The following is a 57,671-nucleotide window of genomic DNA, read 5'->3' on the forward strand; positions in this document are numbered from 1 at the left end:
GCGCGAACGCAGCCTGGCGGCAGCTGCTACAGGGTTCGAGTGCCGGGCTCAGTGGGCACGATCCCCCTGCCCACCCCGCTCCGGTAGCAGCTGCCGAAGGCTGCGTTGAGGTCCGCAGGACCTCCCCCGACACCTCAAAATCCTGCGCTCGCTGCGCGCGCGAACACTGCCTGGCGGCAGCTGCTACAGGGTTCGAGTGCCGGGCTCAGTGGGCAGGATCGAGGATGCCAAGCATGTAGGCACGATCCACCACATGCTTGCGGGTGCCGGCCTGGAACTTGCCGAACAGGTTCTTCAAGTGCCATTTCACGGTTTCTTCGCCGACATTCAGCGCCAGGGCGATCTGCTTGTTCGACAGGTTACGTGAGAGCAATTGCAAGACTTCACGCTCCTTGGGTGTCAGCAATCGGCTGGGCGACACCGTACTGGTCACCAGTGACGCCGGCGCGGGTGGTGGGGTGCCTTGCGCAGCGGTCGGGGGTGCCTCGTGCTGGATTTTGCGCATCCATTTGAGCAATTGCGGGTGGGTGTCTTCGACAATCCGCCGCAAGCCGTTTTCCTCGGCCAGGCTGATCGCTTCACGCAGGCAGGCCAGGCCGTTGCCGCCCGACTCCTGGAGCGCCAATGCCCTGAGTAGTTTGATCTGCACAATTTCACGGCCGCGACGAATGCGCTCGGCTATTTCGTTGGCACGCTCCAACAGCTCCAGCATCCCTTGCCAGTCACGTTGCACATGGGCGATATAGGCCTTGGCCAGCATCACCATCAAGGCCAGTTCCGGCCCGAGCAAGCCCGTTTGTTCGCGCGCGACCTGCGGCACCTGGGCATCGAGCCGGCGCCCCAATGCAAGACAGGTATCGGCCCGGCCTTGCAGCGCGTGCAGGCGAATCTGCTCGGCCAGGGCAGCAATGCAGAAACGCGTAATGCCACGTTCTTCGCCGAGCACAAACAGCGCCTCGAGCAGGTCATAACCACGATGCCCCTGGCCCTGCAGTACCGCCAGGCGAGCGGCGGTGAGAAAGCCCAATACAATCGCATCCGGAGAAGCCAGTCGCTCGACCACGTCCAGGCGGTTGGCCAGTACTGTCGCAGCCTCTTGCGGCTGATCGCGCTCAAGCAACACCGTGGCCAACCCGCTCGCCAGCATCACCGCCACCGGACTTCGTCGGCCGATATCCTGCTCGGCGCGTGCCAGACTGTCGCGCAGTGCCATTTCGGCCGGCACCAGGCGGCCTTCGGACAAGTAGCTGAGGCCCACTACCCATTCGCCCAAACCTCGAATCGCGTCCAGGCCGGAGCTCCAGGTATACAACGGTGCCCGCTGAAAGATGCGCCGGGCTTTTTCCGGCTGGCCCTGGAACAGGGTCAGGCGCGAGATATGGTTGGCGACCACGGCCTGTAACTTGATCTCGCCAGTCGGCAAGGCGTCCAGCCAAGGAGTCAACAGCGTCAACGTTTCGTCCGGCCGGTCGGCAAAATAGGCGGCAGTGGCAAGGATCATGTCCGCCTCGCAGCGTGTGCTGTCATCGTTTACCGGGTCCTGCCGGATACCGGCGACCAGGCGCACCGCTTCCTCATGCCGATCGCTCATGGCCAGGGACCAGGCGGCCGCCAGGCACATGCGCGACCGCGATTCAACCTCCTGCGCCGGCAGTTCCTCGACCCATTCCAGGACCCGGCTGAACTGCCCGCGCAACATGATTTCGTACAGGCATTGCTCGATCATCTGATACGCCTGGCGGGGGCGCCCGGCCAACAGATAATGACGAGCTGCCTGCTCGGAGAATTCATGGGCCTCGAGCCAGCTTGCTGCCCGCTCATGCAGGTCCAGGCGTCGAGTCTCGGGCAGACTGGCAAAGCGCCCCAGCAGGAACTCCCGGGCCAGCGGGTGGATACGCACCCACTCACTGTCCACGCTTTCGACAAAAATCGGCGTCGCCACGCACAGCTCCTGCAAGCGCAAACCGGCCTGCTCGTCACCGCTCAAGGCGATGCACAAGGACGGATGCAACATCTCCAGCAGCGCAATGCTGATCAGAAATTCAATCTGTTCGGCGGGCAGGTGGGCGATCAGGGTGTCGACGAAATAGCGTCGTATATCCCCGGTCCCTGCCGACAGCTCTTCGACCGCCGCGACCACGCTCGGGCTTTTTTCGATGGAAGCGATCGCCAGTTGCAGGCCCAGCGACCAGCCCTCGGTGGCTTCGTGCAAGCGCACGCACAGGTCCGGATCGATACGATGGCCGAAGCGGCTGCTGAGGATCGCCACGGTTTCCTCCACCCGCAGGCGCAAGGCGTCCGCGCCGATGGCAACATAAAAGCCGCGGGCTTGCAGGTCGGTCACCTGCAGGTTCAAGCGCCCACGGGAAGCCATGATGATGCGCAGGTTGGCCGGGGCATTGTGCAGCAGGTAGGCCAGGCAATGGCGCACGGTGGCTTCGGGCAGGCGGTCGGCTTCGTCGAGCATCAGCACGATTTCGCCGCCCAGGTCCGCGACCTCGGCCAGCCAGTCGGTCAGCCCTTCCAGTTCGTCGCGCCCGGGCCCGGGCATGCGCTCCAGGAAACCGGCAAACGTTGCCCGGCCACTGCCCACGGCCATGGCCGCGGCGAGCCCCCGGGCGAATCGAACGCCATCGTCATGTTCATCGAGCGTCAACCAGGCCACCACCGCCCCACGGGAAAGAAACTCCCGGCGCCACTGGGCCAGCAGAAACGTCTTGCCAAACCCCGCCGGGCCTTGCACGGCAATGGCCATCTTGTCCGCCAGGGCCGCGGAGTCGATGCTCAGCCGCTCACGCATGTGAGCGGTTTTCTGACTTCGCGGTGGCGTGGTCTTGAGGACCAGTTCCGGTGCAATGCGATCCATGGGGGGCCCTTTGGACTGGGGTACAAAGTATCGCTGGTTATAAACGATAGTCCCGGAACTGTTCGCGCAATTTCATTTTTTGCACTTTACCCGTTGCGGTATAGGGCAGTGCCTCGACGAAAGCCACCGCGTCGGGCAGCCACCACTTGGCCACATGGTTCTGTAAAAAGCCGAGCAACTCGTCCCGGGTCGCCAACATGCCCTGCTTGAGCACCACCACCAGCAACGGCCGTTCCTGCCATTTGGGGTGGGGCACGCCGATGACCGCTGCTTCTGCCACCGCCGGGTGACCGCAGGCGGCGTTCTCCAGGTCAATGGAGGAAATCCATTCGCCACCCGACTTGATCACATCCTTGGCCCGATCGGTGATCTGCATGTAGCCATCGGGGTCAATGGTTGCGATATCGCCAGTGACCAGCCAACCCTGTTCATCGAGCAAGTCCCCGCCCTCGCCCCGATAATACTGACTGGCGATCCACGGCCCCTTGACCCGCAAATGGCCGGACGCCTTGCCGTCACGGTGCAGTTCGGCACCGTCTGCATCGACGATTTTGATCCTTACCCCGAACAACACCCGGCCCTGCTTGGCCTGCAGGTCGATGCGCTCGTCGAGCGAGGCGTCGCGGTGCTTGGGCAAGGCATTGCAAACCGTGCCCAAAGGCGACATCTCGGTCATCCCCCAGGCTTGCAGCACCCGGGCGCCAAAGCGAGTCTCGAAGGTTTCCACCAGGCTGCGCGGCGCCGCTGCCCCGCCCATCACGACCCGGTTCAGGCACAGGTCCGCGGTCGGCATCAGCCCGGCGTTTTGCACATGCTGTTGCAGGCTCATCCACACCGTAGGCACGCCCAGGGCCAGGGTTACTCTTTCACGCTGCATCAAATCATACAGGCTGGCCCCGTCGAGGTCCGCGCCGGGCAGGACCAGGCGCGCGCCGCACATCGCCGCCGAATAGGGCATGCCCCAGGCGTTGACGTGGAACATGGGCACCACCAGCAGCGCCGTATCGGCCGAGGACAGGTTGAACCCGTCCGACGTGCAGGTGGCCATCGAATGCAGCAAGGTCGAGCGATGGGAGTACAACACCCCTTTCGGATTTCCGGTGGTGCCCGAGGTGTAGCACAGGGAGGCCGCCACGCGTTCATCCAGGCAGGGCCAGGCGAAGGTCTCGGGTTCATCGCCGATCAGGTCTTCGTAACACAGCAGGTTGGGCACGACGATGTGCGGCATCTGGCTGCGTTCGGCGAGGGCGACGAACGCCTTGACCGTGGTCAGTCGTGGCGCAAGCTGCTCGATCAGGGCTGCGAACGACAGGTCGAAAAACAGGTACTGGTCTTCGGCATGGTTGGCGATGAACTCGATCTGCTCGGCAAACAGCCGTGGGTTGATGGTGTGCAGCACCGCGCCCATGCCCGAGACGCCATAGAACATTTCCATGTGCCGGTAGCCGTTCCAGGCCAGGGTGCCGACCCGCTCACCGGGCTGTACGCCGAGGTTTGTGAGGGCATTGGCCAATTGTCTGGCACGCCGGCCGATGTCGGCGTACGTGCAGTGATGCACCGTGCCGTCCTGCAAGCGCGAGGCTATCTCGACCTGGGGGTGCGAGCACACCGCGTGCTCCAGTACCGAAGAAATGAGTAAGGGGTGATCCTGCATCAGACCCAGCATGGCAATCGCTCCGTTGTGGTTTTTGTAAGGTTCGGGCGGTTGTATTCTGCGCAGGCGCCGGGCATTTATTTGATAAAACGCGCCAATCATTTGATACTTCGCGCCATTAATCCTCAAAGGCGTGTGCCATGGATACTCATCTCATTCGCAGCATGTGCCTGTACGGTGCCCGCGAACTGATCGCCGACCTGCACGGCGACCCCTGGCGAGTGGCCCATGGGGCATCGATTGCCGCGCAGTCGCTGGACCAGCTGGACGTCCTCCTGCCGGTGCCAAAGGTGGTGCATTTTCTCGACCTGGCCGCCCGGGAAACCGGTCGCGAGGACTTCGGGTTGCTGCTGGCACAGAAGCAAGGGATGGGCGTATTGGGCAGTGCGCTGCTCGACATCGTCAGCGAAGCGACCACGGTGGGCGATTGGCTCGAGCGGCTGTCGCGCTACTTCCACGTGCTGATGTCCGGAGCCCTGGTGCACCTGGAGCAACACGAACTGGGCATGACCGTGCACTACGAAGTGACCGCGACGGCCGGAATCGACGAAACCCAGTCCGTCCACCTGGGCCTGGCCTTGCTCGCGCGCAAGCTGCGCAGCGCACTGTATCCGCAGTGGTCGCCCGAACGCGTGATGCTGCGTTGCCGGGAACCGCATAGCCGCGCCAGTTACACACGGATGTTCGGCCAGAACGTGTTCTTCAATCAGGAGTGCAACGGCATGCTGCTCAGCCACCAGGTGCTTGCACATCCACTGAACGAGCAACAACCCTTCTCCCGCCCCGCCCTGCTTGACTACCAGCGGGAAAACCAAAAGCGACGCAACCGTAGCCCGGCCTCGGCAACCGAAGACTCAGTGCGCAAACTGCTTTCCAGCAGTGGTGCGCCCCTGGACGCCGTCGCCCTCAATCAACTGCAGAGCCGCCGAACCCTGCAACGCAGGCTGGCCGGCAGCGGCACCACCTTCCAGGCCATCAAGCAGCAGACCAAGCTGGACCTGGCCCGCAAATACCTGAGCCAGACCGACTTGAAGTTTTCACAGATCGCCGAGGTGCTGGGTTTTTCCAGCCTGAGTGCGTTCAGCCGCTTTTTCCACAACGCCCAGGGCTGCGCGCCCAAAGCCTACCGGGCGCAGGCTGCGGGCACGAACCCGCGGTTCATTTCGCCTTAGCCTCGATGATCGCGGCGAAAACCGGCAGTCCTTTCATGACATGAACGCTCCGTCCCGGGCTGTATAGGTGAAAGACTGCACGGGCTCGGGGTATGGGTTAATCCGATTACGACTAATGCTTAGTGCTTTTCGTGATTAACCTCGGTGGAAAGTTCCGGCCCAGCAGCAATACTCCACTCTGTTTCGAAAACCATTCGAGAATAGCGTGGGGCAACAAGTCATGAACTTAAGCGTCTGCGAAGCGAAAGAGTCTCGACTTTCGTTAATCAAGCGATGCCTGCGCCAGCCGTTACTGCACTTTTTAATCGCCGGTTTCGCACTCTTCGTGCTGTACGGAGGTTTGCACCGTTCAACGATCAATCAAGATCCGCAACGCATCGAAATTACCCCAGAAGTTGTTCAGCGGATCGCGATTTCCTGGCTGGCACGATGGCAACGCCCCGCCTCGGAGCAACAGTTGCAGGCCCTGATTGACGACTATGTGAAAGAGGAAATCCTCTATCGCGAAGCACTGAAACTTGGCCTGGATAAAGACGACACCATCATTCGCCGCCGACTGGCGCAAAAAATGGATTTCCTCGCCGAGGATTTAGCGTCACTTCGCGAACCGGCACCCGGTGTACTTGAGGCCTGGTACAAGCAGCATCAGGACCAATATGCCCCGCCCCCCCTGGCAACCTTCCATCATGTGTTCTTCGCCCTGGACAAACGCGGTGCGGATGCGCAGGCCCAGGCTCAAGCCGCGCTGAGAGGGCTGAATGACAGAAACAGCGGTGACGGCGATGCCTTCATGTTTAAAAGCGCCTACACAGAGCAATCACAGGATCAAGTGGCGCGGGTCTTCGGTTCAAAGTTCGCCCTTTCGTTGTTCCAGCAAACGCCGGGTAGTTGGGTGGGGCCTGTGGAGTCCGGTTTTGGCTGGCATCTGGTGTGGATCGATACGCTGGCCAAGCCACCGGCACCGCCCTTCGAAACCGTGGCCCAGCAGGTCAAGTCCGATTGGTTGTCCGAGCAACGCAGCGAATCGAAACGCGCGAATTTCGATGCACTCAAAGCACGCTATGAAGTCGTGGTGACGATGCCTGCTTCCGCCGGTGGAATTGCCGCCATACAAACGGAGCGGCCTTAATGAGGCGCACGGTCTGGCTGCTGTTGATTCTCGGGTTCATGGGACTGAGCGCCATGGCCCATGAGTCGCGCCCCGCTTATCTGGAACTCAACGAAACGGCTGCCGGGCGCTATGACGTACTGTGGCGCACGCCGGTGCTTTCAGGCATGCGATTGCCGATTGCGCTGCGGTTTGCCGAAGGTGTGCGCACTGTCGTTGACCCGGTGGAAAGCGAACTGAACGACTCACTGATCGAGCGCCGGGTCATTGATGCCGGTCCCGCCGGCCTGGTCGGGCAGCGCATCGATTTTATCGGCCTGCAAGCGAGCATCACCGATGTGCTGGTGCGTGTCTCGCGCCTGGACGGCAGCCTGACGACCACCCTCGTCCACCCTACGCAACCCTGGATAGAAATCGCTGCCACGCCGGGAGCGTTCTCGGTGGCCGGTGCGTTTCTGGTCCATGGCATCCAGCACATTCTGGGCGGCTTTGATCACCTGCTGTTCGTCTTTGGTCTCCTGCTGCTGGTGGGTAATGGCTGGATGCTGGTGAAGACCATCACCGCGTTTACCCTCGCCCACTCCATCACCCTGGCGCTCGCAACATTGGGTGCGGTGCGGCTGCCCGGACCGCCTGTGGAAGCGACGATTGCGCTGAGTATTCTGTTGCTGGCGGTGGAAATCGCCCGCAAGAACCGTGGTGACGTCAGCTTCACCCTCCAATGGCCGTGGGTGGTGGCGTTCTGTTTTGGCTTGTTGCATGGCTTTGGTTTTGCCGGTGCGCTGGCGCAAATCGGCTTGCCCCAGCGCGACCTGCCGCTGGCGCTGTTCACTTTCAATGTCGGCGTCGAAATCGGCCAGTTGATGTTTGTCGCCGCCGTGCTGTGCCTGCGAGCGCTGTTGCTGCGTTGTCGGCTGCCACAGCCCGCGCTCTCATACGCCCGACCGATTGCTTCTTACGGGTTGGGAGCGCTGGCTGCCTTCTGGTTTTTCGAACGAGTCTCGAGTTTCTGGGCCTGAACTTCACCCTGTCACTGCCGTATTCCGGAGACGTGGAATATGAAAACCCTTACACACTTCACCACGCCGTCACTGCTCGGTTGCGCCGTGCTGACTGTCAGCACATTGGCATTGGCGGAAGGCAACCCGGACCGCGAGGTTTACTTTGGCCAGACGCACTCGCACAGCTCCTGGTCGATTGATGCTTACCTGATCGGCAACCATCAGGTCGATCCCGAACAGGCCTACCAATACTCGCTTGGCATGCCGGTCAAGCATCCGATGGGGTTTGAAGTGCAGCTCAAAGGCCGACCGCTGGATTTCCATGGCGTGACCGATCATTCGGAGTACGTGGGCGTGATCGCGCTGGCCAACGATCCGAAGTCAGACTTCAGCAAACTGCCCATCGCGCAAAAGCTGATTGCCAAGACTCCGGAGGATTTCAACCGGGTGTTCAAATGGATCGCCGGCAGCTTGAACAATCCCATCAAGGAGCTGATTGATCCGAAGGTGGCCGGCAACATCTGGCAGCAGAACATCGCCATCGCCGACAAGTACTACAAGCCCGGCAAGTTCACCACCTTCGTCGCCTATGAATGGACCTCGGCGCCCAACAATCAAAACATGCACCGCAACGTGTTTTTCCGCGATTCGAAGAAGGTGCCGGACCTGCCCTTCACGGCCCTCGACTCGAGCAAACCCGAGGACCTGTGGAGCTGGATGGACGATCAACGGAAAAAGGGCAACGAAATACTGGCGATCTCCCACAACGCCAACCTCAGCAACGGCCTGATGTTTCCGGTGGACGTCGATGACCGTGGCCGCCCGATCGATGCGGCGTGGGCCGAAACGCGGATGCGCAATGAATCGCTCACCGAAATTCACCAGGTCAAGGGCACCTCCGAAACTCACCCGGAACTGTCGCCGACCGACGAATTCGCCAATTACGAAATCATGAGTTTCCTGATCGGCATCGACAACAGCACCTCGAAACTCAACGGCAGCTACATCAGGCAGGCCTGGCAAAACGGCATGGCCTTGCAGGAAGCCCGTGGATACAACCCGTACAAAATGGGCGTGGTCGGCGCCAGCGACTCGCACAACGGGGTGATTCCCTATGCGCAAAGCAACAACTTCGGCTCCCACGGTTTCACCGACAGCACCCCGGCGGCGCGACTTTCCGGCAAACAGAACTCGGGCATGATGGCCCTGCAAACCAGTACCTCCGGTCTGGCCGGTGTCTGGGCGGAAGAAAACACCCGTGAATCGATCTTCGATGCCATGAAGCGTAAAGAGGTCTACGGCACCAGCGGCGTGCGCATCCCCGTGCGCATGTTTGGCGGCTGGGGCTTCGACAACAGTCTGTGGAACGAAAAAGACTGGGTGCATGCCGCCTACGCCAAGGGGGTTCCCATGGGCGGCGACTTGCCGGCAAAACAGGGCAAACAGGCACCGTCCTTCGTGGTATGGGCGGTCAAGGATGCCGACGATGGCAACCTCGACCGAATCCAGATCATCAAGGGCTGGACCAAAAACGGCCAGACCTTCGAGAAGATCTACGACGTCGCCTGGTCCGGTGATCGCCAACCGGACCCGGTCACCGGCAAGGTCCCACCGGTGGGCTCGACGGTCGATGTTTCCAAGGCGACCTACACCAATACCATCGGTGCCACCGAGTTGAAAAAAGTCTGGGTCGATCCGGACTTCGATCCGGCCCAGCACGCGTTCTACTACGCCCGCGCGCTACAGATCCCGACACCGCGCTGGAGCACCTATGACGCGGCCAAGCTGCAAGTACCGCCACCGGCCGACGTCTCGCCCACCGTCCAGGAGCGCGCGTGGACCTCACCGATCTGGTACACACCGACAGCCGAGGACAGCAAGACTGTCGCTGGCGGCAAAACCATTGATCAACTGAAAACCGAAGGCGCCAAAGCGCTCACCAACGAGCAGTTGCAAACCTTCGTGGTGGGCAAAACCATCAAGGTGCGCAATACCGTCACCGGCCAGACATTCGAAATCGTCTATGGCACCGACGGCCAACGCCTGGTCGCCAGCGTCGATGGTAAACCGCCCGCAGAGGGGGAATACCTGAACATGCTGCATGGCGGTCAGTTCGGCGTGCCGGCCAAGTATGAAATCAAGGACGGGCATCTGCTGACAACACTCGGCGGCACGCCCTTCGAGGCCACGGTATTCGAGCAGAACGGCAAGTACGTGGCGGCTCGCAGCAACGAATTCGGTTATGTGAATTATGAGGTTGAAGAGGTCAAGTAGCGCCGAGGCCAGCACCGATGTTCTGCATACATCGGTACTGGCAGATTGTCGCGCAATGACAGACGTTTGCGCAGCTCAAATAGAAAGCTGTTCGCGAATCGGCCCTAATGAACATTGATGACAGAATGGACCATTTTGTCGAAAGCAGGCATCGATGGACCGCATTGGGCTTTCTGTCCTTCACGACGGGCAGTAATCGGCCGATTCTGTTGAATTCGCTTCAGCAGTCTGTTTGTCCCAAAGAAAAAGTTTACCTCCGCTGTTGGCTGCCCCCCCAGTCATTAGCGGAGGTTTGCTTCATGGCCTACGCTCAGATTCGGCAGTAAACCAGCTGGAGTCTCGGCGTGTTCAAACGCTGATCAAGACGTCCAGGGCAGAGAGGATCTTGGTCGGGAGCGACAAAGGATGAAACCGGAATATTCATGCATGAAATGGATCGCCATCGCTGCCGTTTCGGTGGCGCTTGTATCAGGCTGTGCCAGCAAGAACGACCCCGTGGCCCAGGCCGAAAAAGCCGACGCAGCCAAGGGCATCGCCGCGCCCAGCCTCACGCAAACCAAGGCCATCGCCGAAGAGGCCTTCATCTACGGACTGCCGATCGTCATGAACTATGCGGTGATGTATGAGTACGCCGTGGACAAAAGCAGCCCGCAGTTCAAAGCTCCGTTCAATCAGATCAAGAACGAACCCCGTGTCTTCACTTACCAGGATACGGCCATCGTCACGCCCAACAGCGATACCCCCTACTCCTTCCTCTGGATGGATCTGCGCACCGAGCCCATGGTGCTCACGGTACCCGCAGTGGAAAAGAAACGTTATTACTCGGTGCAACTGATCGACGGCAACACCTACAACTACGGCTACATCGGCAGCCGCACCACGGGCAACGGCCCGGGTAACTACATGGTGGTCGGGCCTGACTGGAAGGGTTCCATGCCACCAGGCATCAGCCAAGTCTTCTATTCGACAACGCCCTTCACGGTGGCCGGCTACCGAACCCAGCTTTTCAATCCCAAGGACATGCCGAATGTGATCAAGGTGCAGTCCGGCTACAAAGCCCAGCCGCTGTCGGCGTTTTTGAAGCAACCGGCGCCCCCTGCTTCGCCGGTTATCAATTTCCCTCCAACCACCACCGCGGGGATCAAGGAGAACTTCTTCGAATATCTTGATGCCGCGCTCCAGTATGTTCCGCCAACACCGGAAGACAGGGAAATTCGGGCTCGAATCGCGAAAATTGGCATTGGACCAGGCAAGAGCTTCGAGTTCAAAGACCTCTCGCTCGAACACAAGGCCGCTGTCCTGCTGGGCATGAAGGAAGGTGACGAGAAGGTGGAAAAGTGGTTGTCCGGCGGACTCAAGAATGTCAATGGCTGGGGCATCGGTTCGTACTTTGGCGACCGCCATTTCTATAATGGCGACTGGTTGAAGCGCGCGGGCGCGGCCAAAGGCGGTATATACGGCAACGATGCCGTGGAAGCCACTTATCCCATCACCCGCACGACCGCGACCGGCGAGCCACTGGATGGCAGCAAGCATAACTACACACTCACCTTCCCGGCGGGGCAACTACCTCCAGTCAACGCCTTCTGGTCGGTGACCATGTACGACGGCAAAACACAGCTCCTGATCAAGAACCCGATCAACCGCTATCTACTGAACTCGCCCATGCTGCCCGGCATGAAGAAGAATGCCGACGGGTCGCTGACCCTGTACCTCCAACGGACCTCGCCTGGCAAGGCGCTGGAAGGCAACTGGCTGCCCGCACCCGACGGCCCGATTTATTTGGTGATGCGCCTCTATTGGCCCAAGGAGACGCCGCCTTCAGTCCTGCCGGCTGGCGAAGGAACCTGGAAGCCAGCAGGCATCGTGGTATCGAAATAGACCTCGCGCAATTCCCCCGGCATTTGCCGGGGGGCTCCTTTCTTCAGGATGGCAAGATGCGATGGACCTGGCCAATCTAACCGGTCAGCGCGTGACCGATACCCGATTGCTGGACGAACGGGATGTCCGAGACGACCAAATCCGGGGCCTGCAAGGCAAGACGAATGCAAAACGCCGGATTGAGATAACTGGCGAACTGAAAGCTTTGATTGATCGAATCATGTCCCGAAAAAAAGAACATAGGGGCCGCTCGACACGGCTGATCGTTTCGGAGGATGGCACACCAATGACGGTGGCAATTGGGCATACTACCGTTGTCATGACCGAGCAATACATCCGCAATCGCATAGGTAAGAAAGTCTCGCCTACCAAGTGAATTGCGACCCAAAGCCAGAATTGCGACTCAGAAACAAACAAGGGCTTGCCTAGCTTTCGCTCGCAAACCCTTGATATATATGGTGCCCGAAGCCGGAATCGAACCGGCACGCCCTTACGAGCGGGGGATTTTAAGTCCCATGCGTCTACCAGTTTCGCCATTCGGGCGGTAGCGCGGTGAAGCGTCCAGATTTTGCCAAATAACGATCTGGCAGTTCTGACGCTTGTGCAGCAGAGGTGGAAATATATACATCCCGCCCCGGTGAAGCAAGTTCGCAAATACCCTTTTCAAGACTAAATCTTGCAGGCTAGTGCAGATAAAAAAGCTCCGTAAATCATAGATCTACGGAGCTTGTTTATGAGTGGAGGCCGAGGTCGGAATCGAACCGGCGTAGGCGGATTTGCAATCCACCAACAAAGCTAAGTAGATCAATAGGTTAGCACGTCACTTGTTCCGCAAGCTACTGATTTTAAACAAGCTGTGCCCAGCGGTTTTGAAGGGTCGGATTTTGAGTTGCGCAACCATTTTCTGGCGCGAGGCGCACTCAACCTCATCAAGATTTTCCTTGGGACGATGACAGAAAACAGCGAGCTACTGGCAAAGCATCCGCTTTGGGGTCTGATCGCGCGGCCCCCAAGGAGTTTGCATGTACCGTTGCAACGCAATTTTCGACTGCTACGCAGAGCTTTCCACGGAGGATTTGCGGTGCCTGACTCAAACCTGCTCCCTTCCCTGCTCTTCAAGATCAATGCAAACCAACTTGCCCTCGAAGCGGTCATTCTGGAACTCACAAACCGGGTTGAAGTCCTCAGAAATCATAGCAAGGGTTCGCAAAGGCGTTGTTACACACTCCGGGCCAGAAGAGGTCATGAGAACGCGACTTCTATTCAAAGAAAGTAGCCCCCCAAAATCACCGCAGCAACGAACCAGATTAATACAACGATTACCGCAGCAAATCTGTTCACTGGCCGCTTCGCACGGCTGTTCTCCCACTCATTCGCTTTGACCTGACACTCCTCGAGCACCTGCGCAGGCATCAAGCGAATAGCGAGCAGAATGCCAATAGGCAAAATAATCACATCGTCCAGATATCCAAGCACAGGAATGAAATCAGGAATGAGGTCGATTGGACTCAGCGCATACGCCACGACAAATACCGAAATCCACTTGGGTAACCAAGGTGTTTGCGGATGTCGGTAGCAAAACCAGAGAACCATCGTTTGCCGTTTCAGGTTTCTGGCCCAGCCACGTAAACGATCAAATATGTGTTTCATATCGGAATTGTCTGTACCCAAAGGAGCGTGCCTACAAGCGTAGCGCCTTAGGTGATTGACTGCTATGGGGGCAGATGCAGCCCTTGGCGACAGACAGAAATCGGCCATTAGCAGCCGATCAAGAGAATGCTTATCCACTCACAGATTGTTCGCGTCACTGCACCCGCCTTTCTCTTTTGAGGGTGACGACCGCCTTGAAACCGGAAGCGGGATTCCTTCCCCGCGTCCAAGGGTTTACATGTCGTAGCGCAGGATCAGGCCCAGCGTGCGCGGGGCGCCAACATCAATGATGTCGCCACTGCGGTTGTTGGTGATGTATTCCTTGTCGAAGGCGTTTTTCACGTAACCGGACACCGCGACGTTCTTGGTGATCTTGTACTCGGCGTTGAAGTTGGTCAGCCAGTAGGCGTCGGACTTGCGCACATCAATGACCTGACCCGCTTCATCGAATTCATACTCCGACGGTGAGGTGCTCTGGTAAATGACGTCGGTGTTCAGGGTCAGACGGTCATTCCAGCGATAGGTACCGCCCAGCGCCATCTTGTACTTGGGCGAATAGAGGAAGTCCTCGCCGCTCATGTCCCGGCCATCGCTCGCGACGAAGTCCTTGTACTTGCCATCGGTAACGGAGGCACCGGCCGTCAGGGTCAGCTGTTGGGTGAAGTCCTTCTCGACGGAGACTTCCAGGCCCTTGATGTCACTGCGACCGGCGTTGAACACGTGAAGGAACTCGGTGTTCGGGTCCAGCACACTGACCTGCTGGTCTTTCCAGTCGGTGTAGTACAGGTTGGCGCGGGTACGCAGGGTCTGGTCGAAGAACGAGCCACGGTAGGACAGCTCGTAGTTGGTGGTGTATTCCGGATCGTAAGCTTCGTGACCGGAGCCGGAACGAACGTTGACGCCACCGCCGCGATAGCCTTTTTGCACCATGAAGCCGACGTACTGATTCGCAGCCAGTTCATAGTCGATACCCAGCTTCGGCAGCACGGCATCGAACGACTTGCTGGTTTTTCCCGAGGTGGAGAAGTCGTCCTGCTCGATGTCGGTGTTGTTCTTCTCGTGGTCGTAGCGCAGCCCGGTGATCAGTGTCCAGCGCGGGGCAAACGTCCAGTTGATTTCACCGAACACCGCTTTGTTTTCTATCGTCGTATCGCCCTTGACGGTGCCGACCAGTTCGTTGTCAAACAACAATTGGTCGTGGAAGTTGTTGGTGTTGTGGCCGTAGTAGACACCCGCGAAGCTCTTCACCGTGTCACCGGTATAGTTCAGGCGCAGTTCCTGACTGAACAGGTCGCCATCCTGCTTGCGCAGAACGACCTCGTTGGCATCGGCTGTCTGGTCGAAGTCCAGGCGGGCGTCATAGTCCGAACTGGTATTGGCGGTGAGGCTGGTAATGGACCAGTTGTCGTCCAGGCGGTAATCCACCTTGGCGCTGACGGTGTCTTGTTCGAGTTTGTCGAAAGCCTTGGTGTCGGACGACACGTCGAAATAGCGGACCTTGCCGTTTTCGCGCATGACCGAGTTGTCGCCCTTGCGGCTTTCACCATGGGCGTAAGTCAGCAGAACATCCAGATCGTCGTTCGGCAGGATCAGCAGTTTTCCACGGGCATTGTAGGTGCGGGTCGGGTTGGCATCATTATCGAGAGCGATGTTGTCGATGTAACCGTCACCGTCCTGGTAATCCACGGCGATACGACCGGCGATCTTGTCATCGACGATTGCGCCACCACCGGCAAGCGCCCCTCCGCTCTCGCCGTAGTTGCCCATGTTGCCCTGTAATGAAAGGCTCGGTTCGAAAGTCGGGTTCTTGGTCTGGATGACCACGGCACCGGCCAGTGAGTTACGGCCCTGGGTGGTGGACTGCGGACCGAGGAACACTTCGACCTGCTCGACGTCCCACAGCGGCATCGGGCTGAGGGTCAGGGCGCGGTTGGGTTGCACGGCGCCGTCGACGAACACCGAAACCGCACCGTTGAGCGTGGCCGGGCCCTGGTCTTCGAAACCGGACACCGGTACGCCACGGATGCCCCAGTTCTCGTTACCGGACTGGTTGTAGACACCCGGCGTACGGGCGAATACATCGACCAGGTCATGGTCTTCCTTTTCGCGCAATTGCTTGTCAGTCACCACGACGACACTGGACTGGGTCTGCTCCAGGGTGCGGTTGATTTTTTCACCCGTCACCGTGATCGGAGCGATCTCCATCGTGTTCGATTGTTCAACTGCCCATGCGCTGTTCGACAGGCAGACCGCCGACCCCACAGCCAACGCAATTGTATTCTTTTTGAAATTCACGCCCCGCTCCCCTGCGACAGATGTTTTGTGATTTTTCTTACGTCGATAACGCCACTTTCCTACGGCTGGCGGGAGTCTAATCTAAAGAAATGCTTATTTAAACGCTTTTGATAACTCATCTCATTTGTATTTATCATGCCGACGTGTATCAGACCGAATACAATCCGTGGCAGTATTTCGAGGCGTTTTCTGCCGTGCTCTCAGCGTTGGTTGCTTTCCACTCGCAGTGGTTAAGCTGATCGGTAGCTCTGCAGCGGCAACGGGTTGCGCGCCTTGCGGCCATCATCACTTGCGGAGCGGCTTGAAATGGATTTGCTGATACTCATGGCCAAACGCTCATGGCTCGCGCTTTTTATCGCGAGCCTGACGGGCCTGATTTGTGGGCTGGCGGCAGCGGGCCTGATTGCCTTGATCAACCACAGCCTGGAAGTGTTTGATCAGTTGCGTCCCGCGGATGGTCTGTATTTTGTCGCACTGGTGGGGTTGGCAGTCGTGTCACGGGTGGCATCAGACGTAAGCCTGCTGCGACTGGGACAGGGTGCCGTCCACGATATGCGCCTGCATCTGAGTGCCAAGCTGATCGATACGCCTTACGCGCAGTTGCAACGCCTGGGCAAACACCGTCTTCTGACCATGCTGACCGACGATTCACAGACCATCAGCCAAGCGGTTGAGCTGGTTCCAATCTTGCTGGTCAACACCGGGATCATCACCGCCTGCCTGGCCTATCTGGGTTGGCTCAGTTTGCCGCTACTCGGTTTGACGCTATTGCTGATCGTCCTGGGCAGCCTCAGTTTCAATTGGCCGCAGCGTCAGGCACTGACGTCGATCGCGCGCGCTCGTGAGCTCAAGGATCAGTTGTTCGATCAATACCGCCTGCTTACCGACGGCAGCAAGGAATTGCAGCTCAACCACCCGCGTCGACAACACTTCTTCACTCGCCTGCTGCTACCTGTAAGCCAGCAATACCGTCGGGATTTCGTGCGCGGCATGAGCATTTACGCTGTCGTGCTCAATTGGGGAAATGCGGTGTTCTACATACTGATCGGCGGGGTGCTGTTCGCTGCGCCGCGCTTCATCGACATGAATGCCAGTCTGGCCACCGGCTATATCCTGACCATCCTCTACATGATTACTCCGCTATCCGAGCTGATGCATGCCTTGCCCATTCTGGGCCGTGCCAGCATCGCACTGAACAAGATCCGCGCCCTGGAAGGCGAACTGCGAACCGTCAGCGATACCGTGCAGAGGCCCTCCCAGCCCCAGGTTCGCAGCCTGGTCTGCCGGCAAGTCACCCATACCTATTATCGCGAACGCGAGGACGGTCATTTCACCCTTGGCCCCATAGACCTCACCCTCAATGCCGGCGAAGTAGTGTTCATCACCGGCGGCAATGGCAGCGGAAAAACCACCCTGGCCTTGTTGCTGACCGGCCTTTACCGGCCGGAAAGCGGTGACATCGAGCTCGACGAACAAGTGTCTTCAGCCAGCAGCAATCATCATTACCGGCAGCACTTCTCGGCGATTTTTACCGACTTTTGCCTGTTCGAAGACCTGTTGAACGGCGATGACCCACAGCGGGTGCAGCAGGCTCGGGAATACCTGATTCACCTGCAACTGGACCATAAGGTGCGGATCGAGAATGGACAGTTGACGACCTTGGCGCTGTCCACCGGACAACGCAAACGCCTGGCCTTGCTCAGCGCCTGACTGGAGGACCGTCCTTGCTACCTGTTCGATGAGTGGGCGGCCGACCAAGACCCGGTGTTCAAGCACTTCTTCTACAACAGGATCCTGTCGGACCTGCGAGAGCGTCAAAAACTGGTGATCGTTATCTCCCATGACGATACGTACTTTGGCCTGGCAGACCGCCTGATCCGCATCGAAAACGGGATGCTCAGTGACATCACACCGAGCAACGATGCAGACGCACCGGCACTGACCAAGGTCTGTCCATAAAGAAAGGATTGCACGGTGAGTCGTTCAATCGTCCGCATAGATGTAGTTCAGGTAACTCACCTGTTCTGCCACCGGCAATCGATGCAGCTTGGGGCACGACTCGCATAGCACGGGTGGCTCACTTTCAATGGGCTTGTGCAACTGGTAATGCAGGCAGCAATGTCGACGCAATGGAAGTTGGGCACAAATGTCCGGCGCAGGTGACTCGACCATGCGCTGCAGGCTCCGTAACTTCAGGCGCCCGTCATTCACCGTGGCCGACTCCAGCCACTGGTGCGCCTCGGCGAATCCATCCCTGGACAAATTGGCATCCATTCTCGCAAAGGCACCGTCCCAGATGGCGACCATATTGCCCCACAATACTTTCGGGGCCAGGCCACCGGCGGCAGCCAGGGTGGTGAAAACCGGTGCCAGATGCTCGTGGATCAACCGCGACCAGTAGGCTGCTCGGTCTTCGGGAGGCAGGGTCGGTAAATGGGCGGCCAGCCCCAGCGCCTGTGGTTGACCGTCATCGTGAAACAGCACGGTCTCCTCGCCCCAGAAGTCGATCGCGTGATGACGTGTGAGAACACAGGCCAGGGCGGCGGGCAGGACGATGCCCATATAGTTCATCGACCACTGTGAAACTACGGCTGCGCGGTTCACTCCTGGATAAAGCAGGGCGAATCGGGTCAGCAGTGGTTGCAGCACGACGGGGTCGGCCATTCGGCTCAAGCGTATGAAAGGCGGGTCACCATGATCACTACGGATTACCCGTTGTATCGGCGGCCAGGTCTGGTTAAGCCATTCTGGGAATTCGATAACGGCTCTCCCGCGACTTTCCCTAATTATTGCAAACGATTAGCATTGGCGAATCCTACCTCCCCTCCCTTTCAAACTCAACGTCGCCAGCAACCTGGCTCCCCAGGACCACATGCACACACTCCGCAATTTCTGGCGTCTCGCTCGACCTTTCTGGTTATCCGAACAAAAGTATCCGGCCCTGCTGCTGCTTGTCGCTACGGTGCTGATGACACTGTGCCTGGTGGGGATCAATATCCTCACCAACTTCTGGAACCTGCACTTTTACAATGCCTTGCAGGACAAGGACTACCAAGGTTTTATCCTCGGCGGCCTCCAGTTCATCCTGCTGCAAATCGGTACCGCCACCTTTACCGTGGCTGCGTTTCACTTCCAGCAGAAGCTGACATTGCGCTGGCGCCGCTGGGCCACACGGAACATGCTCGATCAATGGCTGGATAGCCAGCGTTACCAGAAAATGAAGTTGACCGGGGCCGACGTCGACAACCCCGATCAGCGGATCGCCGAGGACATCGATCTATTCATTATCAAATCGCTCAAATTGAGTTTGGGACTGTTGACGTCCGTGGTCTCGCTGTTTTCCTTCCTGCATATCCTCTGGCAGGCTTCCGGCCTGGTCAGTATTCCGTTCGCCGGCCAATCCGTGGTCATTCCGGGGTTGCTGGTATGGATCGCCCTGGTTTACGCGCTATTGGGCACGGGCTTCGCGTTCTGGCTGGGACGCGCATTGCCACGACTCAATTTCATGCAACAGCGGCGCGAAGCGGATTTCCGGTTTTCGCTGATGCGGCTGAGAGAAAATGCCGATTCGGTCGCTCAATACCGAGGCGAAACCGTGGAAAACCTCCGTTTCAATCAACGGCTGGAGGCGGCCCTGGAAAACTTCTGGGCGCTGGTAAAAAAACAGAAATTGGTCATGGGCTATTCGACGTTCTACTTGCGCAGCGCCACCGTCATACCGATGTTCATCATGGCGCCACAGTTTTTTGCCGGCGCATTCTCACTCGGCCGCCTGACCCAGATAAGCGCCGCCTTCGGCGAAGTGCATGCGGCCATCGCTTATCTGGTTGAAGTGTTCCCGGAACTGTCCGAGTGGAAATCGGTGATCGACCGGCTGGTCGGTTTCCAGGAGCGACTGGATAGCGTCGAGGTCGAGTCGAAGGTCATCGTTGGTCAACAGTCCAAAGGCTTCCATATCAAGGACCTGGACATCTGGTTGCCCAATGGCCGGCGCTTGCTCACAGGCTTTAATCTTTCACTCCAACCCGGCGACAGCCTGTTGATCAATGCCCCGTCCGGCTACGGCAAGTCGACGCTGATTCGTGCGATCACAGGGCTTTGGCCTCATGCCAGGGGTTCAACCGCTTTCGACCGAGAGCGGACCCTGACACTCTCGCAAAAACCCTATCTGCCGCTGGGTAGCCTCCGAGAGGCTCTCTGGTATCCCCATCCGCCTCATCACGAAAAAGACACTGCCCTGCGCTCGGCCATGCAGCAAGTCGGCCTGCAACACCTGAGCGAACACCTGGATCAGGAACTTGACTGGACTCAGACCCTGAGCATTGGCGAATTGCAGCGTTGTGCCTTTGTACGGGCGTTGATGACCCGCCCCGCGCTGCTGTTCCTCGACGAGAGTAGTTCGGCGCTCGATTCAGTGAACGAGGCGCGCTGTTATCAGTTGCTTAAACAAACACTACCGGAGTCGATCCTGATCAGCGTCGGTCACAATGCCTCTCTGGAGCGCTTCCATTGGCAAGTCCTGGAACTGCAAAGCGAATCTCAGTGGGAGTATCGAAAGGCAAACGTTGGCGACGCCGTGTGCCAGTCCCGAGGGGATTACAGTGCGATCAAAGACTGAGCGACTATCTAAAATGGGTTGACTGCTGCCGCTGCCCTACGCGTCAGGCTCAAATCGGCCAATAGCAGCCTCTCATGTGAGGCTGCGAAACCTCGGGGGCTCAAGCATCTGGATTGAGCGTCTTCCTAAGTTCCGCCCATTGCAATAGTGCATCCAATGCCGGACACAGCGCCTGGCCCCACTCTGTCATGCGATATTCCACTTTAGGCGGTACTTGCGGATAGGCGGTGCGATGCACGATGCCATCCGCTTCCAACTGACGTAACTGCTGGGCGAGCATCTTCTGGGATATCTCGGGGATTAGCTTTTCCAACTCGGAAAAGCGTTGCACCTGGCCACCGAAGAGGTGGAACAGGATCACCAATTTCCAGCGACCTTCGAGTTGCCGGAGCACTGCTTCCACGCTGCAGGCCGCGGTCGACGGGGTATAAATCTCTCTCATATTTACCTAACTTACTTTTTCGTGGGTTCTTGCCATCTGGTAAGCCTACAGCGAGCATGTGTGTGAAGTCATCCTCACATCAGCGAGGAAATACGCCATGAAAATCGAATTGCCTGAATCAATCGCCAGCTACCTTGCAGGCGAAAAAAATACCGACATCGAGATACTGGAGCGCTGCTTCGCCACGGACGCCACCGTGCGCGACGAAGGTCACACCTACAAGGGACTGGAGACTATCAAAGCCTGGAAGCAAGCTTCGCAGGCCAAGTACCAATACAGTATCGAACCTTTGAGCAGCTCGCAGGAAGGACAGACCATCACCCTGCTCGCTCGGCTGAGCGGGAACTTTCCTGGTAGCCCCGTCGAACTCACCTACACCTTTGTACTCGACAACAGCAAGATCGCATCCTTGGAGATCCGCTGATGAGCATCGCACTGGAACTCGAAGGCCGCCGGGCATTGGTCACCGGCGGGACCAAGGGCATTGGAGAAGCCGTCGTCAGCCGCTTACGCGAGGCTGGCGTAAAAGTCCTGGTAGCGGCGCGTTCGCGTCCCGAGCACCTGCCCGAGAACATCTTCATCTCGGCGGACATCACCACCAGCGAGGGATGTGCCAGCGTCATTTATGCCGTCCATGAGCGTCTCGGCGGGCTCGATATCATCGTTCATGTCGCAGGTGGATCATCGGCTCCCGCCGGTGGCTACGCGATGCTCGATGACCAGGAGTGGCAGCGGGCTCTGGACCTGAACCTGCTCTCGGCAGTTCGCCTCGACCGAGCACTACTGCCCATGCTGCTCAAGCAGGGTTCGGGCGTCATCATCCATGTCACTTCTATCCAGAACCAGCTGCCGCTACCTGAGTCCACCCTGGCGTATGCCGCAGCCAAGGCCGCGCTTTCGAACTACAGCAAGGGTCTTTCCAAAGAGGTCAGCCCCAAGGGCGTGCGTGTGGTCCGGGTGTCACCGGGGTGGGTGGAGACGGAGGCCTCAGTCGCCTTTGTGAAGGAAATCGCGAGGCAGAACGGCACCGATTATGAGGGTGGCTGCCAAATCGTGATGGGCTCGCTGGGAGGTATCCCGATCGGGCGCCCCGCCAGACCAAAGGAAGTCGCTGATCTCATCGCATTCCTTGTCTCGCCGCTTGCGAGCGCCATTACTGGCACCGAATATGTGATTGATGGTGGAACAGTTCCAACCGTGTGACGCTGTTCTTTAGTCAGCATGAATTGTGGCGTGCCCCGTACCGGCTTGCCTCCACTTTTCTGAGTGAAAGACAAAGCGTGAAAGTGAAAAAAGTAAATCTGTGTTCTGTCGCTTGAGCGTCTGCAATAGGTTGTGGATTCAACCGGTCGTGACCGGTTGAATCCACAGCCAAAAGCAGTCGTTCGGCAGTTGGATCAATGATGGTCGATTGGAGTCGATGCAGGCATTTGATTGGCCGAGCCTGCTGATCATGCATCCTTTTTAGAAACAGCTGCCCCTGATAGCATCCGCGCTCTAAAAACGATTGAGCTACTCCTCATGCTACGGATTGCAGCCACCTCTTTATTTGCCATGCTCCTGTCTCAGCCGATCCTGGCGAAACAAGTCTTCCAATGTGCAAACGCAACCGTGACCATTCGCGTCGATGCCACCCTGCCCCTGCGTTCCACCGAGGGTGCAGATGTCATACTGAGTGTCGAAAAAGGCATCCGATCAACGACTCTGCGTTACAGCAACATCGACTTCATTGGTGGAAGATGCGACACGGACATGAACGGTTCTCCCCGAGTCGTCTATCAAGCTGTCTGTAGTGGTTCCGGTTGCTTCGATTTGTCGAACTGGGGTGTCATCAACCCAGACACCTTGCAGGCATTGCTCGCACCCGCAAATGACAGCCTGGACGCCGCTAAACGCCTACTCGGTCACCCACCTGTACTCGCTGGCGAAAAAATGAGTGTCAGCCGCGAAGCCCGTGAATTGGGATTACCCACGCCATAGGGTGATTCTGACTGGCTGCTCTGGGTCGGTTTCAGCCCCTCGTGAGAGACAGAAATCGGCCATTAGCAGTCGGTCGGAAGTGTCTACTCAATCAGGGAGGGGGCATTCACTAATGCCCGGAGGTGGCTCAGGCAAATCGAAAGTCACTTAGTCTGATTCGATGGATAAAGACCGGCAAACCTCGCTATCACAACTCCAACGTAAAAGACTCCTGAAAACTCTTCGACCATCACAAGTGAGCGAGCATGGTTGGTCATAGGAATAACATCACCGTAACCGGTGGTTGTGAGCGTCGTGAGGCTAAAATAGATCAGCTTGAAGAAAGTGCCGGGCTGTACGAAGTCGAGTTGGCCAGGGCCGAATGAGCCAGCCCTTGACATCTCGACCAGGGCATATACGAACGACCAGGCGAAGGCCAGCATGATGTAACCCGCAAGCGCACCATGCAGCTTGTCCGCTGTAATCGGTCCGTGCTTGAGAATATAGCGAAGCACTCCACTGAACGAGACGGCAAGAGACGCCGCATAAGCTATCCCGGCAAGCCGAAGAATCGCCGTACTCTCAGCCCACAACGCTCCCCATTGAAGGCCAACCCCGAGCAACGCCAGGCTCAGCTTGAGGATGAGCCCCCGCCGAGTCTGCCTGGTGGCGAAAGCCCCCACGAGCAGAACGATTGAAAAAAGAATGCCAAGCAACGTACGAGCAAATATACCTTCCTCAAGAAAGGGAAACAGAAGGATCAATCCTAGTAAGAGCAGCAATAGATAGGTGTAGGGACCTTTCCCCATAATCATCTGAGCTAAATCTTCGTCGGATTCGGTTTTATCTTGCGGATTTGTCATAACGGTTTCCCAGAGACGCTCGAGACCAGATGTTGCACGGTTGAATCTGACCGGGCTTTAGTGAAACTCTAGTCGCGAATGCATGTGAGAGGATTCAGCTTGACAGACAGCTATGGGTCGACTTCTGCCCTTCGTGACAGGCAGAAAACGACCAGGAGCCGACATTACAAAACAGTAGTGATCTTTGCCCGTTTCTGTAATGTCGGAGACATTGCTGCCACCCTAAAGCGTTGCAGCCGCAACGTTGAGGGCTCGCCTCGATATCAAGGAGAGGTCGACCACACGGCTAACTCATAGCCATCGGGGTCGATGAAGTGGAAACGGCGACCACCCGGAAACGAAAAAATTTCACGACTAATGGTAGCGCCCGCTGATTTGATCCTTAGCCGGGTTTGCTCAAGATCGTCCGCAAATAGGATGATCAAAGGCCCACCCGTACGCACTGGCTCTCCTGTAGTGAATCCACCACTCATGCGTCCGTCGCTGAACTCGGAATAAGTCGGGCCGTAGTCAACGAAGCTCCAGCCGAATATGCTTGCGTAGAAGGTCTTGCTTCGGTCGATGTCAACGACATTGAACTCAATGTTGTCGATCTGACGGTCTTTTCCTTGCATGCCCATTGACGCTTCCTTGGTTGATTGGGAGTAAGCGAGTCTAGGACATTTGGCCAATCTGTTGCATCGACCGGTTGAGTCCACAGTCGATTGCAGCCCGTCGCGAGAGTCAACTATCGGCCAGTTGCGGAACACTTCACTTTTTTGAAGACAATAAAAAACCCCGTAGATCACTGATCTACGGGGTTGTTTATAGTGGAGGCCGAGGTCGGAATCGAACCGGCGTAGGCGGATTTGCAATCCGCTGCATAACCATTTTGCTACTCGGCCTCAAAACATTTGCTGTCAGTAGCGCGACATCAAATGCGTACAAACTTGGAGCGGGAAACGAGACTCGAACTCGCGACCCCGACCTTGGCAAGGTCGTGCTCTACCAACTGAGCTATTCCCGCGTCTTGGTGTGGCGCATTCTATAGAATCCAGAAGCCCCGTCAACCCCTTGATTCAAAAAAGTTTTATTTCTTTTCAACGTCGGTCTTCAGATGTGGCCAGGCAGCCCGCAAGTACTGGACCATCGACCACAAAGTCAGGCCAGCCGACACCATCAGCAAGGTGTAGCCCAGCAAGACCCAGAAACTGAAATCCTTGGGATTGGCCAGCAGGATCACAAGCGCCAGCATTTGCGCAGCGGTTTTCCATTTGCCAAGGTTCGACACGGCGACGTGGGCACGAGCGCCCAGTTCGGCCATCCATTCGCGCAGTGCCGAGACGACAATCTCGCGACCAATGATCACGGCAGCCGGCAGCGTGAGCCACAGGTTTCCGTGTTCCTGCACCAACAGGACCAATGCAACCGCAACCATCAGCTTGTCGGCAACAGGATCGAGGAAAGCCCCGAACGGTGTGCTTTGCTCCAGACGGCGGGCCAGGTACCCGTCCAGCCAGTCGGTCGCGGCAGCGAACGCGAAGACCGAGGCGGAGGCCATGTAGCTCCACTGGTAAGGCAGGTAAAACAGCAAAATGAAGATCGGTATGAGCAGAACGCGTAGAACGGTAATCAGATTAGGGATATTCATCGGCACAACTGGCTACGAGGTGAGGGGGCATTCTACTCGCTGTGCAGATTTGCATAAATCAACTCTGCGAGCTTTTTACTGATCCCGGGGGCTTTGGCAATTTCTTCGATGCTTGCACGAGACAGCTCCTGCAATCCACCAAAATGTTTCAACAAATCACGCCGACGTGTGGGCCCGACGCCGGCGACGCCTTCCAGTGTAGACGTCCGACGGGTTTTTCCACGTCGGGCGCGGTGCCCGGTAATGGCAAACCGGTGGGCCTCGTCGCGAATCTGCTGGATCAGGTGCAGCGCGGGAGAATCGCCGCGCAAGGTGAACTCATGTGCAGCGTCGTTCAGGTACAGGGTTTCGAAACCGGCCTTGCGCGTCGCGCCTTTTGCCACGCCCAGCAGAATCAGGTCAGGCACGGCCAGTTCATCGAGCACGTCGCGGGCCATGGACAACTGACCTTTACCGCCGTCCACGAGCAGGATATCCGGCAGCTTGCCCTCCCCGTCCTTCAGTTTGCTGAAACGTCGGGTCAGCGCCTGATGCATCGCCGCATAATCATCGCCAGCCGTAACGCCCTCGATGTTGTACCGGCGGTAATCGGCCTTGATCGGACCTTCGGGGCCGAAGACCACGCAGGACGCCACCGTCGCCTCGCCGCTGGAGTGACTGATGTCGTAGCACTCAAGGCGCTGTGGAGGTTCATCCAGCTTCAGCACCTCGGCCAGTGCATCGAAGCGCGCCGTAATGTGCTGACGATTCGCCAGGCGCGCACTCAATGCCTGCTCGGCATTGGTCACCGCCAATTGTTGCCAGCGCGCCCGAGTACCCCGCACGCGATGGCTGATGGTCAGTTCACGACCGCGCAACTCGTCGATGGCGGCGATCAGCGTGGGAAAATCATCGTGGACCACATTGACGATCAACTCGCTGGGCAAGTCGCGTTCAGGACTGCTGATGAAGTACTGGCCGAGAAACGCGGCCATGACTTCGCTGACGTCTTCCTCGATACCGACCTGAGGGAAGAAGTTCTTGCTTCCCAGTACCCGCCCGCCCCGCACGCTGATCAAGTGAACACAGGCGCCGCCCGGGTTGACGAAGGCGGCAATCACATCGACGTCCCCGGTCCCGCCCTCCATGCTCTGTTGATCCTGGACCCGGCGCAGTAACGCAATCTGGTCCCGCAACTCGGCTGCCCGTTCGAATTCGAGATTGATTGCCGCCTCTTCCATCCCGGCGGACAACTCGTCAGTCAGCGCATTGCTGCGCCCTTCAAGAAACATCACCGAATGGCGCACATCCTCGGCGTACACCTGGGGCTCCACCAGCCCGACGCAGGGCGCCTTGCAGCGTTTGATCTGGTATTGCAGGCAAGGGCGCGTGCGGTTCTTGTAGTAACTGTCTTCGCATTGGCGAACGAAAAACGTCTTTTGCAGCAGGCTCAGGCTTTCACGGATCGCACCGGCGCTCGGGTAAGGCCCGAAATATTTGCCCTTGGCCTTTTTCGCGCCGCGATGAATGCTCAGGCGCGGAAACTCTCCGTCGGAGAGAAAGACGTAGGGGTAGGATTTATCGTCGCGCAGCAGGATGTTGTAGGGCGGGCGCCATTCCTTGATCAGCGTCTGCTCAAGTAGCAAGGCTTCGGTTTCGTTGGCGGTGATCGTCGTCTCGACCTGGGCGATACGAGCTACCAGTGCGGCGGTCTTGGGGGCAAGCCCGGTCTTGCGAAAGTAACTCGACAGGCGATTCTTGAGGTTCTTCGCCTTGCCGACGTAGAGCAACCGCCCTTCGTTGTCGAACATGCGGTACACGCCGGGGCGCCCGCTAACGGTCGACAGAAAGGCGCTCGGATCAAAGGTGTCGTTCATTTTCAGAGGCTGGCGTCAACCATGCCATGACGAACCGCCAACAGCGTCAACTCGACATCACTGCTGATCGAAAGCTTTTCGAAGATGCGGTAACGGTAGGTGTTCACGGTTTTCGGGGACAGGCACAATTTGTCGGAAATGATCTGTACTTTCTGGCAGCCGACGATCATCAGCGCGATCTGGATTTCCCGCTCCGACAAGGCATCGAAAGGCGAATCATTGGTGGGCTGGAAAGACTTTATCGCCAGTTGCTGGGCAATTTGCGGGCTGATGTAGCGTTGCCCGGCGAATACCAGGCGAATGGCCTGGACCATTTCCGGCAAACCTGCGCCCTTGGTCAGGTAACCTGCCGCTCCGGCCTGCAACAGCCGCGTAGGAAACGGGTCCTCTTCACACACGGTCACCGCGACGACCTTGATATCCGGATGACTGCGCAATAATTTGCGAGTGGCTTCGAGACCGCCGATACCTGGCATCTTGACGTCCATCAACACCACGTCGGGCTTCAGCTCACGCGCCTTGATCAGGGATTCCTCACCCGACTCGGCCTGGCCGACTACTTGCAGGCCATCGATGTCAGCCAGCATTCGTGTAATGCCTGTACGAACGAGATCATGGTCATCGACTACTAGCACCCTAATCAAGCAGACACCTCGCGATATGGTCTTATTGGGTTGCCAGACACCTTAGCAAAAAGCATCTGGCAGACCTAGCGGAAAGCATCAGATTAAAAGTTTCAATTCATCTTGAAAGGCTTCTCGCAAGCGTGTCGCAGCGATTCAGGCCGGGAATATCCAGCTGCATCTTCAGGAAACACTCGTCCTTGCCCACCACCCTCAATCCCTTGCGCTCGTACAACGCTTGCGCCGGGTTGTTTTCGAAAACCGTCAGGCGCAATGCCGGACGCCGCTCCTGGCATGCCAGAGCCAGTACCTGGTCGATCGCCCAGGAACCAGCGCCCTGTCCACGAAACGCTTCGACGATATGCAATTCGCGGATATACAAGGCTCTGGCATCACGGCTCAGGCTGACATAACCCAGCACTGCGTCGCACCATGTAATCAAACGGTTGTCCCGCCCGGCCCAGGCCACGTCAAACGCTTCGTCCTGCCACAACAGGTCATGCTCAATGTAGTAACGCAGCATGCCTCTGCAGGTCAGGCCGCGGGCGAAGTCCAGGTCATCCGGTGTTGCCGGGCGCCATTGGCGTTCCATCATTCCAATTCCACAGCGAGGGTCATGTGCGTCCTTGTGACGATAGTTTGTTGTTGCAGCGCAAAGTGTGTCACAACCGTGGGGGTACTCAAGCGATAGAAAGTGACGTCGTTTGCCGATAGCATTTTCTGATTGAAACTGCGTACCGGCCTCTAGTAAGCTCGGTCCATCCATCGGAGACAGACCATGTTCAACGCCCTCTTACAGCTTCGTACCGCCAGCGCCCCGCGCTCGGTTGCGGCTGCCCGGGTGAACGACGGTTGTGCTCCGGTCAGCTTTTATTTTGGGTATTGGTTTAGCTACTGGCGCGCCTGATACCCACACGGCGCCCACTTTAAACGGGTCGCCACCAGAGAATTCTCAACCCCCGGTCGGCCTCCCGACCGGGGGTTTTGTTTTTTCAGCCTCCAACACTTTTAGCGACACACCAGACATTCAGAGGATTCAGAACATGAACTACGTCACTTATTACCGTTACGACAGTTTTACCACCTGGCGATTTACCACCCTCCGCTCGGGACAGCCTGCCACCTCCGATCGGTCACCCACAGGTGGCAAGCACACACACGCAGCCAATCCGGCCAATTGTCGAACACCCCAGTAGGGCCGAGCGCGCGGGCACGAACCCGCCACCAGCCCAGGAAGCCTTGAATATGAACTCGTCCGTCTCTGCACTGCCGCTGTCCACTTTGAGCCCTGCCAATGAAGCGCTGACCCTGCGCCTGCCCAGCTCATTGCAACTCAAACAGCAATTGCCCCTCAGCAACGCCCTCACCCGGCAAGTCACCGCCCACCGCCAGGCGGTTCGCGCGATCCTCAACGGTGAAGATTCCCGTCTGCTGGTCATCGTCGGCCCCTGCTCGATACACGATCCGAAATCAGCCCTCGAATACGCCGGTAACCTTGCCCGACTCGCCGCCGAAGTCAGCGACGAAATGCTGCTGGTGATGCGTGCCTACGTCGAAAAACCCCGTACCACGGTTGGCTGGAAAGGCCTGGCCTACGACCCGCACCTCGATGGCAGCGATGACATGGCCGCCGGCCTGTCCCTGTCCCGCGAGCTGATGCGCGAAATGCTCCGCCTGGGCCTGCCCGTTGCCACTGAACTGCTGCAACCGATGGCGGCCGGTTACTTCGATGATCTGTTGAGCTGGGTGGCGATTGGCGCCCGGACCACGGAGTCGCAGATCCACCGGGAAATGGCCAGCGGCCTGGGCATGCCTGTAGGGTTCAAGAACGGTACAGACGGCGGTGTCGGTGTCGCCAGCGACGCCATGCGTTCCGCCGCTCACCCTCATCGCCATTTCGGTGTCGATAGCCAGGGACATCCGGCGATCATTCAAACCCCGGGCAATGCAGACACGCACCTGGTATTGCGCGGCGGCCATCGTGGGCCGAACTTCGACAGTGCCAGCGTCGCCCAGGTGATCAGCGAGCTGACCAGGCTCAGGATTCCGGCTCGAATCATGGTCGATTGCAGCCACGCCAACAGCGGCAAGGACCCGTTGCGCCAACCAGCCGTGTTCAACGATGTACTTGAGCAACGCCTGCAAGGTGATCGCTCACTGATCGGCATGATGATCGAAAGCCATTTGTTCGAGGGCTGCCAGCCGTTGAGTTCGTCATTGAAATACGGTGTTTCGGTGACCGATGGTTGCCTCGGTTGGGCCGGCACAGAGCAACTGTTGCTTGAAGCGGCAGATCGGCTGCGGGCGTCAAACAACGCCCGATAATCAGCATCCTCCGTGCGCCCTCCGGCCCTCATGGGAAGACAGGAGGGCAAATGGCAATCAATGTCCCATCAGGGACTGCACCTGAACCAGTGTCACCCCCGATTGCTGGCGGGTGCCGTCAAGGCGCTCGACTGAACAGGAAACACGGATCGCGGTATCTCGATGTTCCCTCCAGAACGGGTAGGGAACGATGAACACCAACGGCTCGCCTGCGGTGTCGCTGGTTACTTCGCGCTCGTCACCGTGATTGAATTTCTCCCCCTCACATGTCAGGTAAACCCGTTCTCCTTTTTCAGCCTTGGGGTTTTCGATGATGACGGACAAACCATCCTGCACATCTTGCAGATCCACCCAACCTTCGTCGGCTTCCAGCACAGTGGGTGCTCGCAGTGGACGCCGCTCCAGGATGCCAATCATCAGTGCCGTTACTTCAGAATAACGAGGCCCCTGCCCTGCCTGCTTGACGCAATAGTCGACGGACACCGAAGAGCCCAGATTGAGCGTTATGCACTCCGGACTGACCCAAAACGACAGTTCCTCCCCCACAGCGAAGGACTCGACCTTGAGTGCATCACTGAAGCTTGCTTCGACCGAAACGCCCGCCCAGGTCAGTAACACCCAGTCGCCCGCCGCCATGCGCGCATAGGGTTTGATCGTAACGATCGCTCCTTCCTTCACCCGATCCGGATCAAGCGTTCTACCCACCGCATCGCTCACCGTCGCGGGCAACAGGTCGCATTGCACATCACCGACACTCAGTTGCAACCTTTGGGAATGCGCGGGCTCGGTAAATCCGGTGCTCGTGAGTGAGTAACCTATTTCCAGCGAACCACCCTCAAGCACCTCGATATGCGTGCTACTGACGGCAAAGATAATGTCCTCGCCAACCCGGTCCTCACTGACAAAACGCGCCACCTGGTGATTGTAGGCGAGGCCTTCGGCATCCAGCCCCGCCCAACTCAATAGCAATTTGTCGCCGCAGGTCATGCCTGGATAAGGCTGGACCCTGATGACGACTTTTTTTTCAGAGGGGTCCAGAACGCCGTTTTGCGCCTGTTCAAGCATGGGAGGTGGTAATGGTTGCTGCGCGAGATTCAAGGTGTCGGGTTCATAAACAGTCATTCATTCGCTCCATTCCCTGGAATAAACACCGGACAGGTGGCCGGCTCTGAGTGGCTATTTAACCTCATGACGAACAGTCTTGATGTCGGCCTCTCCCTCCGGCCCGCTCGGAAAATCGATACATGCAAAGTAGGTCATTGATCAGCAGCAACCTGATTGCCGCGAAAAGTCCTCGAACTGTTCCGACTAAAGCTTCAGCCACTCTTGAGCATTCGCACTTGTTCTATTCCGTTTTCCGCAAGTTTCGGCGGACTTTTCATACATCACGCCACCCTCGAGTGTTTTAGAGTGAAGCGCCATGCAGTCCCAATGAACTTCTGCGTAAAGGTATGAACATGCAAAGGAATGCAAGCACTTGTTACCCAATACTGCTGGTCCATGGCCTTTTCGGCTTCGAAAGAATCGGCAAGTTCGAGCTCTTTCACGACATCAGGCAGGCACTGAGGAACGCCGGAGCCAGAGTGTTCGTTCCCCACTTGTCGGCCATCCATGACAACGAGATACGCGGCGACCAATTGCTCGCACAGATCGAACGGGTACTGGAAGGAACCGGTGCACGCAGAGTCAACCTCATAGGCCATAGCCAGGGCGCACTGACCGCACGTTATGCCGCAGCGATTGCGCCACACAGCGTGGCGTCGGTCACCTCCGTCAGCGGGCCTAACCATGGTTCGGAACTGGCCGATTTCCTGCGCAAGGCTTTGACACCGGGCAGCCTGCCGGAACATGTGGCCGAGACGGTGGTGACCCTGTTCGCCGACTTCCTCGCGACATTAAGCGACCATCAGTATCAACCGCGCAGCGCCATTGCCGCCCTCAATGCGCTGACCACCGAAGGCGTAGGCGCATTCAACGACAAATACCCGCAAGGACTGCCCACCACCTGGGGTGGCAAGGGCTGCGAACAGGTCAACGGTGTTCGTTACTACTCGTGGAGCGGCGTGCTGTCGTCGAATGTTCTCGAAAAAGGGCTCTATGCGCTCGATCCGCTCAACACCTTCTGCCGGGCCCTTTCCGGTTATTTCGTCACGGAAAGCGAGCAGAACGACGGTTTGGTCGGTCGCTTCAGTTCGCACCTGGGCACGGTTATCCGGTCCGACTATGCGCTGGATCATCTGGACACCATTGGCCACCCGACCGGCCAGCTGCGCACAGGTGTCGACCCGGTTGAACTGTATGTCGAGCATACCAGTCGCTTGAGGGACGCCGGCCTTTGAGGTCCCGCCTGCCGTGGATCCCTCGCGGAACGGAACTTTGAGGAGAAATAGCTCACTGAATCCGGTAGGCTCAGCACTTTATCGAGTATTGAAAGGAGTATTTTTCCATGGCTAAAGCCACTGCCCGTCACATCCTTGTTGCCTCCGAAGCCAAGTGCAACGAACTCAAGGCCCAAATCGAGGCTGGCGCCGATTTCGCCGAAGTTGCCAAGGCAAACTCTACTTGCCCATCCAGCCGCCAGGGCGGTGACCTGGGTTCGTTCGGTCCGGGCCAGATGGTCAAGGAATTCGACACCGTGGTGTTCAGCGCACCGCTCAACGTGGTCCAGGGCCCGGTCAAGACCCAGTTCGGTTTCCACCTGCTGGAAGTGACCAGCCGTCAGGACTGATCGACGCCTGAGCTATTCACACAACGGCCCGCCTATTGGTGGGCCGTCGTGTTTGTGATGCGCAATACGGCTGGCGAGGGACGCGCCGCTAGCGTACAAATTGTCGTTAACGACCACCCGGCTCTAAGGCTGACAATGCGACTGGCTTTCCCTACCTTGCTGTTCACGGCCGTGGCCCTGCTGATGTGTGCCCCGGGTGTGAATGCGGCACCGCAACCGTCAATGACCGTGTATGGCGAACCGGCGAAATACCCTGCCGGCTTCAGTCATTTCGCCTACACCAACCCCCAGGCCCCCAAAGGCGGCACGATGCGGCGCTCGGCGATCGAAATCGGTCAGTTCGACCATGTCTTGCCTTACATCGACAAAGGCATCGGCGTTACACAGATCGACGGTTTGCTCTATTCACCGCTGGCCCAGCGTTCGCTTGACGAGCCGTACACCGTGTACGGCCTGGTAGCGGAGAAGATGGAGCGCTCCGAGGACGGCCTGTCCCTGCGCTTTTACCTCAACCCCAGGGCGCGTTTTGCCGATGGCAAACCGATTACCGCCCAAGACGTACGCTACACCTTCGACCTGCTGATGACCCAGGGCAGCCTGCGTTACCGTACCCAGTTCGCCGATGTCAAAAGCGTCGAAGTGGAATCGCCACTGACCGTGCGCTTTGATTTCAAGAACAACGAAAATCGCACCCTGCCCCTGGATATCGCGACCTTGCCGGTGTTTCCCGAACACTGGTGGAAGAGCCGCGATTTTGCCGGTGGCGGCGGCTATGAAGCGCCGTTGGGCAGCGGCCCCTATAAAGTCGGCAAGATCGATTCGGGGCGCAGCATCACCTTCGAGCGCAATCCCGACTGGTGGGGCAAGGACCTGCCAGTCAGCCGTGGCCTGTACAACTTCGATCACTTCAGCATCGAGTACTTCGGCGATACCGACGTGGCACGCCAGGTCCTGCGCGGTGGTGCCTATGACTACAATCGCGAATTTTCCGCCACCGGCTATTCCATCGGCTACGACAGCCCGGCGCTGAGCGACGGTCGCCTGCAAAAGGCCCACCTCGCCACCGAGGCGCCGCAGCCCGCCCAGGGTTTTGTGTTCAATTTGCAAAAGCCCATGTTCCAGGACCGCCGCGTGCGCCAGGCGCTGGTGATGCTGTGGGACTTCGAGTGGAGCAACCGGCAGATGATGCGCGACATGTACATCCGCCAGCAGAGCTTTTTCTCCAATACCGATCTCGCGGCCCGGCAACTGCCGGATGCCGGTGAGCTGGCAATTCTCGAACCGCTGCGCGGGCAGATTCCCGACGAAGTCTTCACCCGGGTCTTCGAGGCGCCGAAGACCGACGGCAGCGGCGTGATTCGCGACAAGCAGTTGCAAGCCCTGGACCTGCTCGAACAGGCCGGCTGGAAACCCGATGGCGATCAATTGGTCAATGCCGATGGCGAGCCGTTGAGCTTCACCTTCCTGGTCAGCCAGAACGGCATGGACCGCCTGCTGCTGCCCTATAAACGCACGTTGAAACAGATCGGCATCGACCTGAACATCCGCCGCATCGACTCCTCCCAGTACGTCAATCGCCTGATGAGCCGCGACTACGACATGATCGTCACCGGCTACCCGGTCACCACCTCTCCGGGGGGTGAACTGGTCAATTATTTTGGCTCGGCGGCGGCCACCGACCCTGGTTCCAACAACTACATGGTGTTGAAGAACCCCGCGGTGGACACCCTGATCACCGGGCTGATCCACGCAAATACCCAGGCTGACATGCTGCATTACGCCCATGCCCTGGACCGGGTGCTGCAATGGAATTACTACTGGATTCCCAACTATTACCCGCCAGGCACCTCGACGGTGTGGTGGAACCGCTTCGGCATCCCGAACGTGCAGGCGAGCAATGACGAAGCCATCGAGAGCTGGTGGGAAATGAGCACCACGCCATTGACCAACCAACAGATGACGGCCGAGCGTATCAACCGTGGCAAACCCGGAGGGCCGCACTGATGTGGGCTTACATATTGCGGCGTCTGCTGCTGATCATTCCGACGCTGGTGATCATTCTCCTGGTCAACTTCGTCATCGTCCAGGCCGCACCGGGCGGGCCGGTCGAACAGGCCATCGCGCACCTGCAAGGCATTGGCGGCGCCGCGGTCGGCGGTGGTTCCGGCGAAGCCATGAGCGGCAAGTCCCGATCCAGCCGCGGGCTCGATCCGCAGCTGATCAAGGACATTGAAAAACAGTACGGCTTCGACAAACCGGCTCACGAACGCCTCTGGCTGATGCTCACCAGCTACGCGCGCCTGGACTTCGGCAAGAGCTTCTTCCGCGGCGCCACCGTCACCGACCTGATTCTCGAAAAAATGCCCGTGACCATATCCCTCGGGCTCTGGGCGACGCTGATCACTTATCTGGTGTCGATTCCCCTGGGCATCCGCAAGGCCGTGCACCATGGCAGCCATTTCGACATTTGGAGCAGCACCGCGATCATCATCGGCTATGCCATGCCGGCGTTCCTGTTTGCGATGTTCCTGATCGTGGTCTTTGCCGGCGGCACTTCGCTGAACTGGTTTCCGGTTCGCGGCCTGGTCTCGGACAACTTCGAATCACTGTCGACCCTTGGCAAGGTGGCCGACTACTTCTGGCACCTGGTGTTGCCGGTGACCTCGCTGGTAATCGGCGGCTTCGCCACACTGACCATCCTGACCAAGAACTCGTTCCTCAATGAAATCACCCGCCAGTACGTGGTCACCGCCCGGGCCAAGGGCTTGAGTGAACGACGGGTGCTCTATGGACACGTGTTCCGCAACGCCATGCTGTTGGTGGTGTCGGGCATTCCCCAGGCGTTCATCAGTGTGTTTTTTGCCGGTTCCCTGCTGATCGAGGTGATCTTCTCCCTCGACGGCCTGGGCCGCATGAGCTACGAAGCGGCGGTATCCCGGGACTATCCGGTGGTGTTCGGCTCGCTGTTCATCTTCACCCTGTTCGGCCTGCTGATAAAACTGGTCGGCGACCTCTGCTACACCCTGGTCGACCCGCGTATCGACTTCGCCGCGAGGAACGCCTGATGCTCAAGCTTTCACCGCTGGCGCGCCGGCGCTTCGAGCGTTTCAAGAAAAACCGTCGGGGCTGGTGGTCGCTCTGGCTGTTTATCGGTCTGTTCGCATTGACCCTGGGCGGCGAGCTGATCGCCAACGACAAACCGCTGATGGTCAGCTATCAAGGCCAGTGGTACTTCCCGGTCTTCAAGCGTCACACTGAACAGGCGTTCGGCGGGCAACTGCCGTTCCAGGCCGACTACCGCAGCGACTACGTGCAGAAACTGATCAAGAAGGATGGTGGCTGGCTGCTGTTTCCTCCGATTCCGTTCAGTGACGACACGCCCAACTACGACCTGAACACACCCGCCCCCAGCCCACCCTCCAGCGTCAACTGGCTGGGCACCGACGACCAGGCGCGGGACGTTCTGGCCCGGGTGATCTTCGGTGCCCGGGTGTCGATCCTGTTTGCCTTGATGCTGACCCTAGTCAGTGCCCTGATCGGCATCGCGGCCGGGGCCCTGCAAGGCTATTACGGCGGCTGGGTGGACTTGCTCGGCCAGCGTCTGCTGGAGGTGTGGTCCGGATTGCCGGTGCTGTACCTGCTGATCATCCTGTCGGGCTTCGTCGAGCCGAACTTCTGGTGGCTGCTGGGGATCATGGCACTGTTTTCATGGCTGGCGCTGGTGGACGTGGTGCGCGCCGAGTTCCTGCGCGGACGCAACCTGGAATACGTCAAGGCCGCGCGTGCGCTGGGCCTGACCGACCGCAAGGTCATCGTGCGGCACATTCTGCCCAACGCCATGAACGCGACCTTGAGCTACTTGCCGTTCATTCTGACCGGGGCGATTTCCACCCTGACGGCGCTGGACTTCCTCGGCTTCGGCATGCCAGCGGGCAGCGCTTCCCTGGGCGAACTGATCGGCCAGGGCAAGCAGAACCTGCAAGCGCCGTGGCTGGGCCTGACGGCATTTTTCACCCTGGCGCTGATTCTTTCTTTACTGGTGTTCATTGGCGAAGCCTTGCGCGACGCGTTTGATCCCCGATCTTGATGCGGATGTTGACATGACCAACCTGATCGAAATCCGTGACCTCAGCGTGGCCTTCAGTGGCCAGACCGTGGTGCGCAATCTGTGCCTGGACATCCGCCCTGGCGAATGCCTGGCGCTGGTGGGCGAATCGGGCTCGGGCAAGTCGGTGACGGCCCACTCGATCCTGCAATTGCTGCCGCAAACCGATACCGAGACGACGGGCAGCATCCGCTATCGCGGCCAGGAACTGGTGGGCGCCGACGCCGGCAAGTTGCGACAACTGCGCGGCAATCGCATCGCGATGATCTTCCAGGAGCCGATGACCTCCCTCAATCCGCTGCACAGCATCGAAAAACAGATCGGTGAAACCTTGCTGGTGCACAAAGGCCTGGCGGGCAATGCGGCGCAAGCGCGGACCCTGGAATTGCTGCACCTGGTCGGCATCCAGAAACCGGAGGAACGCCTGAAGGCCTATCCCCATCAATTGTCCGGCGGCCAGCGCCAGCGGGTGATGATCGCCATGGCCCTGGCGTGCGAACCGGAACTGCTGATTGCCGACGAGCCGACCACCGCACTGGATGTGACGGTGCAGCGCAAGATCCTGCTGCTGCTCAAATCCCTGCAACAGCGGCTTGGCATGTCGCTGCTGCTGATCAGCCATGACCTCAATCTGGTGCGCAGCATCGCCCAGCGGGTGTGCGTGATGAAAGCTGGGGAAATCGTCGAGCAGGCGCCTTGCGAAAAACTGTTCACCGAACCCAAACACCCTTACAGCTGCGTATTGCTGCACGCCGAACCCGAGGGCGAAGCGTTGCCCCGGGACGAGCGCGAAAACGTACTGGAGGTGGACAACCTGCAGGTGCGGTTTCCCGTCGGTGGCGGCCTGTTTCAGCGCAAGACCTGGCTGCGGGCCGTGGATGGCATCAGCCTGAACATTCAACGTGGCAAGACCCTGGGCATCGTCGGCGAGTCCGGTTCGGGCAAGTCCACGCTCGGCCAGGCGATCCTGCGCTTGCTCGACTCCGAAGGCAGCATCCGCTTTCAGGGCCAGGCGCTGGATGGCCTGACGCAAAAACAGCTACGGCCGTGGCGCAAGAAAATGCAGGTGGTGTTCCAGGACCCCTTCGGCAGCCTCAGCCCGCGAATGTCCGTGGCGCAGATCATCAGCGAAGGCCTGGAGGTGCACAGCCAGTTGAGCACTGAAGAGTGCAATGCCGAAGTGATCCGGGCACTGAGCGAAGTCGGCCTCGACCCGCAAAGTCGCCATCGCTATCCCCACGAGTTCTCCGGCGGCCAGCGCCAGCGCATCGCCATCGCCCGGGCGCTGGTGCTGAAACCGGCGCTGATCCTGCTGGACGAACCGACTTCGGCGCTGGACCGCACGGTGCAAAAACAAGTGGTCGCCCTGCTTCGCCAGCTTCAGGAAAAATACGGGCTGACCTATCTGTTCATCAGCCATGACCTGGCAGTGGTGCGCGCCCTGGCCCACGACATGATCGTGATCAAGGACGGCAAAGTAGTGGAACGCGGCGCCAGCCATGAGGTGTTTGACTCACCACAGCATCCGTACACCAAGGAGCTGTTGGCGGCGGCATTGTTGGGGCAGGCATAATCGGTTGCATTCAGTTGGACCGCGGCGCGCCCTTCGCGAGCAAGCCCGCTCCCACACTCGATCTGTGTCGCTCACAAATCCCCTGTGGGAGCGGGCTTGCCCGCGAAGGGGCCAGTACAGGCAATAAATCATCAGGATCAAACCCATGAACACCACCGAAAGCCTCAAGGACTACCAGCGCGTTCGCCTGCTGGCGATCCGTTCGTTGTTCGAAATCATCGAGCAATCGAGTGAGGGCACGGTGATTGTCGACCGCGATGCCAACATCGTCTGGATGAATGAACGCTATGCCCGGCGCTTCGGCCTGCAATCGGCCGAAGTTGCGATCGGCAAGCCCTGCGAAAGCGTGATCCCCGGCAGCCTGTTGCGTGAAGTGGTGCGCACCGGCCGGCCGATTCTGCTGGATATGCAGGACACCCCCAAAGAGCCGCTGGTGGTCATGCGCCTGCCGATTCACGATGACGCCGGCGTGGTGATCGGTGCCATCGGTTTCGCCCTGTTCGACGAGTTGCGCAGCCTGTCGCCGATGCTCAAGCGTTACATGAGCATGCAGGAAGAACTGGCCTCAACCCGCTCGCTGCTGCGGGCGCGGCAGACCAAATACAACTTCGCCCACTTCATCGGCACCAGCGCCGCCAGCCTGGAAGTCAAGCGTCGCGCCCGGCGCAGTGCGAGCACCGAATCGCCTGTGTTGCTGCTCGGCGAAACCGGCACCGGCAAGGAACTGCTGGCCCAGGCGATCCACAATGCCTCGCCCCGCGCGCACAAGGCGTTTGTCAGTATCAACAGCGCGGCAATTCCTGAATCCTTGCTGGAGGCCGAATTCTTCGGCACCGCGCCCGGCGCGTTTACCGGTGCCGACCGCAAAGGCCGCGCCGGCAAATTGCAGATCGCCCAGGGCGGCACGCTGTTCCTCGACGAAATCGGCGACATGCCGCTGCCCCTGCAAAGCAAACTGCTGCGGGTGTTGCAGGAAAAGGAATTCGAGCCGGTGGGCTCCAACGAAGTGATCCAGAGCGATGTGCGAGTGATCGCCGCGACCTCTACGGACCTCGAAGCAGCCATCAAACGCGGCGAATTCCGCGCCGACTTGTACTACCGGCTCAACGTGCTGCCGATCCAGGTTCCGCCCCTGCGCGACCGACTGGATGATGTGCCGGCCCTCAGCGAAGCCATTCTCGAAGAACTGCGCAGCCAGCATGAATTGCACCACGAAGCCCTGGAACTGCTGGGCCAACACGCCTGGCCGGGGAACATCCGGGAACTGCGCAACGTGCTGGAGCGGGCCGCGCTGCTCAGTGATGACTTGCGCCTGACGGTGGCGGACATCCGCGCGGCGATTGGTACGTTCACACCGGTGGAGCGCGTGGCGCCCTTGACCATCGAACCGCTTGCCCATGAGACGTTCAGCGCGGCGCGGGAGCGGTTTGACCGGCAATTGATCGAAACCACCCTCGCGCAATGCGGGGGCAAGGTGGTTGATGCAGCGGCGCGGCTGGGGCTGGGGCGGTCGACGCTGTACAAGAAGATGGTGGCGCTGGGGATCGCAGAGTCTCAATAAAGAGACATTAATCTCCATTGTTGGAAAGTCCTTCGCGAGCAAGCCCGCTCCCACAGGAGACCTTGCTCTCCTGACCAACTCAGTCAACTGTGGGAGCGGGCTTGCCCGCGAAGAGGCCGGCACTGCCAAAGCAAGTCTCAAACCAGAGACAAAACCATCTGACAAGCTCATCATTCTGAAAATATATCCTTATATTTCAATAACTTAAAAAGATGGCACAAAACTCGCTATACGCCTCTCCTACCAGGCTTCACCCAACAAAAATAACAACCCAGGAGACACACCATGAGTGTGATCATTGCCTTGGCAGCCCTCGCGCTGCTGATGCTGGCTGCCTACCGTGGCTATAGCGTTATCCTCTTTGCCCCGATTGCCGCCCTCGGCGCTGTCCTGCTGACCGACCCGTCTGCCGTCGCCCCCGCTTTCACCGGGGTGTTCATGGAAAAAATGGTCGGCTTCATCAAGCTGTATTTCCCGGTGTTCCTGCTCGGCGCGGTGTTCGGCAAGCTGATCGAACTGTCCGGCTTCTCGCGCTCCATCGTCGCGGCGGCAATTCGCCTGCTCGGCACCCGCCAGGCGATGCTGGTGATCGTGCTGGTCTGCGCCCTGCTGACCTACGGCGGCGTGTCGCTGTTTGTGGTGGTGTTCGCGGTCTACCCGTTTGCCGCTGAAATGTTCCGCCAGAGCAACATCCCCAAGCGCCTGATCCCGGCGACGATTGCCCTGGGCGCGTTCTCGTTCACCATGGACGCCTTGCCCGGCACCCCGCAGATCCAGAACATCATCCCCAGCACGTTCTTCAACACCACTGCCTGGGCGGCGCCGTGGTTGGGCGTGATCGGCACGATCTTCGTGTTCTGTGCCGGCATGCTGTTTCTCCAGCGCCAACGCAACAAGGCACAACGCGCCGGTGAAGGTTATGGTTCTGATCTGCGCAACGAGCCGGAAACCGCCGCCGACCTCAAGCTGCCCAACCCGTGGCTGGCGCTCTCGCCACTGCTGGCGGTGGGCATCATGAACTTGCTGTTCACCCAATGGATTCCACAGGTGTACGGCAAGACCCACAGCCTCGCGCTGCCGGGCATGGCCGCGCCGGTGACCACGGACATCGCCAAGCTCACGGCGATCTGGGCGGTCCAGGCCGCGCTGTTGGTAGGCATCCTCATGGTGTTGGCGTTCGGCTACAAGGCGATCAGCCGCAAGCTGGCCGAAGGCAGTAAAAGCGCGGTCAGCGGTGCGTTGCTGGCGGCAATGAACACCGCCTCGGAATATGGCTTCGGTGCCGTGATCGCGTCCTTGCCCGGCTTTCTGGTGCTGGCCGACTGGCTCAAGAGCATTCCCAATCCGCTAGTCAACGAAGCGATTACCGTGACCCTGCTGGCCGGCATCACCGGTTCCGCCTCGGGCGGTATGAGCATCGCGCTGGCGGCGATGTCCGAGCAGTTCATCAGCGCCGCCCATGCGGCGAACATTCCCCTGGAAGTGCTGCACCGGGTCGCCGCGATGGCCAGCGGCGGCATGGACACCCTACCGCACAACGGCGCGGTGATTACCTTGCTGGCGGTCACCGGCCTGACCCACCGCGAGGCTTACAAAGACATTTTCTGTATTACGCTGATCAAGACCCTGGCGGTTTTCGTGGTGATCGGCACTTTCTACGCCACTGGCATTGTGTGAGGTATTCATGACGATTCTTTCGGGCAAGACCGCACTGGTCACCGGTTCCACCAGCGGCATCGGCCTGGGGATTGCCCTCAGCCTGGCCAAGGCTGGGGCCAACCTGATCCTCAATGGTTTCGGCGATGCCTCCAAGGTGATTGCCGAAGTCGAACAGTTTGGCGGCAAGGTCGGCCATCACCCGGCCGATGTCAGTGATCCGGCACAAATTGCCGACATGATCGCCTACGCCGAGCGCGAGTTCGGCGGCGTCGACATTCTGGTCAACAACGCAGGCATTCAGCACGTGGCGGCGGTGGATGAGTTCCCGGTGGAGCGCTGGGATTCGATCATTGCCATCAACCTGTCGTCGGTGTTCCACAGCACCCGTTTGAGCCTGCCGGGCATGCGCGCCAAAGGCTGGGGCCGGGTGATCAACATTGCCTCGGTGCATGGCCTGGTCGGATCGGTGGGCAAGGCCGCCTATGTCGCCGCCAAGCACGGGGTGATCGGCTTGACCAAAGTGGTCGCGCTGGAGACCGCGACCACCCAGGTCACCTGCAACGCGATCTGCCCAGGCTGGGTATTGACGCCGCTGGTGCAAAAGCAGATTGATGATCGTGCCGCCAGTGGCGTTGACCCGCAGCAGGCGCAACACGATTTGCTCGCTGAAAAGCAGCCATCGCTGGAATTCGTGACACCGCCGCAACTGGGTGAACTGGTGCTGTTCCTGTGCAGTGAAGCCGGCAGCCAGGTGCGCGGTGCGGCGTGGAATGTGGATGGTGGGTGGTTGGCGCAGTGATCATCTGCCAGACCGCGTGATCGTTCATCGCGAGCAAGCTCGCTCCCACATGGAAATGCGATCCCCTGTGGGAGCGGGCTTGCCCGCGAATGGATCTAAAGACATAAGAAGAGGCAAACCATGTCCGACATCCTCTGGCAACCTGACGCCAAACGCATCGGCAAGACGCGCATGGAGGCCTTCCGGCGCTTCGTCAATCAGCGGCATCACCTCAAGATCGACGACTACCCTTCCCTGCACCAGTGGTCCATCGATCAACGCCCAGACTTCTGGCAGGCCATCGTCGACTTCTTCGACATCCGCTTCCACGAACAACCCGATGCAGTGCTGCTTGAAGGCACTGAGATGCCCAGCGCCCAGTGGTTCCCCGGCGCAACGCTGAACTTCGCCGAACACCTGCTACAACGTCGTGACGATGCGATCGCCGTGGTAGCCGTCGGCGAAAACGGCCAACGTGAACACTTGACCTGGGCCGAACTGGCCGAACAGGTCGCCGGTTTTCAGAATGGCTTGATCGCCGCCGGCGTCGGTGTGGGTGACCGGGTCGCCGCCTGCATGCCCAACACCTGGCAGACCCTGGTGGCCATGCTCGCCACCACCAGCCTTGGCGCTATCTGGTCCTGCTCTTCGCCGGACTTCGGCACCCAGGGGGTGGTTGACCGTTTCGGCCAGATCGAACCGAAAGTGCTGGTGACCTGCGCCGGCTACCGCTATGCCGGCAAGGAGATCGACCAGACCGCCAAGGTCAACGAGATCCTTGAGCGCTTGCCTTCGCTGCAACAGCTGATCGTCGTGCCTTACGCACGTCCACACGCACACATCGAAGAATTCCACACCCAGGCCAACGTGACGCTTTGGGACGATTTCTACGAATCCGGCGGCGAACCGGATTTCGTCCCGGTGCCCTTCGCCCATCCGCTGTACATCCTCTATTCCAGCGGCACCACCGGCGTGCCCAAATGCATCATCCACAGCACCGGCGGCGTGTTACTGCAACACGTCAAGGAACACGGACTGCATGGTGATCTCGGCCCCGGTGAACGGCTGTTCTACTACACCACCTGTGGCTGGATGATGTGGAACTGGCTGGTGTCGGCGCTGGCGACAGGCAGCTCCGTGGTGCTTTACGACGGCTCGCCGTTCCACCCCGAACCGCAACGCTTGATCGACCTGATCGACGACGAACGCATCACCGTCTTCGGCACCAGCCCCAAATACCTCGCGACCCTGGAAAGCAACGGTATCAAGCCCCGTGAAAGTCATGACCTGAGCAGCCTCAAGATGTTGCTTTGCACCGGCTCGGCACTGTCGCCCCACAGTTACGATTACGTCTATCGCGACTTCAAGGCTGACGCGTGCCTGGCCTCGATGTCCGGCGGCACCGACATTGTCTCGTGCTTCGTCAACGGCAATCCGATGTCGCCCGTGCGGCGCGGCGAAATCATGGGCAAGAGCCTGGGCATGGCCGTGGAAGTGTGGAACGACGAAGGCCACCCGGTGATCGGCGAAAAAGGCGAACTGGTCTGCACCCGGCACTTCCCGGCGATGCCCATTGGCCTGTGGAACGATCCCGATGGCGAAAAACTGCGCAAATCCTATTTCAGCCTGTTCCCTGGCGTCTGGGCCCAAGGTGATTACGCCGAACAACGGCCCCATGGCGCGATGATGATCCACGGTCGCTCCGATGCCGTGCTCAACCCCGGCGGCGTACGCATCGGCACGGCGGAAATCTATCGTCAGGTGGAGAAAGTCCCCCAGGTGCTCGACAGTGTGGCCATCGGTCAGCAGTGGCAGGATGACGTGCGAGTGGTGCTGTTCGTACGCTTGCGCGACGGGCTCGAACTGGACGAAGCACTGCAACAGCAGATCCGCGAGACAATTCGCGCCAACACCACGCCCCGCCATGTGCCGGCGAAGATTGTCGCGGTCACCGACATTCCCCGGACCATCAGCGGAAAGGTCGTTGAGTTGGCGGTACGCAATGTGGTGCACGGGCAGAAAGTGAAAAACACCGATGCCCTGGCCAATCCCGAAGCGCTGGAACAGTACCGAAACAGGCCCGAACTCCAGTCTTGAACCACCGCAAAAACCTGTGGGAGCGGCGGTGCGACGATTCGACTTGCCCGCGAAGGCGGCAGGTCAGCCAACGAAGATGTCGACTGACACGCCCTCTTCGCGAGCAAGCCCGCTCCCACAGTAACCGCTCAAGCCTTCGAATCAACCTGCGTCTGACACCTGTGCAAGAATAGACGCCAGCTATAGCGAATTGGCGCAGGACACCCGGATGAACGCAACACCAACCGCCAGCGAAGCCCAGGCCTTGATCGCCCGCATCGACTGGGCAAGCAGCCCGCTGGGCGCTGCCAGCACTTGGCCACAAAGCCTGCGAACCGCCGTGGACATCGTCATTCACTCACCGATGCCGATGCTTCTTCTATGGGGCCCGCAACTGACGCAGATCTACAACGACGGCTTCGCCCTGCTCGCCGGAAGCAAGCATCCACATGCCTTTGGTCAACCGACCCACCTGATCTGGCCAGAGCTGCAGGACTTTACCGACCCGATCTACATCGCCGTCCTGCAAGGTCAGGTTCGAACCTACAGCGAGCAGCGCTTTACCCTGCAACGCGGGGGCCGGGAGTCTGACGTCTGGCTCGATCTGACCTACAGCCCGATCCGCGATGAAGGTGCCGAGGTGGCCGGGATTCTGGTCACCGCCATCGAAACCAACGAACGCCGGCGCATCGCCCTGGAACTCGAACAGCGCTCGGCGGCCAGCCTCAAGGCCCAGCGTGAAACCGAGGAGCGCCTGCAACTGGCCCTCGCCGCCACCGATGCGGTCGGCACCTGGGACTGGGACATCAGCGAGGACCGTTTCATCGCCGATGCGCATTTTGCCCAGTTGCACGGCATCGACCCGGTCATGGCCAGTCAGTTGCCTATCAGTGAATACCTGCACGGCGTACACCCCGAAGACCGCGCCCTGATCGCCCGCAGCATCAAGCATTGCATTACCCACGGCACCGAATACGCCGAGGAATATCGCCTGCTGCAAACCGACGGCCAGATGCGCTGGGTGTTTGCCCGCGGTCGCTGCTACAAGGACCACCACGGCCGGCCGATGCGCTTCCTCGGCGCCGCCCTGGACCTGACCGAACGCAAACACACCGAGCAGGCCCTGCGCCAGAGCCAGACCGAGCTGCAACTGATCATCAACGCCATGCCGGTCCTGATCAGCTACGTCGACCGCGAAGAACGCTTTCGCCTGAACAATGCGGCGTACCTGGACTGGTACGGGCTGACGCCGCAAGAGCTTTACGGGCGAACCATTCTTGAAGTGATTGGCGAAGAGGCTTACGCGCTGCGCGCCCCGTACATCACTGAGGCACTGTCCGGCCGGCCCTGCTGCTTCAGCATCAGTACGCCACACCGCGACGGCAGCGTCCGCCAGGCCTTGATGAACTACCTGCCACGCCACGGCGCGGATGGCGCGGTGAACGGTTTCTACATCTTCGTGATCGACGAAACCGAACGCAAAAAGACCGAAGAAGCCCTGCGCAACCTCAACGAAACCCTTGAAGAGCGGGTTGCCGCCCGCACCCACCAACTCGCCGAAGCCAACGAGCGCCTGCAAAACGAGATGTTCGAACGCGAACGTGCCGAAGACGCCCTGCGTCATGCACAGAAAATGGAAGCGGTCGGCCAGCTTACCGGCGGCATCGCCCATGACTTCAACAACATGCTCACCGGCATCATCGGCAGCCTCGACCTGATGCAACGCTACATTGCCGACGGCCGCACCAGCGAGATAGGCAGGTTCACCGAGGCGGCCGTGTCCTCGGCCAACCGTGCCGCCGCCCTCACCCATCGCTTGCTGGCGTTCTCCCGGCGTCAGTCGCTCAACCGCAAGCCGCTGAACCCCAACGAGTTGATTCATTCGCTCGAAGACTTGTTCAGGCGTACCAAGGGCGACCACATCGAACTCAAACTGCAACTGGCCGAGGACATCTGGCGGGTCAGTACCGATGTCAGCCAGCTGGAAAACGCCTTGCTCAACCTGGTGATCAATGCCCGGGACGCCATGCCCGATGGCGGCGAGCTGCAGATCGAAACCGCCAACCTGTACCTCGACGGTAGCGACATCACCACCCTGGAACCGGTCAAGGCCGGCGACTACGTGATGATTGCCGTCAGTGACAACGGCACCGGCATGACGCCCACAGTGCTGTCCAAGGCATTCGACCCGTTCTTCACCACCAAGCCCATCGGCCAGGGCACCGGTCTGGGCTTGTCGATGATTTACGGTTTTGCCCAGCAAACGGGGGGCCACGTCAGTCTGTTCAGCCTGCCCGGGAGGGGTACCAGCGTGCGCTTGTACCTGCCGCGCCTGCATTCGACCGAGCCGGAAACAGTCCTCTCGCCCATAGTCGGCGAGGCACCGGCGGCGATTGCCGGCGAAACCGTGATGTTGGTGGAGGACGATGCGGCCGTGCGCATGCTGGTACTGGACCTGCTCAAGGAGCTCGGTTACCGCGCCCATGAAGCCGAAGATGCCAAGGGCGCCCTGCCGCTGCTGGAGTCGGACCTGCGGGTGGACCTGCTGGTGACCGACGTCGGCTTGCCGGGCATGAACGGCCGCCAACTGGCGGAAATCGCCCGCCAGCATCGTCCCGAACTGAAAGTGCTGTTCATGACCGGATACGCCGAGATCGCCGCCGAACGCCAGGGTTTCCTCGAAGAAGGCATGGATATGGTGGCCAAGCCGTTTTCCATCGACCTGCTGGCCAACAAGATTCGCACTATGATCGGTCAACCGGACTGAGTTGAGGCATAATCGCGCGCCCCCCCGCTGCCACCCACATAGCCAGTATCGTTGCAAGGTAACCGCCCCATGAAAGCTCAAGCCCGCCATATTCTGGTAAAAACCTCGGAAGAAGCCGAGCAGCTCAAACAACGCATCGCCAAGGGCGAAGCGTTCGATGTGCTGGCCAAGAAGTATTCGACCTGCCCATCGGGCAAGCGCGGCGGCGACCTCGGTGAAGTGCGGCCGGGGCAGTTGGTGGGTGTGATCGATGCGGTGATCTTCAAGAAACCGCTGAGAGTGGTGCATGGACCGATCAAGAGCAAGTTCGGGTATCACTTGGTGCAGGTGTTCTACCGGGACTGATGCATTTGGCTTTCGGGCCTCTTCGCGGGCAAGCCCGCTCCCACAGGGATTTGTGAGTTGCCACAGATTGCAGCCACACCACCAAACACTGTGGGAGCGGGCTTGCCCGCGAACCGATTGCGCAGCAAGCGGCCATTGAGCGCTTACTTCGGGATCAGCGCCCCCGGCACCTGAATCACCCGGCTCGCCAACCGATGCCCGGCCTCGGCGGCATCCACCGGGCTGCCGCCCTTGAGCCGCGAAGCCAGATACGCCGCGCTGAACGAATCTCCCGCCGCCGTGGTGTCCACCACCCGCTCGACCTTTTTCGCCGGCACCTCGAATGACTCGCCATCACAACGAATCAGGCACGCTTGGGCGCCGCGCTTGAGCACCACTTCCGGCGTACCGACCTGCTCATACGCGGCAAACACCGCGTCACAATCGGCATAACCAAACAAAGCCTGTTCGTCATCCACCGTCAGCAATGCCATGTCGACATGCGGCAGTACGCTGCGATACGCCGCTTGTGCGTCCTCGACCGATGCCCACAGCCGTGGCCGGTAGTTGTTGTCGAACACGATCCGCGCATCGCGCTGACGGGCTTCGATCAGGGTTTCCAGCAGTTTTTCCCGGCCTTGCACGCCCAGTACCGCCAGGGTGATGCCGCTGAAGTACAGCACGTCGTAATCCGGCAGCGCGGCGAGGATCGGCACGGCGGCCGGGGTGGTGAAGCAATCGCGTGCTGCGGCCTCGTTGCGCCAGTACAGAAAGCGTCGCTCACCGGCGGCGTCCGTCTGGATGCAATACAAACCCGGCAGGCGTCCGGGCAGGCGCTGGACCATTTCGAGGCCGATATTTTCCGCCGCCCAACTCTGGCACATCGCGTCGCTGAAACTGTCATCGCCCAGGGCGGTGACGTAGTCCACGGAGCCGTCCGTTCCCAGTTCCCGGGACAAGTACACGGCCGTATTCAAGGTGTCGCCACCGAAGCTCTGTTGCAGGCTGCCGTCGGCGCGATGCTGCAACTCGATCATGCACTCGCCGATCAGGGCGATGCGTGGAATGTTGGGGCCCAGGGTGCTGATGGTGTTCATTGTTGTGGGGTCTCTGGTGTTTCTTTGTTGTCTGGGCGGGCCTCTTCGCGGGCAAGCCCGCTCCCACATTTGGAACGCGTTCCCCTGTGGGAGCGGGCTTGCTCGCGAAAGCCGCACCTCGGTCTTCAGCCTTAGAAACAGGTTTCCATGGTCTCGATGACATTCAGTTGCTCATCTACCAGACAGCCAACACGCCACTTGTCGAACGTCAGGCACGGGTGCGAAGTACCAAACGAGATGATGTCGCCCACCCGCAGATCAACCCCCGGCGCCACGGACATGAACGCATGCTGGTCCATCACCGCGGTCACTTTGCAGGTGCTCACATCATCGCCTTTGGCTGGTACCGCGCCCGCCTTGTAACGCAGCAACGGCACCGGCAAACCGGCGTCGTAGGCCACGTCGCGCTTGCCCAGGGCAATCACCGCAAACCCTGGTTCCGGCAACGACTGCACGTGCGCCCACACTTCCAGCGCCGGACGCAAGCCTTCGTGCAGGTCGCTGCGACGGTCGAGCACGCAGCACTGCGCTTCCTTGTAGATGCCATGGTCATGGGCCACGTAACTGCCGGGACGCAGCACGCTGAGGAAACGCCCGGCAGCGTTCTGTGCTTCGAAGGACTCGGCAATCAGGTCATACCAGGCCGAACCCGACGCGGTGATGATCGGCTTGGCTATGGCGAAGGCACCGCTGTCCTGCAACTGCACCGCCAGACGCACCAGTGACGCGGCGAAATCACGAATGCCGGTCACGGCGTGATCGCCATGGATCACGCCTTCGTAGCCCTCGATTCCGGTCAGGGCCAGGGCCGGTTGCGCGGCGATGGCCTTGGCCAGGTCGAGCACTTCCTGTTCGCTGCGGCAACCGCAACGCCCGCCGACCACGCCGTATTCGATCATCACGTTCAGGCGCACGCCACGGGAGGCGAAGTAGGCACCGAGGTCGGCGACGTTGTCCGGGTGATCGACCATGCAATAGAAGTCGAACGTCGGGTCGGCCAGCAGGTCGGCGATCAATGCCATGTTCGGCATGCCGACCAACTGGTTGGCCATCAGCACCCGGCGTACGCCATGGGCGTAGGCCGCGCGGGTTTGGGTGGCGCTGGCCAGGGTGATGCCCCAGGCACCGGCTTCCAGTTGGCGACGGAACAACGCCGGGGTCATGCTGGTCTTGCCATGGGGCGCCAGTTCCGCACCGCTGTTGCTGACGAACGCCTGCATCCAGCGGATGTTGTGTTCCAGCGCCTCGCGGTGCAGTACCAACGCGGGCAGGCTGACGTCACGCACCAGGTTGGCACCGATCGGGGCAGCGCCTTTGTCGACGTTGGCAGTATGGGGGGCAGAAGACATGGTCGAACTCCTCGTTCACGCGGCCGCAGGCAGCCGCTGTTATTCGTTGATGCGACGGGCCAGGCTGTTGGCGCTTTCGATCAGCACCCGGCGGTAGTCGTTGTAGTTATTCTTGGCATCGGCCCGTGGGGCGACGATACACAGGGTCGCGATGGCCACGCCGTTGGGGTCTTTGACCGGCGCGGCGAAGCAATGGGTAAAGGTGTCGGCGACGCTATCGAAGGAAAAGAATCCATCGATACCGGCCTGACGGATTTCCTTGAGGAACTGCTCCAGAGGCAAGCGTTCGCCATCGGGCAGGATGAAGTCGTCGTGGTCGATCAGGTCGACGATTGCCTGGTCGCTCAGGTGCGCCAGCAACAGGCGCCCGGATGCGGTCCAGGGGATGGGCGCGTTTTCGCCGATGTCCGAGGAAATGCGAAAATGCCGCTCCCCCTCTTTCATCAGCGCAACGGTGTATTTGCGCCCGTTGAGCAGGCACATCTGCGCGGTTTCACGGGTCTGGCTGACGATTTCCTGCAAGGCGTGATCGGCCTCGCGGGTGAGGTCGAAATGGCGCAAATGCGCCTGGCCGAGAAAGTACAACTGACGACCGAGGTAGACGTGACCGTCCTTGCCCACCGGCTCCAGGATCCGTCGCTCCAGCAGCGAGGCCACCAGTTCGTAGACTGTGGATTTGGGGCTTCCGATGCCGTTGGCGATGTCGTTCGGGCGCAGGGGCTGGCCGATTTCCTTGAGGAAATCGAGGATATCGAACGCCCGGTCCAGACCGCGTGCCCGGCGCTTGATGGTGTCTTCGGTCATTTCAGTGGTTCCCATTCAAAGTCGCTGGGAGTTTACCCAGAGCGCCATGCTGGCCGTAAGGTCGCCTTCGCGAGCAAGTCGAATCGTTGCACCGCCGCTCCCACATTTGGAATGCACTCCCCTGTGGGAGCGGGCTTGCTCGCGAAGAATTCACCGCAAATCTCAGGCCTTTTTCTTGTACGCGATGCAATCGATCTCGACCTTGCAGTCGACCATCATGTTCGCCTGCACACAGGCCCGCGCCGGGGCGTGCTCGGGCTTGAAGTACTCGGAAAAGACTTTGTTGAAACTGGTGAAATCCCGCGGATCCTCCAGCCATACACCAGCACGCACCACGTCTTCCAGGCCATAACCTGCCTCTTGGAGAATCGCGATCAGGTTTTTCATGGCCTGGTGGGTCTGTTCGACAATACCGCCAGTAATGATCTCGCCGTCCACCGCCGGCACCTGCCCGGAAACGTGCAGCCAGCCATCGGCTTCAACAGCGCGGGCGAAAGGGCGAGGCTGACCGCCAGCGGCGGTGCTGCCGGTGCCGTAACGAGTAATGCTCATGAGTGTTTCTCCTGATTGAAAATTGAAGGATCAAAAACGGGTGCTTTTGAGAAATTCTGCCAGTCGTGGCGATTGCGGGCGTTCGAACAGGTCCTTGGGCGGCCCCTGCTCTTCGATACGTCCCTGATTCATGAAGACGATCTTGTCCGAGACCTCGAAGGCAAAACGCATTTCGTGGGTCACCAGCAGCATGGTCATGCCGTCTTCGGCCAGGCCCTTGATCACGCTCAACACTTCGCCCACCAGTTCCGGGTCCAGCGCCGAGGTCACTTCGTCGAACAACATCAGGCTCGGGTTCATCGCAATCGCCCGGGCGATCGCCACGCGCTGCTGCTGACCGCCAGACAATTGACCGGGAAAGTGATCGCGCCGTTCCAGCAGGCCAACGCGCTCCAGCCATTTCTCGGCCAGGGCCACGGCCTCGTCCTTGTGCAGCTTCTTGACCTTGAGCAAGCCCAGGGTGACGTTCTGCAATGCGCTCAGGTGCGGGAACAGGTTGAACTGCTGGAACGCCATGCCGGTCATGGCGCGATGGCGGGCAATGACTTTTTCCGGGTGGCGAATGCGTTTGCCATTGACCTCGTCATAACCGATGGATTCACCGTCGAGCAGGATCTGCCCGCCCTGGAACTCTTCAAGCATGTTCACGCAGCGCAGCAGCGTGGTCTTGCCCGAACCACTGGAGCCGATCAGCGTCACCACGTTGCCGCGCTGCATGCTCAGGTCGACGCCCTTGAGCACTTCGAGCTGGTCGTAACGCTTGCGCAGGCCGCGAATGTCCAGCAACGGTTGGCCGTTTTGTGCATTGGTTTGAGTCTGAGTCATGGCAAAGCCACCCGCTTTTCAATGTGCCGGCCGAGTAACTCGATGCCGTAGTTGATGACGAAGAACAGGAAACCGGCGAACAGGTAAAACTCCAGGGTCATGAACGTCCGGGCGATGATCTGCTGGGTGCTGAGCAGCAGCTCGGCCACGCCGATCACCGACAACAGGGTCGAGGCCTTGACGATCTCGGTGGACGAGTTGACCCAGGTCGGCAGGATCTGTCGCAACGCCTGGGGCAACAGCACGTAACCGAGAGCCTGGTAGAACGTCAGGCCGATGGCCTTGCTCGCCTCCATCTGCCCGTTCGGCAATGCCTGCAACGCACCGCGCACGATCTCGGCAACGTGGGAGCCGCAGAACAGCGTCAAACCCAGCGCGCCGGCCTGGAAGGCGCTGATCTGCCAGCCGAGTGCCGGCGCCATGTAGAAGCACGCCAGCACCAGCACGAACACCGGCGTGCCGCGTATCACATCGACATAAAAACGAAACGGCGCGCGCATCCAGAACTTGCCGTAGGTCAGTACCAGTCCGGCGACGACACCAACCAGCGTGCCAAGCAAAATCGCCAGCACCGACACCTGGACACTGGTCAGAAAGCCCTGCCACAGGGGTTCGCGCGCCACCCACAACTCATGCAACCAACTGGGGGATTCGTACATGGGGGCCTCCTATCGGCGAATCGCCAGACGCTGTTCGAGGTAACGCAGCATCATGGCAATGAGGTAACAGGCCGCCACATAGAGCGCCGTGGTCACCAGCCAGGTTTCAATCACCCGGTAGCTCTCGACATTGATCTTGCGCGCGTAATAGGTCAGCTCCGGTACGGCAATCGCGGCCGCCAGCGAGGTGTCCTTGAACAGCGAAATGAAGTTGTTCGACAGCGCCGGCAATACATTGCGCAGCATCACCGGCACGGTAACGTAGGCCTTGACCTGCCACTCGCCCAGGCCAATGGCCAAACCGGCTTCACGCAGGCCCTTGGGAATGCTCAGCAAACCGCCACGGAACACTTCGGTCAGGTACGCCCCGGCATACAACGACAGGGTGATGATGAACGACGGGATCTTGTCCAGCCGGATCCCCAGGCTCGGCAACGCAAAGTAGATCAACAAGATCAACACCAGGATCGGCGTGTTGCGGATCACCGTGACATACACAGACGCCAGTACCCGCAATGCGCGATGCTTCGACAGCAAAGCAAACGCCATCATCAGGCCGATCACGCAGCCGATGGCGATCGACACCAGGGCCAGTTCAAGGCCCATGACGAGCCCCGCCAGCAAGGTGTCGAAATCGCGCCACACGGCGGCAAAGTTCAACTGATAGTTCATGGTCAGCAGTACCTGAACGGGGCGATTCATCACCGCCCCGCTCTCACGGGATCATTTGAATTCGACAGGGAAACCAATCGTGGGAGTCGGCAGGTCTACGCCGAACCATTGCTTGAACGATGCCGCGTAAGTCGGGAACTCAACGCCGGTCATGGCTTCATGCAGGGTAGTGTTGACGAAGTTCAGCCAGTCCTGATCGCCGCGCTTGACCGCGCAGGCGTAGGTTTGCGGGCTCCAGGCGTAAGCCGGGCTGCGATAGCGGCCGGCGTTCTGCACCATCAGGTATTTGACCGAAGACTGGTCGGTGGCTGCCGCGTCGGCACGACCGGAGTTCACGGCCTGATACATAAGGTCAACGCTGTCGTACTGATCGACCTTGGCCTTGGGCAGCGCCTGATGCACCAACTCTTCGGCATAGACGTTTTGCAGCACCGCCACGGTCAGGCCATCGCCGGCGGCTTTCATGTCGTCGATTTCCTTGTACTTGCTGTTGGCCGGCAACAGCAGGCCGACGCCTTCGCGGTAGTACGGCAGGGTGAACGCCACTTGCTGGGCACGGCTGGCGGTCACGGTGATGAACTGGCAACTCATGTCGACCTTGTCGGTCAGCAGGTTGGGGATACGCGCGTCGGACGACTGCACCACGAACTCGACCTTGCTCGGGTCGTTGAACAACCCTTTGGCGACCATTCGGGCGATATCGATATCGAAACCCTGCAACTTGCCATCCGCGCCCTGGAAGTGCCACGGCGCGTTGGTGCTGCCGGTGCCCACAATCAGTTTGCCGCGGGCCAGAACGCTATCGAGCTTACTGTCCGCCGCCTGGGCCACGCCCATGGCAGTGGCAGAAGCCGCGAACAGAAAAACACATGCTTTGAACAAGGAAGGTCGGCGATGCATGGCAAGCACTCCAGGGTAATGTGCATTCCGCTATACCGGAATATGGTATGTAACAACGGAATAGACAGCAGAAAGTGTGCCACAAGATGTGGAGGGAATGTGAGGGGGAATGAAATTTGTTTTGAATCAGAGGGATGCGTAAAAACAGTTAAAAACGTTACGAATCACCCGGCACCGTAACCGCTACCGTTGGCTACAAAGGGCGGGTATCTGGTTCTCAAACGGGCTGCGCCAATGCACAGCCCTGCTCCATCGGCATCGGCATTCACCGTCAGCGCTGCCGGGCAACCCTTGTGCTCTGAACCGATGTCCTCGCAATCAGTGCTTGAATGACGTCATCACCCGCTCGGCATTTTCGTCGCAGGTCATGCCTTCGGGTCGGGCCTCAATGGTGTCGATCCATTCCAGCAACTGCGCCTTGCTATGGGCCAGGTGCCGTTGCATCTCTTCGATCTGCTCGATCTTGCGATGGAGGCCGGCCATCAACTCATCGTGCTTGAACGCGCCCGTCACATTATCCGGCAGCAATTGCTTGAGCTCCTCCAGGCTGAAACCGGCCTGCTGCGCACACTGGATGAGTTGCAGGGTTTGCAGTGCCTGTTGCGAGTAACGCCGATACCCGTTGGAAGAACGCTCGACCTGCCGGATCAACCCCTGAGACTCGTAAAAACGGATGCGCGATGCGGTCAGCCCGCTCAACTGCGCCAATTCGCCAATTTTCATTGCGCCCTCATTTTCCTGCTTGACATTAAAGTTAACTTTAAGCTTAGCCTCTACTCATCACTTCGAGGAGTCAAGCATGTCACCCTTCCAGATCTTGAATTTGCCCAACGGCCAGACCATCGGCAATCGCATTGCCAAAGCCGCCATGGAAGAGAACCTCGCCAACACCGATCAGGTGCCCGACCAGGCGCTGTTTCGCCTCTATCAGGCCTGGGCCGAAGGCGAAGCCGGTTTGTTGCTGACCGGCAATGTGATGATCGACCGCCGCGCCATGACCGGCCCCGGCGGCGTAGCGCTGGAAGACGAACGCCATCTGGAGCGCTTCCGCCAGTGGGCCAGCGTCGGCCGGGCTGGCGGTGCGCATTTCTGGGTGCAGCTCAACCACCCTGGCCGCCAGACCATGGCCAACCTTGGCCAGCAAACTCTGGCGCCGTCGACGGTTGCTCTGGATCTGGGCCAGTTCTCGAAGATGTTCGCCGAACCCAAGCCCATGAGCGAAGACGACATCCAGGAGGTGATCCGACGCTTCGCCACCAGCGCCGCACTGGCCGAGAAAGCCGGTTTTACCGGCGTGCAGATCCACGCCGCCCACGGCTACCTGATCAGCCAGTTTCTTTCGCCGCTCACCAATCGGCGCACCGATCAATGGGGCGGCACCCTGGAAAATCGTGCGCGCCTGCTGTTGTCCGTCGTCGAGGCGGTTCGCAAGGTTGTGTCGCCGCAATTTTGTGTGTCAGTAAAGCTCAACTCGGCGGATTTCCAGCGCGGAGGTTTCGATGCCGATGATGCACGGCAAGTAATCCAGTGGCTCAACGAACTACCGATCGATCTGCTGGAGCTCTCCGGCGGCAGTTACGAAGCACCGGCCATGCAAGGCGAAGCCCGCGACGGCCGGACCCTGGCACGTGAGGCGTACTTTCTGGAAATGGCCGGCGAATTGGCCAGCGTGGCGCGGATGCCGGTGATGGTGACCGGTGGGATCCGGCGTTTGGCAATCGTCGAACAGGTTCTCGACAGCGGCATCGCCATGGCCGGCATCGGCACTGCGCTGGCCGTGGAACCGCACCTGGTCAAGCACTGGCGCGAAGGCCAGGACAGTCATCCGCAACTGCCGCCGATCCGCTGGAAGCGCAAGCCCCTGGCGGCACTGGCGAGCATGGCGGTGGTCAAGTTCCAGCTGCATCGCTTGAGCCGTGGGCGCAAAACCCGACCTGAAGTTTCGGCGTTGTGGGCGTTGATTCTCGACCGGTTATACATTGGCAAGCGCACCCGGCAGTATCGGCAGGCGATGGGCAAGTAATCCGGTATTGATGTTGACTGATCCACCGCCTTCGCGGGCAAGCCCGCTCCCACAGGGCGGAACGCATTCCAAATGTGGGAGCGGGCTTGCCCGCGAAGGGGCCAGTACAGGCAAAACAGATCTCAGCCCGGAATCAGCTCGTCAATATGCCGATACTCGGCCTGCAACTGCGCCGCCAACACCCGGCTGCGCCCGAGCCTGATCGGTCCGCGCTCGATGTCGATCAGCAACCCCGGGCACTCCAGCACGGGCAACAACGGCCAGTCCTTGAGCCGGCCATCGGTCACCAGCAACAAGCGCTGCTGCTCTGCCGGAAAACGTTTCTGCCGTGCGGCAAGCCACTGCCCTGCTTCGCTCAATGCCGCCAGCAGCGGCGTGCCGCCACCGGCACCCAGGCCGTCGAGCCAATGGCGCAACCCCGTCGAAGCCTTCAACCCCTGCACCTGCCACTTGGGTGCAGCACCGCTGGCCGTGAGCAACGCCAGTCGCGCGCGCTGACGATAGGCATCGTCGAACAACTGCGCCAGCAAGCCCTTGGCATCGCTTAATGCCTGATGACGGCGGGTCGATGCGGAGGCATCCACGATCACCAGCCACAGTTCATGGGGCGAACGAGTGCGCAGGTGAAACAACAGATCGTCGCGCTGACGCGGCCGACCATTGAGCAATGTACCGGGCCAGTTGACCGAGCCATTGCGTGCGGCGTGACGCTTGCCCTGTTTGCCGTGGTCCAGCCGCCCGGCACGGGGTCTGGCATTCGCCCCCGCGTTTGAGCGAGGACGAATGCCTAGGGCTTTTTTGGCCAGCTCGGCACTTCACGTCGTGCGCCGACCGCCAGCGCTTGGGCAGGCAACTCGCCCCACTGGCCCTGCCCTTCGCTCGGATTGGCGTTCTGCGGCGCAGAGGGTTGCGCCGCTTGGGATTGCGCGGGAGGCGGTGGCGAATGCTCGCGACGACGATGGCGCAAGGCGAACTCCGCGACGGCATCGATATCGTCCTCGG

General features: G+C 59.5%; 47 protein-coding genes, 3 tRNA genes and 2 pseudogenes (1 of these 52 cut by a window edge). 25 read left to right on the forward strand and 27 right to left on the reverse strand.

Annotated elements, in window-relative coordinates:
• Nucleotides 1-205 precede the first annotated feature (205 nt).
• Together AC07W4_RS03340 and AC07W4_RS03345 are read right to left on the reverse strand one after the other, a co-directional pair.
• Nucleotides 206-2,866 carry a helix-turn-helix transcriptional regulator gene (locus AC07W4_RS03340; RefSeq protein ID WP_495031477.1) on the reverse strand — a complete coding sequence of 887 codons (2,661 nt, stop codon included), beginning with the start codon at nt 2,864-2,866 and terminating at the stop codon, nt 206-208.
• 37 nt (nt 2,867-2,903) lie between these two features.
• The gene (locus AC07W4_RS03345) at nt 2,904-4,532 is read right to left on the reverse strand and encodes a 3-(methylthio)propionyl-CoA ligase (protein ID WP_495031478.1); all 1,629 of its coding nucleotides are present in this window, start codon (nt 4,530-4,532) and stop codon (nt 2,904-2,906) included.
• 128 nt (nt 4,533-4,660) lie between these two features.
• Between AC07W4_RS03345 and AC07W4_RS03350 the strand changes: the two genes are divergently transcribed.
• The 6 genes and pseudogenes from AC07W4_RS03350 to AC07W4_RS03375 all read left to right on the forward strand — a co-directional run.
• Nucleotides 4,661-5,692 (forward strand): AraC family transcriptional regulator, encoded by a 1,032-nt coding sequence (locus AC07W4_RS03350; RefSeq protein WP_495031479.1) that lies wholly within the window; start codon nt 4,661-4,663, stop codon nt 5,690-5,692.
• A 220-nt stretch (nt 5,693-5,912) separates the two neighbouring features.
• Nucleotides 5,913-6,821, forward strand: a complete 909-nt coding sequence (locus AC07W4_RS03355) for a peptidyl-prolyl cis-trans isomerase (protein WP_495031480.1) — start codon at nt 5,913-5,915, stop codon at nt 6,819-6,821.
• Nucleotides 6,821-7,819 carry a HupE/UreJ family protein gene (locus AC07W4_RS03360; RefSeq protein ID WP_495031481.1) on the forward strand — a complete coding sequence of 333 codons (999 nt, stop codon included), beginning with the start codon at nt 6,821-6,823 and terminating at the stop codon, nt 7,817-7,819. The genes AC07W4_RS03355 and AC07W4_RS03360 overlap by 1 nt, the downstream gene beginning before the upstream one ends.
• Before the next feature lie 39 nt (nt 7,820-7,858).
• Complete coding sequence (locus AC07W4_RS03365) at nt 7,859-10,075, forward strand: DUF3604 domain-containing protein (protein ID WP_495031482.1); 2,217 nt, start codon at nt 7,859-7,861, stop codon at nt 10,073-10,075.
• A gap of 405 nt (nt 10,076-10,480) precedes the next feature.
• Nucleotides 10,481-11,956: a DUF1254 domain-containing protein gene (locus AC07W4_RS03370; protein WP_495031483.1), complete on the forward strand. Its 1,476-nt coding sequence runs from the start codon at nt 10,481-10,483 to the stop codon at nt 11,954-11,956.
• Between the two features lie 52 nt (nt 11,957-12,008).
• Nucleotides 12,009-12,332 (forward strand): annotated as a pseudogene (locus AC07W4_RS03375) (site-specific integrase); the annotation flags it as partial.
• Between the two features lie 80 nt (nt 12,333-12,412).
• Here AC07W4_RS03375 and AC07W4_RS03380 read toward each other — a convergent pair.
• The 3 genes from AC07W4_RS03380 to AC07W4_RS03390 form a co-directional block, all read right to left on the reverse strand.
• Nucleotides 12,413-12,499, reverse strand: a tRNA-Leu gene (locus tag AC07W4_RS03380).
• A 720-nt stretch (nt 12,500-13,219) separates the two neighbouring features.
• A complete protein-coding gene (locus AC07W4_RS03385; RefSeq protein WP_495031484.1) occupies nt 13,220-13,606 on the reverse strand; it encodes a YkvA family protein in 387 nt (128 codons plus the stop codon).
• A 234-nt stretch (nt 13,607-13,840) separates the two neighbouring features.
• A complete protein-coding gene (locus AC07W4_RS03390; protein WP_495031485.1) occupies nt 13,841-15,901 on the reverse strand; it encodes a TonB-dependent receptor in 2,061 nt (686 codons plus the stop codon).
• A 306-nt stretch (nt 15,902-16,207) separates the two neighbouring features.
• On the opposite strand from AC07W4_RS03390, the pseudogene AC07W4_RS03395 reads away from it, so the two are divergent.
• Nucleotides 16,208-17,860: pseudogene (locus AC07W4_RS03395) on the forward strand (cyclic peptide export ABC transporter).
• A gap of 24 nt (nt 17,861-17,884) precedes the next feature.
• On the opposite strand, the gene fhuF reads toward AC07W4_RS03395, so the two are convergent.
• On the reverse strand, nt 17,885-18,565 hold the full coding sequence (fhuF, locus tag AC07W4_RS03400) for a siderophore-iron reductase FhuF (protein WP_495031486.1): 681 nt from the start codon (nt 18,563-18,565) through the stop codon (nt 17,885-17,887).
• A gap of 208 nt (nt 18,566-18,773) precedes the next feature.
• Here fhuF and AC07W4_RS03405 point away from each other — a divergent pair, with 208 nt between their 5' ends.
• Nucleotides 18,774-20,519: an ABC transporter ATP-binding protein/permease gene (locus tag AC07W4_RS03405; protein ID WP_495031487.1), complete on the forward strand. Its 1,746-nt coding sequence runs from the start codon at nt 18,774-18,776 to the stop codon at nt 20,517-20,519.
• Nucleotides 20,520-20,619: 100 nt separating this feature from the next.
• Here the strand turns inward: AC07W4_RS03405 and AC07W4_RS03410 are convergent, their stop codons facing one another.
• Complete coding sequence (locus AC07W4_RS03410) at nt 20,620-20,961, reverse strand: winged helix-turn-helix transcriptional regulator (RefSeq protein WP_495031488.1); 342 nt, start codon at nt 20,959-20,961, stop codon at nt 20,620-20,622.
• Nucleotides 20,962-21,058: 97 nt separating this feature from the next.
• Here AC07W4_RS03410 and AC07W4_RS03415 point away from each other — a divergent pair, with 97 nt between their 5' ends.
• The 3 genes from AC07W4_RS03415 (at nt 21,059) to AC07W4_RS03425 (ending at nt 22,941) form a co-directional block, all read left to right on the forward strand.
• Nucleotides 21,059-21,385, forward strand: a complete 327-nt coding sequence (locus AC07W4_RS03415) for a nuclear transport factor 2 family protein (protein WP_495031489.1) — start codon at nt 21,059-21,061, stop codon at nt 21,383-21,385.
• A complete protein-coding gene (locus AC07W4_RS03420) occupies nt 21,385-22,164 on the forward strand; it encodes an SDR family oxidoreductase (protein WP_495031490.1) in 780 nt (259 codons plus the stop codon). The genes AC07W4_RS03415 and AC07W4_RS03420 overlap by 1 nt, the downstream gene beginning before the upstream one ends.
• Nucleotides 22,165-22,395: 231 nt before the next feature.
• Complete coding sequence (locus tag AC07W4_RS03425) at nt 22,396-22,941, forward strand: hypothetical protein (protein ID WP_495031491.1); 546 nt, start codon at nt 22,396-22,398, stop codon at nt 22,939-22,941.
• A 143-nt stretch (nt 22,942-23,084) separates the two neighbouring features.
• On the opposite strand, the gene AC07W4_RS03430 is transcribed toward AC07W4_RS03425, so the two are convergent.
• The 8 genes from AC07W4_RS03430 to AC07W4_RS03465 all read right to left on the reverse strand — a co-directional run bounded on the left by AC07W4_RS03430 (nt 23,085) and on the right by AC07W4_RS03465 (nt 28,484).
• On the reverse strand, nt 23,085-23,783 hold the full coding sequence (locus tag AC07W4_RS03430) for an ion channel (RefSeq protein ID WP_495031492.1): 699 nt from the start codon (nt 23,781-23,783) through the stop codon (nt 23,085-23,087).
• Nucleotides 23,784-24,046: 263 nt separating this feature from the next.
• The gene (locus tag AC07W4_RS03435) at nt 24,047-24,403 is read right to left on the reverse strand and encodes a VOC family protein (RefSeq protein WP_495031493.1); all 357 of its coding nucleotides are present in this window, start codon (nt 24,401-24,403) and stop codon (nt 24,047-24,049) included.
• 190 nt (nt 24,404-24,593) lie between these two features.
• Nucleotides 24,594-24,667 (reverse strand) — tRNA-Cys (locus tag AC07W4_RS03440).
• A gap of 46 nt (nt 24,668-24,713) precedes the next feature.
• Nucleotides 24,714-24,789: transfer RNA gene (locus AC07W4_RS03445), tRNA-Gly, on the reverse strand.
• Nucleotides 24,790-24,852: 63 nt separating this feature from the next.
• Nucleotides 24,853-25,413 carry a CDP-diacylglycerol--glycerol-3-phosphate 3-phosphatidyltransferase gene (gene pgsA, locus AC07W4_RS03450; protein WP_008051977.1) on the reverse strand — a complete coding sequence of 187 codons (561 nt, stop codon included), beginning with the start codon at nt 25,411-25,413 and terminating at the stop codon, nt 24,853-24,855.
• A 32-nt stretch (nt 25,414-25,445) separates the two neighbouring features.
• The gene (gene uvrC / locus AC07W4_RS03455) at nt 25,446-27,269 is read right to left on the reverse strand and encodes an excinuclease ABC subunit UvrC (protein ID WP_495031494.1); all 1,824 of its coding nucleotides are present in this window, start codon (nt 27,267-27,269) and stop codon (nt 25,446-25,448) included.
• A 2-nt stretch (nt 27,270-27,271) separates the two neighbouring features.
• Nucleotides 27,272-27,913, reverse strand: coding sequence for a response regulator transcription factor GacA (gene gacA / locus AC07W4_RS03460; RefSeq protein WP_032829778.1), 642 nt, complete (start codon nt 27,911-27,913; stop codon nt 27,272-27,274).
• 97 nt (nt 27,914-28,010) lie between these two features.
• On the reverse strand, nt 28,011-28,484 hold the full coding sequence (locus tag AC07W4_RS03465; RefSeq protein WP_495031622.1) for a GNAT family N-acetyltransferase: 474 nt from the start codon (nt 28,482-28,484) through the stop codon (nt 28,011-28,013).
• A gap of 653 nt (nt 28,485-29,137) precedes the next feature.
• Between AC07W4_RS03465 and AC07W4_RS03470 the strand changes: the two genes are divergently transcribed.
• The gene (locus AC07W4_RS03470; protein WP_495031495.1) at nt 29,138-30,217 is read left to right on the forward strand and encodes a 3-deoxy-7-phosphoheptulonate synthase; all 1,080 of its coding nucleotides are present in this window, start codon (nt 29,138-29,140) and stop codon (nt 30,215-30,217) included.
• 57 nt (nt 30,218-30,274) lie between these two features.
• Here the strand turns inward: AC07W4_RS03470 and AC07W4_RS03475 are convergent, their stop codons facing one another.
• Nucleotides 30,275-31,339 carry a hypothetical protein gene (locus tag AC07W4_RS03475; protein WP_495031496.1) on the reverse strand — a complete coding sequence of 355 codons (1,065 nt, stop codon included), beginning with the start codon at nt 31,337-31,339 and terminating at the stop codon, nt 30,275-30,277.
• A gap of 335 nt (nt 31,340-31,674) precedes the next feature.
• Here AC07W4_RS03475 and AC07W4_RS03480 point away from each other — a divergent pair, with 335 nt between their 5' ends.
• The 12 genes from AC07W4_RS03480 (at nt 31,675) to AC07W4_RS03535 (ending at nt 47,809) form a co-directional block, all read left to right on the forward strand.
• Nucleotides 31,675-32,556 (forward strand): esterase/lipase family protein, encoded by an 882-nt coding sequence (locus tag AC07W4_RS03480; RefSeq protein WP_495031497.1) that lies wholly within the window; start codon nt 31,675-31,677, stop codon nt 32,554-32,556.
• A gap of 107 nt (nt 32,557-32,663) precedes the next feature.
• A complete protein-coding gene (locus AC07W4_RS03485) occupies nt 32,664-32,945 on the forward strand; it encodes a peptidylprolyl isomerase (protein ID WP_008051985.1) in 282 nt (93 codons plus the stop codon).
• 135 nt (nt 32,946-33,080) lie between these two features.
• Nucleotides 33,081-34,949: an extracellular solute-binding protein gene (locus AC07W4_RS03490; protein ID WP_008051986.1), complete on the forward strand. Its 1,869-nt coding sequence runs from the start codon at nt 33,081-33,083 to the stop codon at nt 34,947-34,949.
• A complete protein-coding gene (locus tag AC07W4_RS03495) occupies nt 34,949-36,010 on the forward strand; it encodes a microcin C ABC transporter permease YejB (protein WP_008051987.1) in 1,062 nt (353 codons plus the stop codon). The genes AC07W4_RS03490 and AC07W4_RS03495 overlap by 1 nt, the downstream gene beginning before the upstream one ends.
• Entirely contained in the window at nt 36,010-37,032 is a 1,023-nt protein-coding gene (locus AC07W4_RS03500; RefSeq protein ID WP_495031498.1) for an ABC transporter permease, read from the forward strand. The genes AC07W4_RS03495 and AC07W4_RS03500 overlap by 1 nt, the downstream gene beginning before the upstream one ends.
• A gap of 13 nt (nt 37,033-37,045) precedes the next feature.
• Nucleotides 37,046-38,623: an ABC transporter ATP-binding protein gene (locus AC07W4_RS03505; RefSeq protein WP_495031499.1), complete on the forward strand. Its 1,578-nt coding sequence runs from the start codon at nt 37,046-37,048 to the stop codon at nt 38,621-38,623.
• A gap of 145 nt (nt 38,624-38,768) precedes the next feature.
• Nucleotides 38,769-40,184, forward strand: a complete 1,416-nt coding sequence (locus AC07W4_RS03510; RefSeq protein WP_008051990.1) for a sigma-54 interaction domain-containing protein — start codon at nt 38,769-38,771, stop codon at nt 40,182-40,184.
• A 285-nt stretch (nt 40,185-40,469) separates the two neighbouring features.
• Nucleotides 40,470-41,861: a GntP family permease gene (locus AC07W4_RS03515; protein ID WP_495031500.1), complete on the forward strand. Its 1,392-nt coding sequence runs from the start codon at nt 40,470-40,472 to the stop codon at nt 41,859-41,861.
• A 7-nt stretch (nt 41,862-41,868) separates the two neighbouring features.
• Nucleotides 41,869-42,642, forward strand: coding sequence for a 3-hydroxybutyrate dehydrogenase (locus tag AC07W4_RS03520; protein ID WP_495031501.1), 774 nt, complete (start codon nt 41,869-41,871; stop codon nt 42,640-42,642).
• A 120-nt stretch (nt 42,643-42,762) separates the two neighbouring features.
• Nucleotides 42,763-44,718 (forward strand): acetoacetate--CoA ligase, encoded by a 1,956-nt coding sequence (locus AC07W4_RS03525; protein WP_495031502.1) that lies wholly within the window; start codon nt 42,763-42,765, stop codon nt 44,716-44,718.
• Nucleotides 44,719-44,926: 208 nt separating this feature from the next.
• Nucleotides 44,927-47,464, forward strand: a complete 2,538-nt coding sequence (locus tag AC07W4_RS03530) for a PAS domain-containing hybrid sensor histidine kinase/response regulator (RefSeq protein WP_495031503.1) — start codon at nt 44,927-44,929, stop codon at nt 47,462-47,464.
• A gap of 69 nt (nt 47,465-47,533) precedes the next feature.
• The gene (locus AC07W4_RS03535; protein WP_008051995.1) at nt 47,534-47,809 is read left to right on the forward strand and encodes a peptidylprolyl isomerase; all 276 of its coding nucleotides are present in this window, start codon (nt 47,534-47,536) and stop codon (nt 47,807-47,809) included.
• A gap of 143 nt (nt 47,810-47,952) precedes the next feature.
• Here the strand turns inward: AC07W4_RS03535 and AC07W4_RS03540 are convergent, their stop codons facing one another.
• The 9 genes from AC07W4_RS03540 to AC07W4_RS03580 form a co-directional block, all read right to left on the reverse strand.
• On the reverse strand, nt 47,953-48,885 hold the full coding sequence (locus AC07W4_RS03540; RefSeq protein WP_495031504.1) for a sugar kinase: 933 nt from the start codon (nt 48,883-48,885) through the stop codon (nt 47,953-47,955).
• A 131-nt stretch (nt 48,886-49,016) separates the two neighbouring features.
• A complete protein-coding gene (locus AC07W4_RS03545; RefSeq protein WP_495031505.1) occupies nt 49,017-50,234 on the reverse strand; it encodes an amino acid deaminase in 1,218 nt (405 codons plus the stop codon).
• A gap of 39 nt (nt 50,235-50,273) precedes the next feature.
• A complete protein-coding gene (locus AC07W4_RS03550) occupies nt 50,274-51,038 on the reverse strand; it encodes an IclR family transcriptional regulator (protein WP_495031506.1) in 765 nt (254 codons plus the stop codon).
• A 162-nt stretch (nt 51,039-51,200) separates the two neighbouring features.
• Nucleotides 51,201-51,590: a RidA family protein gene (locus AC07W4_RS03555; RefSeq protein WP_495031507.1), complete on the reverse strand. Its 390-nt coding sequence runs from the start codon at nt 51,588-51,590 to the stop codon at nt 51,201-51,203.
• A gap of 30 nt (nt 51,591-51,620) precedes the next feature.
• Nucleotides 51,621-52,415 carry an amino acid ABC transporter ATP-binding protein gene (locus AC07W4_RS03560; protein ID WP_495031508.1) on the reverse strand — a complete coding sequence of 265 codons (795 nt, stop codon included), beginning with the start codon at nt 52,413-52,415 and terminating at the stop codon, nt 51,621-51,623.
• On the reverse strand, nt 52,412-53,074 hold the full coding sequence (locus AC07W4_RS03565) for an amino acid ABC transporter permease (protein ID WP_008052002.1): 663 nt from the start codon (nt 53,072-53,074) through the stop codon (nt 52,412-52,414). Before AC07W4_RS03565 ends, AC07W4_RS03560 begins: the two co-directional genes overlap by 4 nt.
• Before the next feature lie 9 nt (nt 53,075-53,083).
• Nucleotides 53,084-53,746 carry an amino acid ABC transporter permease gene (locus AC07W4_RS03570; protein ID WP_495031623.1) on the reverse strand — a complete coding sequence of 221 codons (663 nt, stop codon included), beginning with the start codon at nt 53,744-53,746 and terminating at the stop codon, nt 53,084-53,086.
• 51 nt (nt 53,747-53,797) lie between these two features.
• The gene (locus AC07W4_RS03575; RefSeq protein WP_495031509.1) at nt 53,798-54,646 is read right to left on the reverse strand and encodes a transporter substrate-binding protein; all 849 of its coding nucleotides are present in this window, start codon (nt 54,644-54,646) and stop codon (nt 53,798-53,800) included.
• A 318-nt stretch (nt 54,647-54,964) separates the two neighbouring features.
• A complete protein-coding gene (locus AC07W4_RS03580; RefSeq protein ID WP_495031510.1) occupies nt 54,965-55,369 on the reverse strand; it encodes a MerR family transcriptional regulator in 405 nt (134 codons plus the stop codon).
• Between the two features lie 76 nt (nt 55,370-55,445).
• Here AC07W4_RS03580 and AC07W4_RS03585 point away from each other — a divergent pair, with 76 nt between their 5' ends.
• A complete protein-coding gene (locus tag AC07W4_RS03585) occupies nt 55,446-56,669 on the forward strand; it encodes an NADH:flavin oxidoreductase/NADH oxidase family protein (RefSeq protein WP_495031511.1) in 1,224 nt (407 codons plus the stop codon).
• 122 nt (nt 56,670-56,791) lie between these two features.
• On the opposite strand, the gene AC07W4_RS03590 is transcribed toward AC07W4_RS03585, so the two are convergent.
• Entirely contained in the window at nt 56,792-57,337 is a 546-nt protein-coding gene (locus tag AC07W4_RS03590) for a vWA domain-containing protein (protein WP_495031512.1), read from the reverse strand.
• 119 nt (nt 57,338-57,456) lie between these two features.
• Nucleotides 57,457-57,671, reverse strand: partial view of a magnesium chelatase ATPase subunit I gene (locus tag AC07W4_RS03595; RefSeq protein ID WP_495031513.1) — the 3' end only. 793 nt of this gene lie beyond the right edge of the window; 215 of the gene's 1,008 nt are visible here — the last part of the coding sequence; its start codon lies beyond the right edge, outside the window; the stop codon is at nt 57,457-57,459.

This window comes from Pseudomonas sp. GW821-FHT02A08, assembly GCF_059422045.1.

Excerpts from the sequence above, each read along its gene's own strand:
- AC07W4_RS03475 (WP_495031496.1), bottom strand. The coding sequence starts at position 31,339 with ATGACTGTTTATGAACCCGACACCTTGAATCTCGCGCAGCAACCATTA.
- uvrC (WP_495031494.1), bottom strand. The coding sequence starts at position 27,269 with ATGAACGACACCTTTGATCCGAGCGCCTTTCTGTCGACCGTTAGCGGG.
- AC07W4_RS03505 (WP_495031499.1), top strand. The coding sequence starts at position 37,046 with ATGACCAACCTGATCGAAATCCGTGACCTCAGCGTGGCCTTCAGTGGC.
- AC07W4_RS03495 (WP_008051987.1), top strand. The coding sequence starts at position 34,949 with ATGTGGGCTTACATATTGCGGCGTCTGCTGCTGATCATTCCGACGCTG.
- AC07W4_RS03565 (WP_008052002.1), bottom strand. The coding sequence starts at position 53,074 with ATGTACGAATCCCCCAGTTGGTTGCATGAGTTGTGGGTGGCGCGCGAA.
- AC07W4_RS03555 (WP_495031507.1), bottom strand. The coding sequence starts at position 51,590 with ATGAGCATTACTCGTTACGGCACCGGCAGCACCGCCGCTGGCGGTCAG.
- AC07W4_RS03470 (WP_495031495.1), top strand. The coding sequence starts at position 29,138 with ATGAACTCGTCCGTCTCTGCACTGCCGCTGTCCACTTTGAGCCCTGCC.
- AC07W4_RS03480 (WP_495031497.1), top strand. The coding sequence starts at position 31,675 with ATGCAAAGGAATGCAAGCACTTGTTACCCAATACTGCTGGTCCATGGC.
- AC07W4_RS03410 (WP_495031488.1), bottom strand. The coding sequence starts at position 20,961 with ATGAGAGAGATTTATACCCCGTCGACCGCGGCCTGCAGCGTGGAAGCA.
- AC07W4_RS03580 (WP_495031510.1), bottom strand. The coding sequence starts at position 55,369 with ATGAAAATTGGCGAATTGGCGCAGTTGAGCGGGCTGACCGCATCGCGC.
- AC07W4_RS03560 (WP_495031508.1), bottom strand. The coding sequence starts at position 52,415 with ATGACTCAGACTCAAACCAATGCACAAAACGGCCAACCGTTGCTGGAC.
- AC07W4_RS03545 (WP_495031505.1), bottom strand. The coding sequence starts at position 50,234 with ATGTCTTCTGCCCCCCATACTGCCAACGTCGACAAAGGCGCTGCCCCG.
- AC07W4_RS03515 (WP_495031500.1), top strand. The coding sequence starts at position 40,470 with ATGAGTGTGATCATTGCCTTGGCAGCCCTCGCGCTGCTGATGCTGGCT.
- pgsA (WP_008051977.1), bottom strand. The coding sequence starts at position 25,413 with ATGAATATCCCTAATCTGATTACCGTTCTACGCGTTCTGCTCATACCG.
- AC07W4_RS03530 (WP_495031503.1), top strand. The coding sequence starts at position 44,927 with ATGAACGCAACACCAACCGCCAGCGAAGCCCAGGCCTTGATCGCCCGC.
- AC07W4_RS03575 (WP_495031509.1), bottom strand. The coding sequence starts at position 54,646 with ATGCATCGCCGACCTTCCTTGTTCAAAGCATGTGTTTTTCTGTTCGCG.
- AC07W4_RS03405 (WP_495031487.1), top strand. The coding sequence starts at position 18,774 with ATGCACACACTCCGCAATTTCTGGCGTCTCGCTCGACCTTTCTGGTTA.
- AC07W4_RS03370 (WP_495031483.1), top strand. The coding sequence starts at position 10,481 with ATGAAACCGGAATATTCATGCATGAAATGGATCGCCATCGCTGCCGTT.
- AC07W4_RS03430 (WP_495031492.1), bottom strand. The coding sequence starts at position 23,783 with ATGACAAATCCGCAAGATAAAACCGAATCCGACGAAGATTTAGCTCAG.
- AC07W4_RS03345 (WP_495031478.1), bottom strand. The coding sequence starts at position 4,532 with ATGCTGGGTCTGATGCAGGATCACCCCTTACTCATTTCTTCGGTACTG.
- AC07W4_RS03510 (WP_008051990.1), top strand. The coding sequence starts at position 38,769 with ATGAACACCACCGAAAGCCTCAAGGACTACCAGCGCGTTCGCCTGCTG.
- AC07W4_RS03550 (WP_495031506.1), bottom strand. The coding sequence starts at position 51,038 with ATGACCGAAGACACCATCAAGCGCCGGGCACGCGGTCTGGACCGGGCG.
- AC07W4_RS03525 (WP_495031502.1), top strand. The coding sequence starts at position 42,763 with ATGTCCGACATCCTCTGGCAACCTGACGCCAAACGCATCGGCAAGACG.
- AC07W4_RS03355 (WP_495031480.1), top strand. The coding sequence starts at position 5,913 with ATGAACTTAAGCGTCTGCGAAGCGAAAGAGTCTCGACTTTCGTTAATC.
- AC07W4_RS03570 (WP_495031623.1), bottom strand. The coding sequence starts at position 53,746 with ATGAACTATCAGTTGAACTTTGCCGCCGTGTGGCGCGATTTCGACACC.
- AC07W4_RS03535 (WP_008051995.1), top strand. The coding sequence starts at position 47,534 with ATGAAAGCTCAAGCCCGCCATATTCTGGTAAAAACCTCGGAAGAAGCC.
- AC07W4_RS03485 (WP_008051985.1), top strand. The coding sequence starts at position 32,664 with ATGGCTAAAGCCACTGCCCGTCACATCCTTGTTGCCTCCGAAGCCAAG.
- AC07W4_RS03465 (WP_495031622.1), bottom strand. The coding sequence starts at position 28,484 with ATGGAACGCCAATGGCGCCCGGCAACACCGGATGACCTGGACTTCGCC.
- AC07W4_RS03415 (WP_495031489.1), top strand. The coding sequence starts at position 21,059 with ATGAAAATCGAATTGCCTGAATCAATCGCCAGCTACCTTGCAGGCGAA.
- AC07W4_RS03365 (WP_495031482.1), top strand. The coding sequence starts at position 7,859 with ATGAAAACCCTTACACACTTCACCACGCCGTCACTGCTCGGTTGCGCC.
- AC07W4_RS03490 (WP_008051986.1), top strand. The coding sequence starts at position 33,081 with ATGCGACTGGCTTTCCCTACCTTGCTGTTCACGGCCGTGGCCCTGCTG.
- AC07W4_RS03360 (WP_495031481.1), top strand. The coding sequence starts at position 6,821 with ATGAGGCGCACGGTCTGGCTGCTGTTGATTCTCGGGTTCATGGGACTG.
- AC07W4_RS03435 (WP_495031493.1), bottom strand. The coding sequence starts at position 24,403 with ATGGGCATGCAAGGAAAAGACCGTCAGATCGACAACATTGAGTTCAAT.
- AC07W4_RS03585 (WP_495031511.1), top strand. The coding sequence starts at position 55,446 with ATGTCACCCTTCCAGATCTTGAATTTGCCCAACGGCCAGACCATCGGC.
- fhuF (WP_495031486.1), bottom strand. The coding sequence starts at position 18,565 with ATGGCCGACCCCGTCGTGCTGCAACCACTGCTGACCCGATTCGCCCTG.
- AC07W4_RS03540 (WP_495031504.1), bottom strand. The coding sequence starts at position 48,885 with ATGAACACCATCAGCACCCTGGGCCCCAACATTCCACGCATCGCCCTG.
- AC07W4_RS03520 (WP_495031501.1), top strand. The coding sequence starts at position 41,869 with ATGACGATTCTTTCGGGCAAGACCGCACTGGTCACCGGTTCCACCAGC.
- AC07W4_RS03350 (WP_495031479.1), top strand. The coding sequence starts at position 4,661 with ATGGATACTCATCTCATTCGCAGCATGTGCCTGTACGGTGCCCGCGAA.
- AC07W4_RS03420 (WP_495031490.1), top strand. The coding sequence starts at position 21,385 with ATGAGCATCGCACTGGAACTCGAAGGCCGCCGGGCATTGGTCACCGGC.
- AC07W4_RS03385 (WP_495031484.1), bottom strand. The coding sequence starts at position 13,606 with ATGAAACACATATTTGATCGTTTACGTGGCTGGGCCAGAAACCTGAAA.
- AC07W4_RS03500 (WP_495031498.1), top strand. The coding sequence starts at position 36,010 with ATGCTCAAGCTTTCACCGCTGGCGCGCCGGCGCTTCGAGCGTTTCAAG.
- AC07W4_RS03340 (WP_495031477.1), bottom strand. The coding sequence starts at position 2,866 with ATGGATCGCATTGCACCGGAACTGGTCCTCAAGACCACGCCACCGCGA.